44 protein-coding genes (1 of these 44 running past the window's edge) are annotated in these 57,671 nt (G+C 54.1%); 28 read left to right on the top strand and 16 right to left on the bottom strand.

Features of this window, described 5'->3' with window-relative positions; all coding sequences use genetic code 11:
• Positions 1-178: 178 nt before the first annotated feature.
• The 9 genes from lpdA to zwf all read right to left on the bottom strand — a co-directional run bounded on the left by lpdA (position 179) and on the right by zwf (position 13,408).
• A complete protein-coding gene (gene lpdA, locus ACUHMQ_RS06980; protein ID WP_445294731.1) occupies positions 179-1,957 on the bottom strand; it encodes a dihydrolipoyl dehydrogenase in 1,779 nt (592 codons plus the stop codon).
• Positions 1,958-1,966: 9 nt separating this feature from the next.
• On the bottom strand, positions 1,967-3,583 hold the full coding sequence (aceF, locus tag ACUHMQ_RS06985) for a dihydrolipoyllysine-residue acetyltransferase (protein ID WP_445294732.1): 1,617 nt from the start codon (positions 3,581-3,583) through the stop codon (positions 1,967-1,969).
• A gap of 104 nt (positions 3,584-3,687) precedes the next feature.
• On the bottom strand, positions 3,688-6,342 hold the full coding sequence (gene aceE, locus ACUHMQ_RS06990; protein ID WP_445294733.1) for a pyruvate dehydrogenase (acetyl-transferring), homodimeric type: 2,655 nt from the start codon (positions 6,340-6,342) through the stop codon (positions 3,688-3,690).
• 250 nt (positions 6,343-6,592) lie between these two features.
• Positions 6,593-7,483 (bottom strand): SHOCT domain-containing protein, encoded by an 891-nt coding sequence (locus tag ACUHMQ_RS06995; protein ID WP_445294734.1) that lies wholly within the window; start codon positions 7,481-7,483, stop codon positions 6,593-6,595.
• A gap of 99 nt (positions 7,484-7,582) precedes the next feature.
• Complete coding sequence (gene pgi, locus ACUHMQ_RS07000) at positions 7,583-9,226, bottom strand: glucose-6-phosphate isomerase (RefSeq protein ID WP_445294735.1); 1,644 nt, start codon at positions 9,224-9,226, stop codon at positions 7,583-7,585.
• Positions 9,227-9,266: 40 nt separating this feature from the next.
• The gene (gene hexR, locus ACUHMQ_RS07005; RefSeq protein WP_445294736.1) at positions 9,267-10,115 is read right to left on the bottom strand and encodes a transcriptional regulator HexR; all 849 of its coding nucleotides are present in this window, start codon (positions 10,113-10,115) and stop codon (positions 9,267-9,269) included.
• 32 nt (positions 10,116-10,147) lie between these two features.
• A complete protein-coding gene (locus tag ACUHMQ_RS07010) occupies positions 10,148-11,140 on the bottom strand; it encodes a glucokinase (RefSeq protein ID WP_445294737.1) in 993 nt (330 codons plus the stop codon).
• Positions 11,141-11,147: 7 nt separating this feature from the next.
• A complete protein-coding gene (gene pgl / locus ACUHMQ_RS07015) occupies positions 11,148-11,846 on the bottom strand; it encodes a 6-phosphogluconolactonase (RefSeq protein WP_445294738.1) in 699 nt (232 codons plus the stop codon).
• Positions 11,847-11,950: 104 nt separating this feature from the next.
• The gene (gene zwf, locus ACUHMQ_RS07020) at positions 11,951-13,408 is read right to left on the bottom strand and encodes a glucose-6-phosphate dehydrogenase (protein ID WP_445294739.1); all 1,458 of its coding nucleotides are present in this window, start codon (positions 13,406-13,408) and stop codon (positions 11,951-11,953) included.
• A gap of 416 nt (positions 13,409-13,824) precedes the next feature.
• On the opposite strand from zwf, the gene edd reads away from it, so the two are divergent.
• From edd to flgG, 15 genes are all read left to right on the top strand, one after another.
• Positions 13,825-15,648: a phosphogluconate dehydratase gene (gene edd / locus ACUHMQ_RS07025; RefSeq protein ID WP_445294740.1), complete on the top strand. Its 1,824-nt coding sequence runs from the start codon at positions 13,825-13,827 to the stop codon at positions 15,646-15,648.
• A 10-nt stretch (positions 15,649-15,658) separates the two neighbouring features.
• Positions 15,659-16,282 carry a bifunctional 4-hydroxy-2-oxoglutarate aldolase/2-dehydro-3-deoxy-phosphogluconate aldolase gene (locus tag ACUHMQ_RS07030; protein ID WP_445294741.1) on the top strand — a complete coding sequence of 208 codons (624 nt, stop codon included), beginning with the start codon at positions 15,659-15,661 and terminating at the stop codon, positions 16,280-16,282.
• Positions 16,283-16,660: 378 nt separating this feature from the next.
• Positions 16,661-17,926: a maltoporin gene (locus ACUHMQ_RS07035; RefSeq protein ID WP_445294742.1), complete on the top strand. Its 1,266-nt coding sequence runs from the start codon at positions 16,661-16,663 to the stop codon at positions 17,924-17,926.
• Positions 17,927-18,326: 400 nt separating this feature from the next.
• Entirely contained in the window at positions 18,327-19,973 is a 1,647-nt protein-coding gene (locus ACUHMQ_RS07040) for an alpha-glucosidase family protein (protein ID WP_445294743.1), read from the top strand.
• A 194-nt stretch (positions 19,974-20,167) separates the two neighbouring features.
• Positions 20,168-21,280 (top strand): ABC transporter ATP-binding protein, encoded by a 1,113-nt coding sequence (locus tag ACUHMQ_RS07045; RefSeq protein ID WP_445294744.1) that lies wholly within the window; start codon positions 20,168-20,170, stop codon positions 21,278-21,280.
• Between the two features lie 50 nt (positions 21,281-21,330).
• Entirely contained in the window at positions 21,331-22,509 is a 1,179-nt protein-coding gene (malE, locus tag ACUHMQ_RS07050) for a maltose/maltodextrin ABC transporter substrate-binding protein MalE (protein ID WP_445294745.1), read from the top strand.
• Positions 22,510-22,881: 372 nt separating this feature from the next.
• Entirely contained in the window at positions 22,882-24,405 is a 1,524-nt protein-coding gene (gene malF / locus ACUHMQ_RS07055; RefSeq protein WP_445294746.1) for a maltose ABC transporter permease MalF, read from the top strand.
• 44 nt (positions 24,406-24,449) lie between these two features.
• Complete coding sequence (gene malG, locus ACUHMQ_RS07060) at positions 24,450-25,340, top strand: maltose ABC transporter permease MalG (RefSeq protein WP_445294747.1); 891 nt, start codon at positions 24,450-24,452, stop codon at positions 25,338-25,340.
• A 202-nt stretch (positions 25,341-25,542) separates the two neighbouring features.
• Complete coding sequence (gene gap / locus ACUHMQ_RS07065; protein ID WP_445294748.1) at positions 25,543-26,559, top strand: type I glyceraldehyde-3-phosphate dehydrogenase; 1,017 nt, start codon at positions 25,543-25,545, stop codon at positions 26,557-26,559.
• Positions 26,560-26,951: 392 nt separating this feature from the next.
• Complete coding sequence (gene flgB / locus ACUHMQ_RS07070) at positions 26,952-27,359, top strand: flagellar basal body rod protein FlgB (RefSeq protein WP_445294749.1); 408 nt, start codon at positions 26,952-26,954, stop codon at positions 27,357-27,359.
• Positions 27,360-27,387: 28 nt separating this feature from the next.
• Positions 27,388-27,801, top strand: coding sequence for a flagellar basal body rod protein FlgC (gene flgC / locus ACUHMQ_RS07075; RefSeq protein ID WP_445294750.1), 414 nt, complete (start codon positions 27,388-27,390; stop codon positions 27,799-27,801).
• Between the two features lie 15 nt (positions 27,802-27,816).
• Entirely contained in the window at positions 27,817-28,533 is a 717-nt protein-coding gene (locus tag ACUHMQ_RS07080; protein WP_445294751.1) for a flagellar hook assembly protein FlgD, read from the top strand.
• 55 nt (positions 28,534-28,588) lie between these two features.
• A complete protein-coding gene (locus ACUHMQ_RS07085) occupies positions 28,589-30,604 on the top strand; it encodes a flagellar hook-basal body complex protein (RefSeq protein ID WP_445294752.1) in 2,016 nt (671 codons plus the stop codon).
• A gap of 74 nt (positions 30,605-30,678) precedes the next feature.
• Positions 30,679-31,416 (top strand): flagellar basal-body rod protein FlgF, encoded by a 738-nt coding sequence (gene flgF / locus ACUHMQ_RS07090; protein ID WP_445294753.1) that lies wholly within the window; start codon positions 30,679-30,681, stop codon positions 31,414-31,416.
• Between the two features lie 55 nt (positions 31,417-31,471).
• Positions 31,472-32,254: a flagellar basal-body rod protein FlgG gene (flgG, locus tag ACUHMQ_RS07095; RefSeq protein ID WP_445294754.1), complete on the top strand. Its 783-nt coding sequence runs from the start codon at positions 31,472-31,474 to the stop codon at positions 32,252-32,254.
• A gap of 5 nt (positions 32,255-32,259) precedes the next feature.
• Here flgG and ACUHMQ_RS07100 read toward each other — a convergent pair whose 3' ends face one another.
• Entirely contained in the window at positions 32,260-32,415 is a 156-nt protein-coding gene (locus ACUHMQ_RS07100; RefSeq protein ID WP_445294755.1) for a hypothetical protein, read from the bottom strand.
• Between ACUHMQ_RS07100 and ACUHMQ_RS07105 the strand changes: the two genes are divergently transcribed.
• The 6 genes from ACUHMQ_RS07105 to ACUHMQ_RS07130 all read left to right on the top strand — a co-directional run bounded on the left by ACUHMQ_RS07105 (position 32,414) and on the right by ACUHMQ_RS07130 (position 41,249).
• A complete protein-coding gene (locus ACUHMQ_RS07105; protein ID WP_445294756.1) occupies positions 32,414-33,079 on the top strand; it encodes a flagellar basal body L-ring protein FlgH in 666 nt (221 codons plus the stop codon). The genes ACUHMQ_RS07100 and ACUHMQ_RS07105 overlap by 2 nt on opposite strands.
• Positions 33,080-33,086: 7 nt before the next feature.
• Positions 33,087-34,196 carry a flagellar basal body P-ring protein FlgI gene (locus tag ACUHMQ_RS07110; protein ID WP_445294757.1) on the top strand — a complete coding sequence of 370 codons (1,110 nt, stop codon included), beginning with the start codon at positions 33,087-33,089 and terminating at the stop codon, positions 34,194-34,196.
• A gap of 275 nt (positions 34,197-34,471) precedes the next feature.
• Positions 34,472-35,359 carry a flagellar assembly peptidoglycan hydrolase FlgJ gene (gene flgJ / locus ACUHMQ_RS07115; protein WP_445294758.1) on the top strand — a complete coding sequence of 296 codons (888 nt, stop codon included), beginning with the start codon at positions 34,472-34,474 and terminating at the stop codon, positions 35,357-35,359.
• Between the two features lie 46 nt (positions 35,360-35,405).
• Positions 35,406-37,910, top strand: coding sequence for a flagellar hook-associated protein FlgK (flgK, locus tag ACUHMQ_RS07120; protein WP_445294759.1), 2,505 nt, complete (start codon positions 35,406-35,408; stop codon positions 37,908-37,910).
• 41 nt (positions 37,911-37,951) lie between these two features.
• On the top strand, positions 37,952-39,340 hold the full coding sequence (gene flgL / locus ACUHMQ_RS07125) for a flagellar hook-associated protein FlgL (protein WP_445294760.1): 1,389 nt from the start codon (positions 37,952-37,954) through the stop codon (positions 39,338-39,340).
• Between the two features lie 496 nt (positions 39,341-39,836).
• Positions 39,837-41,249 carry an alanine/glycine:cation symporter family protein gene (locus tag ACUHMQ_RS07130; RefSeq protein WP_445294761.1) on the top strand — a complete coding sequence of 471 codons (1,413 nt, stop codon included), beginning with the start codon at positions 39,837-39,839 and terminating at the stop codon, positions 41,247-41,249.
• Between the two features lie 132 nt (positions 41,250-41,381).
• Here ACUHMQ_RS07130 and dnaE read toward each other — a convergent pair whose 3' ends face one another.
• From dnaE to ACUHMQ_RS07150, 4 genes are all read right to left on the bottom strand, one after another.
• Positions 41,382-44,831: a DNA polymerase III subunit alpha gene (gene dnaE / locus ACUHMQ_RS07135; protein WP_445294762.1), complete on the bottom strand. Its 3,450-nt coding sequence runs from the start codon at positions 44,829-44,831 to the stop codon at positions 41,382-41,384.
• Positions 44,832-44,908: 77 nt separating this feature from the next.
• Positions 44,909-45,943, bottom strand: a complete 1,035-nt coding sequence (locus ACUHMQ_RS07140) for a DNA-binding protein (protein ID WP_445294763.1) — start codon at positions 45,941-45,943, stop codon at positions 44,909-44,911.
• A gap of 408 nt (positions 45,944-46,351) precedes the next feature.
• Positions 46,352-47,131, bottom strand: coding sequence for a transporter substrate-binding domain-containing protein (locus ACUHMQ_RS07145; RefSeq protein ID WP_445294764.1), 780 nt, complete (start codon positions 47,129-47,131; stop codon positions 46,352-46,354).
• On the bottom strand, positions 47,128-48,063 hold the full coding sequence (locus tag ACUHMQ_RS07150; protein ID WP_445294765.1) for a substrate-binding domain-containing protein: 936 nt from the start codon (positions 48,061-48,063) through the stop codon (positions 47,128-47,130). The genes ACUHMQ_RS07145 and ACUHMQ_RS07150 overlap by 4 nt, the downstream gene beginning before the upstream one ends.
• A gap of 288 nt (positions 48,064-48,351) precedes the next feature.
• Between ACUHMQ_RS07150 and nosP the strand changes: the two genes are divergently transcribed.
• From nosP to ACUHMQ_RS07170, 4 genes are all read left to right on the top strand, one after another.
• Complete coding sequence (gene nosP / locus ACUHMQ_RS07155; protein ID WP_445294766.1) at positions 48,352-49,503, top strand: nitric oxide-sensing protein NosP; 1,152 nt, start codon at positions 48,352-48,354, stop codon at positions 49,501-49,503.
• Positions 49,496-50,644 carry an ATP-binding protein gene (locus ACUHMQ_RS07160; RefSeq protein ID WP_445294767.1) on the top strand — a complete coding sequence of 383 codons (1,149 nt, stop codon included), beginning with the start codon at positions 49,496-49,498 and terminating at the stop codon, positions 50,642-50,644. The genes nosP and ACUHMQ_RS07160 overlap by 8 nt, the downstream gene beginning before the upstream one ends.
• A 68-nt stretch (positions 50,645-50,712) precedes the next feature.
• Complete coding sequence (locus ACUHMQ_RS07165; protein ID WP_445294768.1) at positions 50,713-51,540, top strand: response regulator; 828 nt, start codon at positions 50,713-50,715, stop codon at positions 51,538-51,540.
• Positions 51,522-52,343 (top strand): HDOD domain-containing protein, encoded by an 822-nt coding sequence (locus tag ACUHMQ_RS07170; protein ID WP_445294769.1) that lies wholly within the window; start codon positions 51,522-51,524, stop codon positions 52,341-52,343. Before ACUHMQ_RS07165 ends, ACUHMQ_RS07170 begins: the two co-directional genes overlap by 19 nt.
• A 58-nt stretch (positions 52,344-52,401) precedes the next feature.
• Here ACUHMQ_RS07170 and ACUHMQ_RS07175 read toward each other — a convergent pair whose 3' ends face one another.
• Both ACUHMQ_RS07175 and nosR read right to left on the bottom strand, forming a co-directional pair.
• Positions 52,402-52,950, bottom strand: coding sequence for a response regulator (locus ACUHMQ_RS07175; protein WP_445294770.1), 549 nt, complete (start codon positions 52,948-52,950; stop codon positions 52,402-52,404).
• A gap of 60 nt (positions 52,951-53,010) precedes the next feature.
• Positions 53,011-54,336, bottom strand: a complete 1,326-nt coding sequence (gene nosR / locus ACUHMQ_RS07180; RefSeq protein WP_445294771.1) for a response regulator c-di-GMP phosphodiesterase, NosR family — start codon at positions 54,334-54,336, stop codon at positions 53,011-53,013.
• 451 nt (positions 54,337-54,787) lie between these two features.
• On the opposite strand from nosR, the gene ACUHMQ_RS07185 reads away from it, so the two are divergent.
• The 3 genes in view from ACUHMQ_RS07185 to ACUHMQ_RS07195 are tightly spaced (at most 42 nt apart) and all read left to right on the top strand, a layout consistent with a single transcriptional unit that may run on beyond the window.
• Positions 54,788-56,020 (top strand): ATP-binding protein, encoded by a 1,233-nt coding sequence (locus tag ACUHMQ_RS07185; protein WP_445294772.1) that lies wholly within the window; start codon positions 54,788-54,790, stop codon positions 56,018-56,020.
• Between the two features lie 42 nt (positions 56,021-56,062).
• Complete coding sequence (locus ACUHMQ_RS07190) at positions 56,063-57,337, top strand: ATP-binding protein (RefSeq protein ID WP_445294773.1); 1,275 nt, start codon at positions 56,063-56,065, stop codon at positions 57,335-57,337.
• A gap of 42 nt (positions 57,338-57,379) precedes the next feature.
• On the top strand, positions 57,380-57,671 hold the 5' end (the start) of the coding sequence (locus ACUHMQ_RS07195; protein WP_445294774.1) for a site-specific integrase. The gene runs 701 nt beyond the window's last position; 292 of the gene's 993 nt are visible here — the first part of the coding sequence; the start codon lies at positions 57,380-57,382; its stop codon lies beyond the right edge, outside the window.

A 57,671-nucleotide genomic window follows, 5' to 3' on the forward strand; every position in this document is an offset into this window, starting at 1 on the left:
GCGGTTTACGATCCACGCTTCCTTCCCACGCTCGGTCGCCCTCACGCAGTTGCGCTTCACTTCGTTCGCTGTGATCAACTTACGGCGGGACTTCCACCCGCAGGAGTGCGCCCATGCTGGGCGCACATGAAAAACGCCACCCAGTTGGGTGGCGCTTCGATGTACTGCATTGTAGGTATTACTTCTTGCGCTGCGGCGGCAGATCGGTACAGGTGCCTTCGAATACTTCCGCAGCCATACCGATGGATTCACCCAGAGTAGGGTGGGCATGGATGGTTTTGCCGATGTCTGTTGGGTCGCAACCCATCTCAATCGCCAAGCAAAGCTCACCCAGCATATCGCCCGCATGGGTGCCGACGATGGCCCCGCCAATCAGCCGGTGCGTCTCGGCATCGAAAATCAGCTTGGTAAAGCCTTCATCACGCCCATTGGCAATGGCACGGCCGGAAGCACTCCACGGGAAGACAGACTTCTCGATCTTGACGCCAGCCTTTTTGGCTTCGTCTTCTGTCATGCCTACCCAAGCGACTTCCGGGTCGGTATAAGCAACCCCGGGAATCACCCGTGCATCAAAGAAGGCTTTATGGCCGGCTGCATTTTCAGCTGCGACATGGGCTTCATGCACAGCTTTGTGCGCCAACATCGGCTGGCCGACGATGTCGCCGATAGCGAAGATATGCGGCACATTGGTGCGCATCTGCTTATCCACTTCGATAAAGCCACGCTCGGTAACCGCTACGCCGGCATTTTCCGCCGCAATCAGCTTGCCATTGGGCGCACGACCCGCGGCGACAAGTACCAGGTCGTACCGCTGTGGTTCCTTGGGCGCCGCATCGCCATCGAAAGTCACCCAGATGCCATCGGTCTTGGCCTCGACGGCAACCGTCTTGGTCTTGAGCATGATGTTGTCAAAGCGGTGGGCATTCATCTTCTGCCACACTTTGACAAGATCACGGTCCGCGCCCTGCATGAGGCCATCCATCATCTCGACCACATCGAGGCGTGCGCCGAGCGTGGAATACACCGTACCCATTTCCAGCCCGATGATGCCGCCGCCAATCACCAGCATCTTCTTGGGTATAGCCTTCAGCTCCAGCGCCCCGGTACTGTCGACGATGCGTGGGTCTTCCGGTATGAACGGCAGCTTTGTCACCCGGGAACCGGCGGCAATGATGGCCTGCTTGAATTTGAGGGTCTTCTTCTCACCGGTTTTGTCCTGGCCTTCGCCAGCAGTAAGCTCGACTTCCATATGGTGTGGGTCGAGGAAACGACCTAAGCCGCGCACCAACTCAACCTTGCGCATCTTGGCCATACCGCCCAGCCCACCGGTCAATCTGTCCGTCACCTTGTCTTTGTAGACACGCAAGGCATCGATATCGATTTCCGGGTCTGGGTATTTGATGCCGTGGGCCGCAAGGTGTTTGACCTCGTCGATTACCGCTGCATTGTGCAGCAGGGCCTTGGAGGGGATACAACCTACATTGAGGCAGACCCCACCCAGTCTGGCGTAACGCTCAACCAGTACAACCTTCAAGCCCAGGTCTGCGGCGCGGAAGGCCGCGGAATAGCCACCCGGGCCGGCACCAAGCACCAGCAGGTCGTATTCGGCATCTGCCCCCCCAGCCCCAGCATGGCTGGCGGCTTTTGGCGCAGCTGCTGGCGCTGGGGTTGAAGCCGGTGTGGCCGCTGCTGCAGGTTTGCTCGCTGGTGCGGCAGCAGTCGCTTCTACCAGAGCAATCACTGCTCCCTCGCTGATCTTGTCGCCCACCTTGATGCGCACCTCCTTGACTACACCAGCCGCACTGGCCGGCACCTCCATGCTGGCTTTGTCGGTTTCCAGCGTGATCAGCGAATCTTCCTTGGCAACGGTATCGCCAACCTTGATGAAGACTTCGATGACATCAACGTCCTTGGCATCGCCAATATCGGGTACCTTGAGTTCAATCACATTGCTCATGGCAGCCCCTTACAGCATCAGCCGGCGAATATCGCCCAGCACTTGTGAGAGATACGTCGTGAAGCGGGCGGCAGATGCGCCATCGATCACACGGTGGTCGTAGCTCAAGCTTAATGGCAGCATCAGGCGTGGCGTGAACTCACTACCGTTCCACACGGGTTTGATGCTGGATTTGGAAACGCCGAGGATGGCAACTTCCGGCGCATTGACGATCGGTGTGAAGGCTGTGCCGCCTACACCACCCAATGACGAAATCGAGAAACACCCGCCCTGCATTTCCGCTGGCAAAAGCTTGCCTTCGCGTGCTTTGGCGGCGAGTGCGCCAGTTTCGGTTGCCAGCTCAATCAGCGACTTCTTGTCGGCATCGCGAATCACCGGCACGACGAGCCCGTTAGGTGTATCGGCAGCGAAACCGATATGGAAGTACTGCTTCAGCACCAGGTTGTCGCCATCGAGCGAGCTATTAAACTCGGGGAATTTCTTCAGCGCAGCAACGACGGCTTTGATGATGAAAGCCAAGGGGGTGATCTTGAGGTTCTGCTTCTTCAGCTCCTCGCCCATATCCTTGCGGAAGGCTTCCATATCGGTGATGTCAGCTTCATCGAACTGCGTTACGTGGGGAATCATCACCCAGTTACGCGCCAGATTCGCGCCGGAAATCTTCTTGATGCGCGACAGTGGCTTCGATTCAACCGGGCCGTATTTGGCAAAATCAACCTTGGGCCAGGGCAGCAGATCGAGGCCTACACCGGTACCGGCTGATGGCGCACCGCTTGAAATCGCGCCGCTGAGTACGCTCTTCACGAATGCCTGCACGTCGCTGGCGATAATGCGGCCCTTGGGACCTGTACCTTTGACCTTGCCGAGGTCTACACCCAGTTCACGTGCGAACTTGCGTACGGAAGGGCTGGCATGGGCGGCCTTAAAGCCAGCCTCGTCCACCTTGGCGCTTGCTGGTGCAGCGATCGGAGCAGGCGCAGCAGCAGGTGTGGCGACCGGCACTACGTCCGTAGGTGCTGGGGCAGCGGCAGCAGGCTTTGCGGCAGGTGCGACGGCATGACTTGCGCCGCTGGCAGCCAGGGTCAGTATCAGCGTGCCTTCAGATGCCTTGTCGCCTACTTTGATGGCGATGCTTTGCACTGTACCTGCAGCGGGGGAGGGCACTTCCATGCTGGCTTTGTCGGTTTCCAGCGTGATCAGTGAATCATCTTTCTTCACAGTATCGCCGGCTTTGACGAAAACCTCGATCACATCCACATTCTTGGCGTCGCCAATGTCGGGTACTTTGACTTCGATACTGGCACTGGTAGCGGCAGCAGATGAAGATGCAGCTGCAGCGGGCGCTGGAGCAGGTGTAGCTGCCGGCGTACTGGCTGCAGCGGCGCCCGCAGCTTCGATCAGCACGATCACTGTACCTTGAGATGCCTTGTCACCAACCTTGATGCGTACTTCCTTGACCACACCACCAGCTTCTGCTGGCACTTCCATGCTGGCTTTGTCGGTTTCCAAGGTAATCAGTGCGTCATCTTTCTTGATGACGTCGCCTGCCTTCACAAAGACTTCGATCACATCGACGTCTTTCACGTCCCCGATATCGGGTACTTTCAGTTTGATCAGATTGCTCATGTTCATTTCCTGTGAGGGGTGCAGTGTTGGGGGAGGGACTGACCCACCCCATTCAGGCAGCGCGGTATGAAACGTTTACGCTCCACGCCTTATGCCTCACACGCTTAAACAGTCCAGGGAGCCGGCTTGGCGCTATTGATGCCGTACTTGGTAATGGCCTCGGTAATCGTGGCGCGTGGCAACTTACCGTCGTCTGCCAGGGCTTTGAGGGCGGCGACCACAACGTAATGTCGGTTCACCTCGAAGAAGCTGCGCAATTGCTCACGGGTATCGGAGCGGCCGAAGCCATCAGTACCCAACACGACATAACGGCTTGGTACGAAAGCACGAATCTGCTCGGCGTAAAGACGCATGTAGTCAGTGGCGACGACGACAGGGCCTTTGGCATCCTTCAGGCACTGGGTGACATAGGGTACCTTTGGCTCTGCATCTGGGTTGAGGAGATTGTGGCGTTCGGCCGCCATGCCGTCGCGTGCCAGCTCGGTAAAGCTTGGGCAACTCCACAGATCGGATTCGACGCCCCAATCCTGCTTGAGCAGATCTGCCGCGGCGATGACTTCGTTGAGGATGGTGCCAGAACCCGCCAGCTGCACGCGCAAGTCGCCTTTACCGCCTTGCTTGAGCTTGTACATACCCTTGACGATGCCAGCCTCTGCGCCCGCCGGCATGGCTGGGTGCTCGTAGTTCTCGTTCATCAGGGTCAGGTAGTAGTACACGTCCTGCTGCTCGGCATACATACGGCGCATACCATCCTGCACGATGACCGCCACTTCAAAGCCGAAGGTCGGGTCGTAGGAAATGCAGTTCGGAATCGTGGCCGAGATCAGGTGGGAATGACCATCCTCATGCTGCAGGCCTTCACCATTCAGCGTTGTGCGGCCCGCTGTGCCACCCAACAGGAAGCCGCGGGTACGCATATCGCCAGCCAGCCATGCCAAGTCGCCGATGCGTTGGAAACCGAACATCGAGTAGTAGATGTAGAACGGAATCATCGGCACGCCGTGCGTGCTGTAGCTGGTGCCAGCGGCAATCCAGTCACACATCCCACCGGCTTCGTTGATGCCTTCCTGCAGAATCTGACCGTCTTTCGATTCCTTGTAGAACATCAGCTGGTCGGCATCCTGCGGCACATACTTCTGGCCCTCCTGGTTCCAGATGCCCACTTGGCGGAACAGGCCTTCCATACCGAAGGTACGCGATTCATCAGGCACGATGGGAACAATATGCTTGCCGATCTGCTTGTCCTTGAGCAGCTGGGTCAGCAGCCGCACAAAGGCCATTGTCGTGGAGTACTCCTTGCCGGCACCCGAGCCTTTGAGTAGCGTATCGAAGCTCGATAGGGGCGGGATTTCCAGCGCGTAGGCTTTGGTACGGCGCTGTGGCAGATAGCCGCCCAGTGCTTGGCGGTGACCGCGCATGTACTCCAACTCGCGCGAGCCCTCTTCGAACTTCACGAACGGCACATTCTCGATCTGGTCGTCTGGAACAGGAATGCTGAACCGGTCGCGGAACTGCTTGATCGAGTCGATATCCAGCTTCTTTTGCTGGTGGGTGATGTTCATGGCTTCGCCGGCCGATCCCATACCATAGCCCTTGACAGTCTTGGCAAGGATGACGGTGGGCTTGCCATTCGGCTCGGACGCCTGCTTGAACGCCGCGTAGATCTTGGCCGGATCGTGGCCACCTCGATTCAGTTCCCAGATGTCCTTGTCGGACCAATCCTGCACCAATGCTTTCAGTTCCGGCGTGTTGAAGAAATGCTCACGCACGTACGCGCCGTCGCGTGCTTTCATCACCTGGTATTCGCCGTCGACGATCTCCATCATGCGCTTGGGCAGGATACCTTTCTTGTCGCGGGCAAACAGGGCGTCCCACTTGGTACCCCAGACCAGCTTGATCACATTCCAGCCCGAACCGCGGAATTCGCCTTCGAGCTCCTGAATGATCTTGCCATTGCCACGTACCGGACCATCCAGCCGTTGCAGGTTGCAGTTGATCACGAACACGAGGTTGTCGAGCTTTTCGCGCCCAGCCATGCCGATCGCGCCCAACGATTCAGGCTCGTCCATCTCGCCATCACCGCAGAAGGTCCAGACCTTGCGATTGTCGGTTTGCGCCAGACCACGGTCCTGCATGTACTTCATGAAGCGCGCCTGATAGATGGCGAGAATAGGGCCCAGACCCATCGATACTGTTGGGAACTGCCAGAAATCGGGCATCAGCCAGGGATGAGGGTAGCTCGACAGACCCTTGCCGCCGACTTCCTGGCGGAAGTTATTCATCTGCTCTTCAGAGATACGGCCCAGCAGATAGGCACGCGAATAAATACCCGTTGCCACGTGGCCCTGAACGAAGATCAGGTCTCCGCCATGGGTTTCCGTCGGTGCGCGCCAGAAGTGGTTGAAACCCACGTCATACAAAGTGGCGGCGGATGCGAAGGACGCGATATGGCCACCTACATTGGTGTGCTTGTTAGCGCGTACCACCATGGCCATGGCGTTCCAGCGCGTATAAGCGCGGATCTTGTGTTCCAGGGTGGTATCGCCCGGGAAAGGGGGCTCCATCTCGTGGGGGATGGTATTGATGTACTGAGTGCTGGCGCTGTAAGGGATATTCGCCCCTTTTTCCGACGCTTCCTCAATCAACTTCTCGATGATGAAATGGGCGCGCTCAGGGCCTTCGGTATCAATTACGCCATCCAAGGCTTCCAGCCATTCACGGGTTTCTATCGGATCGAGGTCGTCGTTGTGCTCAGCCATCTTGGGTACCTTGTGGGTGTGTTTGTTATTTGGAAACAAGCAAGCGCATGCCATCCGCTCGGTGGGCAGACTCAACAGGCATGGTTTGCTGATAGGGGAGGGCCCGGGCAGCGTGCAATACGGTGCCCGAAACCGGGAAAAGGGGCCGATTCAATGTCGGCGAAGCGGGGAATAGACGCTTCACAACGGTGTCTCTTGCTTACTTAAGTTACTTGGAACCTGTCCAAGGCCGGATTATCCCGGCTTATGTCTATAAGTCCTTCAAAACTGCCGCGCGTTTTTGTTCGTATTCGCTGTCACTGATCAAGCCGCCATCCTTCAAACGCTTCAGTACGGTCAACCGCTCTTCAGCCTTGCTGGAAGGGGCGGCGGCAGGTGCCGGCTGTGGTGCAGCTTGAGGGGCGGGCGGCGTCGCTTGTACCGTAGGCGATGGTTTGGAAACTGGCGCAGTTACGGGCTGAAAGGTGGTAGTTGCTGTAGCCGGCTGAAAAGTCGTACCTGGGTCGGAACCGGGTACAGGGTGGTAGGTTTTGTCAGGTGTGCTTGCCAAAGCCGCAGCGATGTCGATGCTGATCCAATCCGGGCGGCTGTTCACGCTGACAGCACCGTTGCCGCTCAAGAGGGTACAGCCAAGATTGGCCGAAGGCTTGATACGGCTGCCATGGTTAATGGAGCGCTTGACGCCGGTGACATGGTAGTAAGCCATGTCGAGCGAGTCGCCACACATGCCGACCAGCACATTCAGCTTGCCATTTTCGACGAACATACGCCCCGCATTGAGCACGCGCGGGATGAAGAACATGCCACCTGGGCGATAGGACGTGACGAATTGCACATCATCGCCACGCCCGGCCTTGGCAAATACCGGCAGCAGCGCTTCTGACAGGCGCTTGATCTCATCGTCGTTGTAATAGGGCTGGGGCGTCTTGCCATCGACCCGCTTGAAAACCCGTTGCAGCAGGTTGCTCAACTGCTCGGTCGAAAAAACCACAGGGTGGGCATTCTCGGCATTGACGGCTTCGAGCTTCACATAGTCATCCGTCTCCGACCACATCTTGGTGGTGTCGACCGCCAGGGCTTTACCGGCCAGGAAAACACAGGCCAGAAGACCTGCCATCCGAGTCGAAAACAGGTACTGCATGACTATCTCCAGATCAATCCAAGGGGTGCAAGGGTGACGTTATAACGCAAAGACACCATGTCTGCATCGTGGTTCACCGCTGCTTTAGAGTTTTTGCTTTTAGTTCAGTGCTTTGCGTACATAGTCGATCAGGCGGTTTGTCGAAGCATCGTGCTTACCCTGGATGCTGGGGTCTCTGAGCTCGGCTTCAATGGTCTTCGCCAACTGTTTACCCAACTCGACGCCCCACTGATCGTAGGAATTGATTCCCCACACTACACCCTGCACAAACACCTTGTGCTCGTACAGCGCAATCAGGCTACCCAGACTGCTTGGGGTCAACTGATCCAATAGCAGAGTATTCGTTGGGCGGTTACCGCCAAACACCTTATGTGGCACCAATTGTTCCAACGCTTCACCAGTGAGGCCCTGGGCTTGCAACTCAGCACGCACCTCGGCTTCGTTCTTACCACGCATCAAGGCTTCGGTCTGGGCGAGAAAGTTGGCGAGCAGTATTGTATTGTGCTCAAGCGAACTTTTCGGATTTTCCAAAGCGGCGATGAAATCGATAGGCACCAGCTCGGTACCCTGATGCAGTAACTGATAATACGCATGCTGGGCATTGATGCCAGGTTCGCCCCAGATCACCGGACCGGTATGGTAATCCACCGCTTGGCCATCAAGCCGTACCGACTTGCCGTTCGATTCCATATCGAGCTGTTGCAAATAAGCCGGCAAGCGGTGCAGTGGTTGGTTATAGGGCGAGATCAGCTGGGTACTTGCACCCATGCCATTGATATAGAAAACCCCGAGCAGTGCCAGAATGACCGGCAGGTTCTGCTCCAATGGCGCAGATTTGAAATGCTGGTCCATGGCATGTGCACCGGCCAACATCGCACGGAAATGTGTTTCGCCGATATAAAGCAGAATCGGCAAGCCAATGGCTGACCATAACGAATAACGCCCACCCACCCAGTTCCAGAAGCCGAACATGTTCGCGGTATCGATGCCAAACGCTGATACCGCTTCGGCATTGGTGGACACTGCAACGAAGTGTTTTGCCACTGCGGACTCATCACCCAGGGTATTCACCAACCACTGCCGCGCAGCCTTGGCATTGGTCAGCGTCTCTTGCGTCGTGAAGGTTTTGGACGCAATGATCACCAGTGTGGTAGCCGGGTTGAGCTGTTCCAACACCGTCGCCAACTGCCAGCCATCCACGGTTGAGACAAAATGCATTTTCAGCTGTTTGCTGCCAAAATCCCGCAATGCTTCACAGACCATGAAAGGGCCAAGGTCTGATCCGCCAATGCCGATATTCACGATATCGGTGATGGCCCGGCCATCGTGGCCCAGCCATTGCCCTGTGCGTACCTTTTCTGCAAAACCTGCCGTGCGAGCCAATACATCCTGCACCTGCGGCACGACATTGGCACCATCGACGTCAATCACACTGCCAGCAGGCGCGCGTAGCGCCGTATGCAGTACGGAACGACCTTCGGTAATGTTGATTGCGGCACCGGCAAACTGCTGTTCCCGTTTGGTTTCCACGCCTGTTGCGCGCGCAAGCGCAAACAGATTGGCCATCGCCGCGTCATCGACTCGGTTTTTCGAATAATCGAGCAGGATGCCGCAGGCCTTCAGGCTGAAGCGCTGGGCTCTATCCGGGTCGCTGGCGAACGCCTGCCGCAAGTCGATGGATCTAAGCTGCGCAGCTTGCGACAGCGTGGTTTGCCAGGCGGGGAGGGAGCTAAGTGCGGTCATCGTGATGATAGTGGTATTAATGGGAAAGTCTGGTTAATCTTCAGCGGTCTTCATAACCACGTACCCGACGTTCTTTGAGATTGCGTTTGATCTTTTCCAGCTGGTCGATCAACTCCGGTCCCCGGCGCAATGCAACTCCCACAGCCAGCACATCGATAACGACGAGGTGAACGATGCGGGTGATCATTGGCGAGTAAAGATCGGGGTCTTCGGGTGTGTCGGCATACAGTGTGACGTTGCAACGCTTGGCCAGCGGCGAGTTGGAATGGGTAATCCCGATTACGTAGGCACCTGCTTCGCGCGCCAGTTCCACCGACCGGATCAGATCTATCGTACGGCCGGAGTTGGAGATCGCCACCACTGCGTCACCCGGCTTGAGGAGCGAAGCCGACATGCCGTGGATATGGGGGTCGGAATAGGCAATGCAGGGTACACCCAGGCGAAAGAACTTATGCTGCGCATCCTGCGCCATGATGCCGCTGTTGCCCAGGCCATAGAACTCGATCTTACGGGCACGGGAGAGGATATCGACTGCCTGCTCGATCGTGTCCGGGTTCAGCTCGTTGCGGGTACGCATCAAGCTGGAGATCGTGTTATCGAACAGCTTGGCCGCCAGATCATGTGCGGTATCGCTCATTTCCACCGCACTGTGCACATAGGGCACACCGGAAACCAGGCTGCGAGTCAGGCGCAGTTTGAAGTCCTGCAGGCCTGTGCAGTCGACCGAACGGCAGAAACGGATGACGGTAGGCTGTGAAACCGTCGCCATTTCTGCAATCTGCGCAATCGGCGCGTGGGCAACGAAGTTCGGCTGGGAAAGCACCAGCTCTGCAACTTTGCGTTCGGATTTCGACAGCTCATTGAGCAGCGATTTGATCTTTTCCAGCATTTTGTTCTTATCTCTTCGCACCTGGCGAAGGGTCAGGCCTTGCGAGCGGCCAGCGCATCAAGCGCCGCGGCTGTGCCGCGTAGGGCTGGGTTCTTGGCGACAATCACAAAGCTTGGTACAGCGGCAAGGTAGTCGGAAAAACGACCTTTCTGTTCAAACCGGCGGCGGAATGGGGAATTGGCAAAATATTCGCCCAGACGCGGCACGATGCCGCCACCGATATACAGCCCGCCGCGTGCGCCTAAAGTGATGGCTAGATTGGCGGAGGCGCTGCCCAGCATGGCGCAGAAGGTATCCACAGTTTCCTTGCACAGCGTGCAGGTACCGGCAACTGCCCGCTCGGTGATTTCTGCGGCAGAAGGATTCTCGTTCGGCTGGCTGTTGAGCTCGGCCAGCGCTTTGTAAAGATTCTGCAATCCTGGTCCGGACAATAGGCGTTCGGCAGACACATGGCCGAATTCCTGCCGCAAGATGCGTAGAATTTCGTCTTCCTTGTGGTTGAAAGGCGAGAATGACACATGCCCGCCTTCACCTTGCAGGGGAATCCAGCGTGGCGCTTCACCGGGCTGATGGGCGGGAATCAGGCCGGAAACGCCGAGACCGGTACCGGCGCCCAAAAGGGCAATAGGCAGGTCGGGGTTGCGTTCACCGCCACCTACTTTGACGAGCTCCGCATCATCCAGGGTCGGTAAACTCAAAGCCAGCGCCGTGAAGTCGTTGATGATGGTCAGTTCAGCCAGATCAAGCTGGGTTTTAAGCTCGGCCTGCGAGAAAGCCCATCCATGGTTCGTCATCTTGACGTGGTCACCGGCAATCGCAGTAGCAATGCCAAAAGCAGCCCAGACGGGCTTTATCGCCAACGGGTCGAGATAGGTCTTGGCGGCTTCATACAAGCCAGGGTAGTCGGCACAGACCAGATTGCGCTCATCGCTGATGGGTGCGCCAGGGGCGCGAATCAGCGCAAAACGGACATTGGTGCCACCGACATCGGCAAGTAGGCGGGGATAAGTATGAGCTAGTGACATGACGGATTTACTCGGCCCAATAGAGATGGCAGACGCCATGAGCGGCATCGAAGACACGGGCGATGGGCAGGCGTTCGGTAGGTGCATCCATGGCGGCGTCGAAAACAGCCTTTTTCTTCTCGCCGGTCAGGTGCAGGAAAATGTTACGGGAACGGACAATAGCAGCCAATGTAAGGCTGATGCGCGCATAAGGGGCGGTTGTCGGGTTCACGGCAACAACCTGCTTGGGGTTATCCACGGCAGCGGCAGTTTCCAATTCTGCCGAGCAGGGGAACAGGCTGGCAGTATGACCGTCCTCGCCCATACCCAGGATGACAACATCGAAAGGCTGCGGCACCTTGGCCAAAGCGGACTCGACTTCGGTAAGCCCTGCCTCGGGTGTAGGCGCTGGGGTTTTGAGACCGATGAAATTGGCAGCCTCAACCTGGTACTTGAGCAGGTTTTCACGTACCAGACGCTCATTGCTGTCTGCGTGATCAACAGGCAACCAACGGTCGTCCACGAGTGTGATCCAGACCCGGCTCCAATCAAGGCGCATCTGGCGCAATTGCTGGAACATGCCAACCGGCGTACGCCCGCCGGATACCGCCAAGCTGGCGGAACCACGCTCGCGCAGCGCTGTTTCCAGGGCTGCTGCTACTTCGCGCGCCAGGCAGATATCCAGATCGATTCGGGAGTCGTAGTCATGAATGCGAATGTCGGCCATTTACAATTCTCTTATTTCAACTTTGGCCGGCTTGCGGAAGGAAAAATCCGCCGCCGTAAAATGCGGAATGCCGGGTAACAACCCGACATCCTTGTGTTACTTGCTCAACCTTCCTCGTGCCAACAAAATCCGTCGCGAGACAGGAGCGCGGAGCTTGCGGCTGGGCCCCAGGTGCCCGCGGTATATTGTTTGGGCGCTTCGTCGCTGGCTTCCCAGGTATCGAGGATAGGTTCCACCCACTTCCAGGCTTCGTCGAGTTCGTCGCGACGCATGAACAGCGTCAGGCGGCCACGGATCACGTCTGTCAGCAAGCGCTCATAGGCATCGGGACGACGCGCTTTGAACATTTCGTCGAAATCGAGGTCAAGATGAACGCTCTTTAGCTTCATCTGGTCGCCTGGCTGTTTGGCAAGCAGGTACATCTTGACGCTTTCTTCCGGCTGCAACTGGATCACCAGGCGGTTGCTGGTTGTCTCTGCGGGCAGTGAGAAGATGGAATGTGGTACTTGACGGAAGTTGATGACGATTTCCGCCAGCCGTTCCTGCATGCGCTTGCCGGTACGCAGGTAGAAGGGCACGCCGGCCCAACGCCAGGTATCGATTTCCGCTTTCAACGCGACAAAGGTTTCGGTTTTGCTGTTGGGGCTGATGCCGGTTTCGTCGAGATAACCCACGGCAGGCTTGCCTTGGCTTGCCCCAGCTTTGTATTGACCACGTACGGTTTTGCTGGCGACTTCCTGCGGCCCAAAGCGACGCAGTGCACGCAACACCTTCAGTTTTTCATCGCGTACGGCATCAGGGTCGGCGCTGGCTGGGGGTTCCATTGCAATAAAACACAGGAGCTGCAGTAGATGGTTCTGCACCATATCGCGCAGTGCGCCGGCTTTATCGTAAAAGTCGCCGCGGCTTTCCACGCCAACCTGTTCGGTTACCGTGATCTGTACGTCGCGTATCCATTCGCGCCGCCACAGGGGTTCGAAAAAAGTATTGCTGAAACGTAGCGCCAACAGGTTTTGAACGGCCTCTTTACCCAGGTAGTGGTCGATCCGGTAGATCTGCAGTTCTTTGAAGAACTTGCCAACCTGGGCATTGATGGCTTGCGAAGAGGCAAGGTCATGACCGAGGGGCTTCTCCAACACGACACGGGCACTGCCTTTGTTCAGGTTGACCGACGCCAGATTCTCGCAGATACCGGCGAACAGATTTGGCGCCGTAGCCAGATAGAACACGCGGACATGATCGGGGAATTCGTTGAGTTTGTCGGCCAAGGCGGCGTAGGCAGATTTGTCCTGCGCATCAAGCTTCAGGTAGACGAGGCGAGTGGAGAAAGTAGCCCAATCACCATCGTTGAAGTAGTCGCCTAGGTATTGGCGCGCCGCTTTCTCGGCGGTACCCAGGTAGGCGGCCTGGTCGGACTGACTGCGGCCCAGGCACAGGATGCGACCTTCTTCTGGTAGGCAGCCATCCTGGTGTTGATGGTAAAGCGCAGGCAACAGTTTGCGCATGACCAAGTCGCCAGTGCCGCCAAACAGCACCATATCGAAGGGTTGAATCGAGGTCATCCCTTGAGTCCTTTGGGTGAGATCTTCATATATTTAGACACAGCTACGGATGCTGAATTTCCTGAAACAATACTACTTGGAGACAGGCTTGGCAATGTAGTTTTGCTAGACGAATAAAGTGATAGCTCTAGTCGGCGGTGCAAATTCTCGCTCAATTGGAATGCCGCTTCAATTATGGAATTCGTGGATTTTGTTGCTAAATGTATTCAGCATGGTTGCAGCTTTGCTACAACAGTCCTATCTGCATAGGTTAAAAAATCTAGGGGTCGGCTTGCCTTATGGCTGTAGTAAAACTACTATCAAATTTCAAGTAGTGTAGTTACGTAGTGCGGTGCACGGTAGTTATCTTAAGCACTCGCAAATCAAACCCATAGCGTAGCCAGTGTGATCCTGTAAGGGTCTCACAGGGAGTTTCGATGAGTCTGCATCTCCGCCTGGTCGAAGTGACCGAGCGAATTGTCCGGAAAAGCCAGCCGACACGCTCGGCCTATCTGGCGCGTGTGGCAGCCTGGGCTGCCAAAGAACCTGTTCGTAAGGGTTTGTCGTGCACAAACCTGGCCCATGCCTATGCTGCCTCGCCAGCCGGCGACAAAATCATGCTGCGTGAGCAGCGTCAGCCTAATCTGGCCATCGTTTCTGCCTACAACGATATGTTGTCGGCACATCAGCCACTTGCAACCTATCCCGAACTCATCAAGGCCGCTGCTCGTGAAGTCGGCGCGACAGCCCAGTTTGCCGGCGGTGTCCCGGCGATGTGCGATGGCGTGACCCAAGGTCAGGCCGGCATGGAGTTGTCGCTGTTTTCGCGCGATATCATCGCCATGAGCACCGCTGTTGCAATGAGCCACCAGATGTTTGACGGCATGCTGTGCCTTGGCGTCTGCGACAAAATCGTACCGGGGCTCATGATTGGTGCATTGCAGTTTGGCCATCTGCCGGCGATTTTCGTACCCGCAGGCCCCATGGTATCGGGCCTGGAAAACAAAGAGAAAGCCCGTATCCGCCAGCTGTACGCAGAAGGTAAGATCGGCCGGGAAGGGCTTTTGGAAGCGGAAGAAAAGTCCTATCACGGCGCCGGCACCTGCACCTTTTATGGCACCGCCAATTCAAATCAGATGCTCATGGAAATCATGGGCGTTCATCTGCCAAGCTCGGCGTTTGTGAATCCAGATACCCCGCTACGCGATGCTTTTACCTGCGAAGCTGCCAAACGCGCTGCTGCGATTACTGCGCTGGGCAATGAATACATCCCTCTGGCAGAGGTGATCGATGAGCGCGCCATCGTCAACGGTCTGGTTGGCCTGATGGCCACAGGCGGTTCGACGAATCATGCTATCCATCTTGTAGCAATGGCCGCTGCGGCAGGCATCATCATCGACTGGACCGACTTCGACGATATCTCCGCCATTATTCCGCTGCTGGCGAAGATCTATCCAAATGGCAGTGCGGATGTTAACCATTTCCATGCGGCTGGCGGTATGGGTTATCTGATCAGCCAATTACTCGATGCAGGTCTTCTGCATGAGGATGTAAAAACGGTCATGGGTCCTGGTCTGCGCCGTTATGCAGTGGAGCCGCATATGAACAGCGGGCAGTTGGCATGGCGCCCCGCCCCCACAGAAAGCCAGGACAAGTCGGTGTTGTCCTCCGTGGCGTCGCCCTTCCAGCCTGATGGTGGTTTACGCCTTGTTCAGGGCAACCTTGGCCGTGGTGTGATCAAGGTTTCGGCCGTTCAAGCTGCACACCGGATCGTTGAAGCGCCGGCAATCGTTTTCGATTCGCAGGATGCCCTGATCGACGCATTCAAACGCGGTGAGTTGGACAGAGATTTCATTGCTGTAATCCGCTTTCAAGGTCCGCGCGCCAACGGTATGCCCGAACTACACAAGCTGACGCCGACGCTAGGGGTCCTGCAGGACAGGGGATTCAAAGTGGCCCTGGTAACAGACGGCCGCATGTCCGGTGCTTCCGGCAAGGTGCCCTCAGCGATCCATATCACGCCAGAGTGTCTTGCCGGCGGGCCGCTGGCCAAGGTATGCAATGGAGACATGATTCGCCTTGATGCCGAAACCGGTACCTTGGAAGCGCTGGTGCCTGCAGATGTCTGGGCACAGCGCACGCCAGCCACTGCTGATGTGACTGCCAACCAATATGGTTATGGTCGCGACCTGTTTGCCGTATTTCGTAGTAATGCTACGGGTGCGGAGCAAGGGGCGATGAGCTTTATGTTGCCCATGTAAGGAACGAACAATGAATATCCGTGACATCATGCGCGCCTCACCGGTCATGCCGGTGATTGTGCTGGACCGTGTTGAAGATGCCGTACCTTTAGCGCGGGCTTTGGTCGACGGTGGGATACGCGTGCTGGAAGTAACTTTGCGCACACCTACTGCGATGGCCTCCATCAAGGCGATTGCCGCTGAAGTGCCCGATGCCATTGTTGGTGTGGGTACCGTAACCCAGCCGGCGCAATTTGCTGAGGTAAAGGCTGCGGGAGCCCGCTTTGCGGTAACACCAGGGCTGACAGATGAACTCGCGCAGGCTGCCAAAGCTGCTGGTATTCCATTGCTACCCGGTGTGATGACGCCTTCAGAGGTCATTGCCGCAATGGCACACGGTTTCGACGCTATGAAACTATTTCCGGCCGAGCAAGCCGGAGGCTTAGGTATGCTCAAGGCGCTTGGTGGGCCGTTTGCAGATGTGTTGTTCTGCCCAACAGGTGGCGTGACGCTGGAAAGCGCACCGAAATTCCTGGCTTTGCCAAATGTGGCGTGCGTCGGTGGTTCGTGGCTCGCGCCGAAGGAAAAGGTTGCTGCAGGTGACTGGCATGTCATTACCCAACTGGCCCGCGGTGCGGCGGCTTTGAAGACATAAAACCAACAATCAGTGCATGGTGCTTCTGCGCGAGCCTTATCGGTCTTACTCCGTTAAGGCTTATGTGCTACAGACTGTGAACCGATTCTAACGAGTATTGGAACAACAACGCTTTCAGCAAGAAAAGCGAAGATTTCTTCCCGGTAGCGACTCAATCGAGCCGAGAACCCGATTCCTGTTTTGACGAGCTCCTCCAGAGAGCTTGGGGAAACTGTGACCCGTGTTCGCCGCCGGGTTTAGCGTAGCGACGTGGCCCGCTTCTCCGTTATGGCGCACCGAGCACGCACCCCTGAGCACAGGGACGATGGTGTGCTCACCATGCTGGGCGCGGGTTTGCAACCAGCTCAACCAACCAAAGCGGAGAGGAGTGATTCGACAATGATGATGAAAAGCAAGCTGTTCCTGGCAGTCGTTGCTGCAATGGCTGCCCAGGCCACAATGGCGGCGTCTGTTGACTACCACGGTTATCTCCGTAGTGGTTCGGGCAGTGCTTCCGAAGGTGGGCGTGAGGTGTGTTTCGGATTGAATGCACCGGCCTTTGGCGGCAAGGTTGGGGGCGCCGGTCGCCTAGGTAACGAATGCGAGACTTATAGCGAGCTTTCGTTCGATGCTGCTTTGGGTGAAAGCAATGGTGTCGGCTTCAAACTGCATACCATGTTGGCTTTCTCGCAAGAACAGCAAAAGGATTGGGAAGACAAATCCCCTGCCTGGCGCCAAACCTGGATCGAAGCGACTAATGTCGGCAATGGCGCGCTTGCCAATGCGGGCATCTGGGGCGGTAAGCGCTTCTATAAACGCCACGATGCGCATATCGCTGACTTTTTCTGGTCAGCCAGCATGGGGCCGGGCGCCGGTATCGAGAACATCGATTTCGGTTTTGGTAAGTTCTCCTATGCATTGATGCGTAACGACGAGACCAGCAGCGGCGGAAGTGCTTCGGACGCCGTGACCAACCATGATTTCCGGCTGGAAGGGATAGGCGCGAATGCAGGTGGGTCGATCGACCTGACCGCAAATGTCGTGGCCAAGAACCAGGTCGATGGCCGCAACGGATCAAATGGCTTCGCTTTTGGCATTACCCATAACCAGGCCGACCCATTTGGCATGGCGGGCTTCAACAACTTGGTGCTCCAGGTTGCAAAAGATGCAGCCAACCTCGACCAAAGCGCCAGCTGGTTGAAGAGTACCGATGACAAGAAATCCTGGCGGATTGTCGAGCATCTGGTTTTCGATCCCAAGAACAGCAACTGGAATGGTGCATTGTTTGCAGGTTACGGTGCAGAGAAGTTCAACGGCGTGAAGAGCAAGACGATGAGTTTGGTCGTCCGCCCTGTCTACCATTTCACTGAGAACTACAGCGTTGCTTTGGAGGCAGGTACGACCAGTGTCAAACCTAATTCCGCACCCACTCAGCGCTTGAGCAAGCTGACGATCGCACCGCAATTGTCGATGGGTAAGGGATTCTGGGCTCGCCCCGCGTTGCGCGCTTATTACACCTACGCCAAGTGGAACCAGGCAGCCCAGACTGCTGCAGTCAGTGTTGCCAACCCTGGTGGCGTGGTCAGTGGCAAGGGCAACCAATTTGCCTACGCGACCAAGACCAGCGGCAGCAGCTATGGCGTGCAGGTGGAGGCTTGGTGGTAAGTCACAGATTGGCTTGACCTTGAACCTGTTTATGATCTTACTGCGCAGCTGTGATCAGGGCTTATGTGCTGCTTGAAATCCTCATGTACAAAAGTACATTCCGGTTTCTGCGCTGCTCTGCACCCTGCTGACAGCTGCTCGCGACAGATCGTAAACAAGTTCTTAGAACCCGAGCTAAGGCGAAAACACTCGAGGAAGCGGGTAAATGAGCATTCCGAGGGTGTTTTCAACGCCGTGGTGCCGACGCACAGCAGACTTTAGATAGGTTCTTACAGTCTGTTGCCACAGCAAGTGCTGTGGTGGCAGATGACAGTTACAGCATCCCTTTTGCGAATCCAGTCGTTTCGGCGTAAAGCATTGAGACGAGTGGCTTTGTTGCGTACTTTTTCCGGCGGACAGCATGAAAATCAAGAAGAACGATTGGTGGCGCGGTGGTGTGATTTACCAGATTTACCCACGCAGCTTTGCAGACAGCAATAACGACGGGGTAGGGGATCTGCCGGGTATTACCGACAAGCTGCCGTACATTGCCAGTCTGGGGGTCGACGCCATCTGGATCTCGCCCATCTTCAAGTCGCCCATGAAGGACTTTGGCTACGATGTATCGGATTATTGCGACATCGACCCATTGTTCGGCGACCTTGCCGCGTTCGATACGTTGGTAGCCAAGGCACATAAGCTAGGTCTGAAGGTCATGATCGATCAGGTGCTGAGCCACTGTTCAGACCAGCACCCTTGGTTCAAGGAAAGCCGTCAGAGCAAGGACAACCCCAAAGCTGATTGGTTTGTATGGGCCGATCCGCAGCCGGATGGCACACCGCCAAACAATTGGCTGTCGGTATTCGGTGGATCGGCATGGCAGTGGGAATCGCGTCGGCGTCAGTATTTCCTGCATAACTTCCTGAGCAGCCAGCCAGACTTGAATTTCCATAACCCCCAAGTACAGCAAGCCATGCTGGATACCGTCCATTTCTGGCTCAAACGCGGGGTGGATGGCTTCCGGTTCGATGCCTGCAATTTCCATTTCCACGACCCGAAGTTGCGTTCGAACCCACCCGCCTTGGTGCGTGACAGTAAAACCGTCAGTGCAGAGAACCCTTACGGCCTACAGGCTCATAAGTACGACAAATCCCAGCCGCAGAATCTCGCTTTCCTCCAGAAAGTGCGTGTGCTGTTAGACAAATACGGTGCGGCATCAGTGGGCGAGGTAGGTGATGACCATTCGCTCAAAACCATGGCCAAGTACACCTCTGGCGGTGACAAGTTGCACATGGCCTATAGCTTCAACCTGCTTACGCCCGAGTGCTCGGCAGCGCATATCCGCCAACAGGTGGAAGAATTGGAAGCACAGCTGACCAAGACCGGCAAGAAGGATGGCGGTAAAGGATGGGGATGCTGGAGTATTGGCAACCATGATGCCCAACGCGTCATGACACGTTGGGGCAAGGGAGAAATCCGTCCTGCCTATGCCAAAGTGCTGCTGGCGATGTCAGCCAGCCTCAAGGGCAGTTTGTGCATCTACCAAGGTGAAGAGTTGGCGTTGACTGAAGCTGATATCCCTTTCGGGCAGCTGCAAGACCCTTATGGCATTACCTTCTGGCCGGAATTCAAGGGGCGCGACGGTTGCCGTACTCCCATGCCTTGGCAGGCCAAACTCAAGCATGCCGGCTTTTCCCAGGCCAAACCCTGGTTGCCGGTGCCAAAGGAGCATCTGGCGCGAGCCGTGGACAAGCAGGAAATCGATCAGCAGTCGACTCTGCATTTCTACCGGCAATTTCTGAACTGGCGCAAAACCCATCCCGTACTGAGGGTAGGGGACATCGACTTTCTGGACACGCCAGAACCTGTGCTTGCTTTTACCCGCACGCTGGATGATGAAACTTGGCTATGCGCCTTCAACCTGGGGGCGAAACCCGCCAGTTTGCGCCTACCCAAGCGTTTACGCGCTGCCACATTGGTACATGGGCATGGCCTGGAAGGCAGCCTGGAGGACGGGCTGCTGGGCTTGGCCCAGTTCGGGGGTGTTTTTGCAGCCATCGAATGCTGAGTACCCATTCGTTTGGCATACTGTGCAGCCTTGCCGGGTGCTTAGACCCCGCCAAGGCGGCTCAATGAGCTAAGCCAAGCACCAGCTCCATGTAGCCAACCGCCAATGCATAAACCTACGGTCTCGGAAACAGAGACCATAGGCAGCCTGCGCTGTATCACGCGATACCATTCCTAAACGGAGCACAGAAAGTTATGTCCGACGTCGTCTTGCGCGGCATTCGCAAATCGTTCGGCGAAATCGAAACGCTGCATGGCATTGATCTGGATATCCAGGATGGCGAGTTCGTGGTCTTTGTCGGGCCCTCGGGTTGCGGTAAGTCAACCTTGCTGCGCACCATCGCTGGCCTGGAGGACATCACCTCGGGTGAGCTGACCATTGGCGGCCAACGCTGTAATGAGGTTCCACCGGCAAAGCGTGGCGTCGCCATGGTGTTTCAGAGCTATGCGTTGTACCCACATATGACGGTGGCCGAGAACATGGCGTTTGGCCTTAAGCTTGCCGGGGTATCCAAAGATGAGATGAAGCAAGCGGTCGAGCGCGCCGCCGGGATATTGCAGATCGAACATCTGCTGACCCGTAAACCCAAGGCATTGTCGGGCGGGCAACGGCAACGGGTAGCGATTGGCCGGGCAATTGTTCGTAAGCCCAATGTCTTTCTGTTCGACGAGCCGCTGTCGAATCTGGATGCCGCTTTGCGGGTGCAGATGCGCATTGAGATCACCAAGCTGCATCGTGAACTCAAGACCACCATGGTCTATGTCACCCATGATCAGGTGGAGGCCATGACGCTGGCGGATCGCATCGTGGTGCTCAATGCGGGCAATGTGGAGCAGGTCGGCGCACCGCTTGCGCTGTATCACCACCCACGCAATCTGTTTGTTGCGGGCTTTATTGGCTCACCCAAGATGAATTTCGTCCAGGGCAGCTTGGCCGATATGACGGACCGCACCGCCACCGTCAAACTCGCCGATGGCACCTTGGTCCGTGTTCAAGTAGATGCACGCGCGGGCCAGATAGGCAGCGCAGTAACGTTGGGTATCCGCCCCGAGCACTTCACACTCGATTCAACCGCCAATACGATCACCGGCCAGATCATCGCCGCAGAGCACCTGGGCGAGGCCACCATTTTCTACCTGCAGGTGGAAGGCGCAGCAGAGCATCTGGTTGTGCGCGCACCGGCTGCTCATAACGCCCAAGTCGGCGAAACACTGCAAGTCAGCGCTACCCCATCACGCTGTTACTTATTCAACGATGCAGGCGAAGCGTTCGCACGTCTGGATGATGTAACGTCAACGACCCGTTAGCACAAGCTAGGGCGACACCAAAACCACACCATATCGAGATGGAGAGACCAATGAAACTGAACAAGACATGCGTTGTACTGGCCGTGGCCATGGGCTTTGCCGGCAATGCCTATGCGGCGGACACCAAATTGTCGCTATGGATCAATGGAGATAAGGGTTACAACGGCATTCAGAAGGTGGGGGACGACTTCGCCAAGCAATCGGGTGTATCGGTAACGGTGGAGCACCCCGAGGATGCGCCAGCCAAATTCCAACAAGCCGCTGCGGCAGGCAAGGGGCCGGATATCTTTTGCTGGCCGCACGACCGCGCGGGTGAATGGATTGCAGCAGGGCTTGTCAGCCCGCTCAAGCCTTCCAAAAAGGTAATAGACGCGCTCGACCCACTGGCGGTGAAGTCGTTCACCATCGGCGGCAAGCTGTGGGGCTACCCGCTGTCGATCGAAGCGATTGCGCTGATCTACAACAAAGCCCTGGTGCTCAACCCACCCAAGACCTTTGAAGAAATCTTCGCGCTCGACAAGGCGCTGAAGGCCAAGGGCAAGAAGGCGATCATGTGGGACTACACCAAGACCTATTTCTCCTGGCCCTTGCTAGCTGCCAATGGCGGCTACCCATTCAAGCCCAAGGCCGATGGCGGTTACGACGTCAATGATGTGGGCGTCAACAATGCGGGCGCCCAGAAAGGCGTCGAAATGCTGGCCAAGCTGGTCAAGTCGGGCGTCATGCCGCAAGGCGCCAGCTATGCCGACATGGAAAATGGTTTCGCCAAGGGAGAGATCGCGATGATGATCTCCGGCCCATGGGCCTGGGATAACGCCAGGCAGGCCAAGATCGACTTTGGCGTCGCCACCATTCCCAGCGTAGGCGGCAAGCAGGGCGGGCCTTTTGTCGGTGTGCTGGGTTGTTTGATCAACAACAGCAGCAAGAACAAGGAAATTGCGGCCGACTTCCTGGAAAACCATCTGATGAGCCTGGATGGCCTGAAGAAGATGAACGCCGACGTCCCGCTGGGCGTACCCGCCAATAAAGCCTTCTTCAAGGAATTGCAGAACGACGCCAACATCAAAGCCACCATGGCTTCCGCGCAGCTTGGCGCACCCATGCCGAACGTGCCGGAAATGGGGCGCTTCTGGTCTTCGATGGAATCTGCATTGCAGAACATCACCAGCGGTCGTCAGGGCGTCAAGGAAGGGCTTGATGCAGCTGCCAAGCGTATCACCAACAAGTAATCAGGAAGCTGTTCAAGACTGCTGTACGTCAGCAATACAGGGCTGAAAACACTTTGTTTGGTCCCAGCTCGCAGGACTTTGAACAGTTTCTAATAACCTGCTTACGATCTGTCGCGAGCGGCTGTCAGCAGGGCGCAGAGCAGCGCAGAAGCCGGAATGTACTTAGGTACATGAGGAATTCGAGCAGCACATAAGCCCTGATCACAGCTGCGCAGTAAGATCGTAAACAGGTTCAAAGACATAGTTGCTTTCTACGAGTAGCCAGGTTCCGCTGAGACCTGGCTACTCCAGCCTGCATTCCTTTCCCTCGGGAAGGAGGGCTGCGATCAGCACGGATTGGCTTGCTGACCGTTGCCAAGGAGAAGATGAAGAATGGGTCGTTTGTTGAATAAAGCCGTGCCAGCTGTGCTGCTTTCCTTGGTGGTGTTGACTGGTTTGTACCTGAGCCTGCAGGTGTACCTTTCCGGGCAATCGCTCGCGGCTTTTTCCCTGGTGGCATTCCTGGGTGTAGCGGTCTACGTGTACACAGCAAGCCGCGCCTACAACTACCGCTACTTGTTCCCGGGCCTTGTGGCGGTATTGCTCTTCGTCATTCTGCCCATCGCGATCAATTTTTCGATCGGTTTCACGAACTACAGCTCCAAACACATATTGAGCTTTGATCGCGCCACGGCCTATTTCCTCGACCAGACTTATACCGTCGAGGGCAATACCCTGGCATTCACGCTGCATCCAGATGGCACGGCTTATCGTATTCGCCTGGAAGCCGAAGATGGCAGCGTATTTCAAACACCACCGCTGACTTTGCAGGAAAAGCCGATTGAAGTCTCCGCCAAGCCTGTGGTTGCGGGGGATGCGCCATTGGCCGACGCGGCAGATACCCGCACCTTAATTAAGAACCTGAAAGCGCTGAAGCTGGTATCGATACATCTGCCTGATGGAACAGTGGTCAGTGCCTCGGGTCTGCGTGAATTCGCACCTGTCCGCAAGCAGTACATCAAGGCAGCGGATGGCAGCCTGGTAGACCAGCAGGATGGTTCTGTCCTACGCCCCGATATGGAAGCTGGCTTTTACAAAAATAGCGCAGGCGAGGCCATGCAGCCTGGTTTCACCACCAGTGTCGGGTTTGCCCATTATGTGCGTATCTTCAGCGACCGGGCACTGAGCGAGCCATTGGCGCAAATCTTCATCTGGACCGTTGTTTTTGCCGGCCTTACCGTACTGTTCGCATTTTCAATTGGCGTTGTGCTTGCCGTTCTGATGGGTTGGGAAGCGCTGACCGGGCGCGGGCTTTATCGCATATTGCTGTTTATTCCCTACGCCGTACCGGGGTTTATTTCCATCCTCGTCTTCAAGGGCCTGTTCAACGAGAACTCCGGTGAAATCAATCTGGTGCTCAGCCATTTGTTCGGTATCAGTCCCAACTGGTTCACCGACCCGTTCCTCGCCAAGGTCATGCTGTTGGTTGTGAACACCTGGCTCGGTTTCCCTTACATGATGCTGCTTTGCATGGGGCTCATCAAAGCGATTCCAGCTGATCTATACGAGGCGTCGGCGATTGCCGGAGCTGGGCCGTTGACCAACTTCTTCAAGATCACCCTGCCGCTGATTGCCAAGCCGATGACACCGCTGTTGATTTCGGCATTTGCTTTCAATTTCAACAACTTCGTCATTGTCGCGCTGCTGACCGGTGGCCGGCCGGACTTTCTCGGTACCAAAATCCCGGCAGGGACGACCGACGTGCTGGTTTCCTATACGTATCGGATCGCCTTTGAGGATTCCGGCCAGGACTTCGGCCTTGCTTCGGCCCTGTCGACTGTCATCTTCCTGATGGTGGTGCTCCTGTCCCTGGTCAATATGCGCATCAGCAAGACCAATACAGGTGAGTCGGCTTAATTTTTTCCCCGCTATAAGAAGCGGACGGATCTGGAGTTACAAGCATGGCAGTCGTACTCGATAAGTCACACCGTTGGCGCGTCATCGCGGCTCATGTCGGGCTGATCAGCTTTATCGCGCTGACATTGGCACCATTTCTGATGTTGGTGTCGATCAGCTTTCGGCCCGGTAACTTCGCAACCGGGGAGTTGATTCCCAGTTCGATCAGTCTCGACCATTGGAAACTGGCGCTTGGTATTTCATACCAGGGACCGGATGGGCAGTTGATTGAGCCAGACTTCCCCGTACTGGGCTGGCTGTGGAATTCGGTGAAAGTGGCTGGACTGTCGGCACTGATCGCGCTATTGCTTTCCACTACTTGCGCCTATGCGTTTGCGCGCATGCGGTTTGCTTTCAAACAGCAGCTGATGACCTCCTTGCTGCTATTGCAGATGTTTCCCTCTGTACTTGTACTTGTCGGTATCTATGCGATTTTCGACCGGATAGGCGCTTATGTACCCGGTTTGGGCATCAACAGCCATGGCGGTTTGATTCTGGCCTACACCGGCGGTATTGCGCTGCATATCTGGACGATCAAGGGTTATTTCGAAACGATCCCGATGGAGATCGAAGAAGCTGCCAAAGTAGATGGTGCATCGCCATTCCAGGCTTTCCACCATGTCTTGCTGCCGATGTCGCTGCCTATTCTGATGGTGGTGTTCATCCTGGCATTTATCAGCAGCATCAATGAGTACCCTATTGCCTCGATTCTGGTGCAAAGCCAGGACCAGCTGACGCTGGCCGTAGGTTCAAAGCAGTTTCTCTATCCACAACATTACCGCTGGGGGGATTTTGCCGCTGCCGCCATTCTCTCCGGTTTGCCGATCACTGTCGTCTTCCTTCTCGCACAACGCTGGATGATCTCCGGCCTTACTGCCGGCGGGGTGAAAGGTTGATGACAATCAACAACACCTGGTCGGCTGATCGAGGGGATTGTCGCCACCTTGGCTATGATGCTCCCCAAGCCCCACGTGTTTCATGTACCGTGTTTGCCTATGCATTCGCACGTAGTAAAGCGGCCCACCGATGGCCGAAAACCATACTAAGCAGAACGCCGGAATGGCGTCGCCATCAACTCAAGTAATCAGGAGCAAACCCATGACTATCCGTGTTGCAATCAATGGATATGGTCGTATCGGCCGTAATATTCTACGCGGCTTGTATGAATACAATCGCCGTGGCGATTTCGAAATCGTCGCCATCAACAATATCGGCGAGATCGAAGTCAATGCGCATCTGACCGAATACGACACCGTACACGGCAAGTTCCGTGCGGAAGTCGGTTACAAGGACGACCATCTACTGGTGAACGGTGACCGCATCCGCTATCTCAGCGTGCGCGACCCAGCCCAGCTGCCTTGGAAGGACTTGAACGTTGATGTGGTGTTCGAATGTACCGGCCTCTTCACCAGCAAAGCGAAGGCATCAGCCCACCTGTCTGCTGGTGCAAAGAAAGTGATCATCTCGGCCCCGGGCGGTGAGGATGTGGATGCCACTATTGTCTACGGCGTGAATGACCACACGTTGAAAGTCACCGATACGGTTATTTCCAACGCCAGCTGCACCACCAACTGCCTGGCTCCACTGGTTGCGCCATTGCATGCTGCGTTTGGCATTGAAATGGGCTTGATGACCACCGTGCACAGTTACACCAATGACCAGGTGCTGACAGACCTTTACCACAGCGATCTGCGCCGTGCGCGTTCGGCAACCCAGTCGATGATTCCGACCAAGACCGGCGCCGCGGCAGCTATCGGCTTGGTCATCCCCGAACTGGCTGGCAAGCTCGATGGCCTGGCGGTACGCGTGCCGACCATCAATGTCTCTCTGGTCGACTTCGTCTTCACAGCCGGCCGCGATACGACGGTGGCGGAAGTCAATGATGTACTCAAGGCTGCAGCTGCCAGCAGCAAGAGCGGCATCCTGACCTATGTGACCAAGCCGCTGGTTTCGATCGACTTCAACCATAACCCGGCATCAAGTAATTTTGATGCGTCGCAGACCAAGGTAAGCAATAAGCGCTTGGTCAAGGTGATGGCTTGGTATGACAACGAGTGGGGTTATTCGAATCGGATGTTGGATACCACCCTAGCATTAATGAACGCGAGCCGTTAAGAACCTGCAGAGTCTGCTGCGCGTCGGCGATACAGCGTTGAAAACCCCCGTGGAATGCTAATTTACTATTAGTAAATTCCGCTTCCTCGGTTGTTTTCGCCTTGTCTCACCTTAGCTCGCAAGACTTTGCACAGAGGCTCTGGGTCCAAGCTCGCGAATCTATCGCAAACCGAAACCTATAACTCTCTCGATAAACCGGCCAACAGGCCGGTTTTTTTATTGCCATGTCCGACAACGTATTGCCGCCGGGGCCGGCAAGCTTTGCCGTTTGCCGAGGTAGAACAGGGAAAAAGAGCGCAATGGTGGGGTGTAAATCCTTGGCACATAGCGTGCTTTAGGCTGGTTGACCGATGTCGCTGTACTCAACGAAGCCGACAAAAGCGAGCCTAGCCATGCTGTCCAACATCAATAGCTACTTTGCTTTCAACGAAACCGCGATGAAATTGCGTGCGACACGGCAGGAAGTGATCGCCAGCAATATCGCCAATGCGGACACCCCCGGCTACAAGGCACGTGATTTCGACTTTGCCGCCACGCTGAAAGGCGCTGGTACCGCTCAGCGCAACGCCAACATAAATATGAACCGTACAGATAGTCGGCATCTTGCAGGCAATGTCCACAACGAGCTGGAAGCCGCGCTGATGTATCGCAACGATGTGCAACCCTCGATTGATGGCAATACGGTGGATATGAATACCGAGATGAGCAACTTCACCGATAACGCATTGCGCTATCAGGCGAGCCTCACCTTCCTGCAACAACGGATCACCGGCCTCAAGACAGCCTTGCAGTCGCAATAACATCGGTTAGCAGAATAAGGAGCATTCCATGTCTCTCTTCCGCGTCTTCGATATTGCCGGCTCCGCCATGACAGCGCAGTCCATCCGGCTTAATACAACCGCCAGCAATCTGGCCAATGCCGAGAGTGCGACTAGCTCCACCGGGCAACCGTATCGTGCAAAGCAGGTGATATTCAGCGCCACCAAGCTCAGCGCACAGCAGCCCCAGGCCGTGGGCGTCACCGTTGCTGCCATATCGGAAGACCAGAGCCCGGCACGGCTTGTCTATGCCCCGCAGAATCCACTTGCCGATGCAACCGGCTACATTGCCATGCCCAATGTGAATGTGGTGGAAGAAATGACCAACATGATTTCAGCATCGCGTTCATACCAGACCAATGCCGACATGATGAATACCGCCAAGACCTTGGTGCAGCGTACATTGCAGCTGGGTTCAGTTTGATAAAGGGGAAGTGCGATGACCTCCATTACAACCATGTCCAACTCTTCCGACCTGTATGACCGCATCAATGCGGCCAACAAGGCCAGCAGTACAAGTGCTGGCACCAGCAAGGTCAAGAGCAAGGCCGAGGAAACGCAGGACCGCTTCTTGAAGCTCCTGATGACCCAACTGCAGAACCAGGACCCGATGAATCCGTTGGATAGCGCGCAAAGCACTACCCAGTTGGCGCAGATCCAGATGGTGACCGGTATTGATGAGCTCAATACCAGTATGGGTTCATTGTCGAGCAGCTATCAGGCCGGTTTATCGGTACAGGCCGCGGGCCTTGCTTCCTCGTTGATTGGCCATGAGGTGTTGGCGCCCGGGCAGAAGTTCAGCTTTGACGGCAATACCACGCGTGAAGCACGCGTCATCGTGCCGGAGGATGCTGGCCCCGTTACCGTATCGATCTACAACGCCAACGGCGTGAAGGTAGATGAAATCGCCCTGGGTGACGCCAAGGCGGGAATGAGTGAAGTGAGTTGGGACGGTATTGAAGAGCAAGGCAACAAACTGCCTGCCGGTACCTACAAGATGATCGCGCTCAGTACAGATGCAAAGGGTGTAAGCAGTGAGTTGAAGACTTACGTGCCCGCCAAGGTGGAGAGCATCGATTTGTCGGGCGGCAACCTGAAATTAACGGTTGTCGGCAATGGCAGCATGTCGTTGAGCGACGTTATCCGGATCAGCTGAGCCGTCGATCAGGATTTGCACCTAGGCGTTCGGGCAATACTTCAGGAGCAGTGCCATGGGATTCCAACAAGGTTTGAGCGGTTTGAACTCCGCCTCCAAATTCCTCGACGTAGTCGGTAATAACGTCGCGAATGCGAATACAGTTGGTTTCAAAGGGTCGCGCGCAGAGTTTGCCGATATCTACGCCAACACCCTGGCGGCTTCAAATGTACAGGTCGGTATTGGCGGCCGGACATCCAACGTGGCGCAGCAATTCAACCAGGGCAATGTCACAAACACCAACAACCCACTCGATATCGCTATTCAGGGAAATGGTTTCTTCAGGTTGATCGACCCGGCAGGCACCTACAGTTACAGCCGTAACGGCCAGTTCCAGCTCGACCGGGAAGGCTATATCGTCAACGGTGGCCAGAAGTTGGCAGGTTACGTGGCAAATAGCGACGGACAACTGGTTACCGGTGCGACGCCCACTGCCATCCAGATACAGACTTCAAACATTGGCGCCCAGGCGACAGGCGGGTCGACACTGGCCAATGCGGGCCTGAGCCTGGGTATGAACTTCGATGCGCGTAAACCCATCGTCACCCGGGGGACCAGCACCGTATCAATCAACGGTATGCAACTCAATAATGCCGCGGCGGTGGGGACAATCACGTCCTACCAGACCCGGGTAGCAGATTCGACAGGGCAGTTCCATACGCTTGACGTACAGTTGACAAAAGTGGCGGCCAATACATGGGCTGCCGCGACACGACTCGACGGTGCTGGCAGCTATACCTCGACAGCAACGCCACTCGTGTTCACACCTGGCGGACAACTGCAATCGGGTTCGACCCAGGCGGTTTCCTACCCGCTCAGCTCGCCGGCACCGGCTTACGGTACAACGCCTTTCAACTTCAACCTGAATTTCTCTGGTGCGTTGGAAACCGCCACGCCAACGGCCGGTACAGTAACGGTTAACGATACAGGCGCACAGAACACGACCATTGCGGTCAGCGGTTCCAACCTGGATGCGGCAGACCCCGTCGGCACACCGCACTCGTATGCCGGGCAGTTCCGTGACCCCAATGGCGTCACACATACCATCGACATCCTGCTTACCAAGGCCGCAGCCAATGCCTGGACGACCAGCTACAGCATCGACGGTGGCCCTGCGGTTACTACCGCGCCAAATGGTTCGGCACTGCCACCGCTGCAGTTCAATACCAATGGCCAGCTTATTGGCGGCTCACCCGTTCCTGCCAGCTTCACCTACCTTGCCAACGGTAGCCAGCCCGGCGGCAGCATGACCTTCAATATCAACCTCGGTGGCGTAACCCAGAATGCCTCTGCATTTACCGCTGGTATCGTGGAGACCCGCAGTACGCCACCGATCGTCGCGTCGGACCCAACCAGCTATTCCCACTCGACTTCGGCGACGGTTTATGACTCGCAGGGTGTTTCCCACACGCTGACCTTCTATCTCACCAAGGTGGCCGTGAACGCTTGGGAGGTTCAAACCAGTTTCGATGGCGGCGCACCCGTTACCCAACCTGGCTACGTCACATTCGATGCTTCTGGCAAGATGAACGGTGGCACGCAGTTTGCATATTCCTCGCCGGTGCCGTCGCCCAGCGGTGCGCAAACGCCACTGGCGTTTACCACTTACTTCACCGGCACCACGCAGTTCGGTAACCAGTTCGGGGTGAACAACCTGAGCCAGGATGGATATGCAGACGGCAACATCACCGGCTTGAGCATCAACAAAGACGGCATCATCCAGGGGCGTTACTCGAATGGGCAGAACCGTCTGATTGGCCAGATTACGCTGTACAACTTCGCCAATGTGCAGGGTTTGCAGCCTTTGGGCGACAACCGCTGGGCTGAGAGCTACGCCTCGAACCAGGCAAGGTTGGGAACACCAGGATCATCGGACTTCGGTACTTTGCAGTCAGAATCGGTAGAGGATTCAAACATTGATCTGACCAAGGAATTGGTCGATATGATCACTGCGCAGCGTACCTACCAGGCCAATGCGCAGACGATCAAAACGCAGGATTCCGTCCTGCAAACGCTGGTGAACCTGCGCTGAGCGGGAAGCGGCAAATAACGCCGGCAACGTCTGCCGACACCGCTCCCAGCTCCGGCGCCAAGGAGCGGTGAAAAATGGACAGACTGATCTACGTGGCCATGACAGCAGCAAAACAGGCCACCATGCAGCAAGCCACCGTGGCCAACAATCTGGCCAATGCCGCCACCCCAGGCTTCAAGCAGGAATTGGCCGCTTACCGCGCGGTACCCGCCGTCGGCGGGGTGGGCTATCCCAGTCGTTCCTTTGTCGTGGAGCAGACCACCGGTTCTGACTTCACTCCAGGCACATTGCAAACCACAGGACGCGAGCTTGACGTTGCCGTCACCACGGAAGGCATGTTCGCGGTACAGACAGGTAGTGGCGAGGCCTATACCCGCAACGGCAGTCTACAGATTGATGCAACCGGCCTGCTGCAAACCCGCGAAGGACTCCCGGTGCTGGGTGATGGTGGGCCGATTACGTTGCCACCAGACAGCATCATCACCTTCGGCAAGGATGGCACCATCAGTGCCGCCACGGTGGCCGACCCATCCCAAAGCAACGAAATCGGCCGCATGAAACTCGTCAAACCTGTCGAGCGGGACCTGGATCGCGGCAATGATGGCTTCTTCCGCCCGCGTGATGGCCAGCCTCTGCAACCTGATGCTTCGGTACAAGTGAGCAATGGCATGCTGGAGGCGAGCAATGTCAATTCGGTTGAGCAGCTGGTGAAAATGATCGATTACCAGCGGCACTACGACTTGCAGGTACGAATGTTGCAAACAGCAGACCAAAACGCGCGTGCCGCCGCTCAGATTCTTGCTGTAGGTTGATGTGGCCGGCAATAAACGACCGTAAGACAGGAAAATACCGGAAAGGATTGCCGCCATGATGCGCTCTCTGTGGATTGCCAAGACAGGCATGGATGCAATGCAGATGAACATTGATGTCGTCTCGCATAATCTGGCTAACGTCAACACGTATGGCTTCAAGCGCAGCCGTCCTATTTTCGAAGACCTTCTCTACCAGACCATGCGGCAGCCCGGGGGGGCAACCAGCCAACAAACCCAACTGCCGACGGGGTTGCAGCTGGGTACAGGCGTCAAGCCGGTTGCTACCGAACGCATCCACACACAAGGCAATCTGCAACTCACCGAAAGCCCGTTTGACGTCGCCATCAATGGCAGCGGATTTTTCCAGATTGAAATGCCGGATGGCACGATCGCCTACACCCGCGACGGCGCTTTTCAGCTGAATAATCAGGGGGTGCTGGTCACGGCAGAGGGGTATCCGGTATCCGGCAACATCACGGTGCCTCAGAACACGATCCGGTTTGGTATTTCGCGTGATGGGGTTGTAACAGCGCTGCAAGCGGGCCAGACCCAGGCGACCCAGATCGGCAATATTCAGCTCGCTACCTTTATCAATACCGCAGGTTTGCAAAGCGTGGGTGAGAACCTGTACCTCGAAACCTCCGCCTCGGGTGCCCCCCAGGTCAGCGACCCTGGCCAGAATGGGTCGGGGGTGCTGAATCAGCAGTATGTTGAAACGTCCAACGTCAACATCACAGAAGAGCTGATCAACATGATCCAGGCCCAGCGGGCGTTTGAGATCAACTCCCGGTCTATTCAGACCTCGGACCAGATGTTGCAGAAACTGACACAACTGTAGTCAGGCTAAGGTAGTTGCGCATATAGCGCATTTGCTTGGGCTATAACGCCAAACGGCAAGACAACCGCCAGGCAGTAAGCCAGCTTGCAATACCGGGTAACAGCGGCAACCACAGAATAGCCGCGGCCCGACAACCATGGCTCTGACAGGAGAAACGCCATGATCCGCTCTATCCTCCTTTGCGGCAGCCTTATGCTGCTGACTGCTTGCGCCAATTATCTGCCGCCCACTATCGTCAGCCAGCCAACCAGCTGGCACCCGGCGCCAGTTCAGCCGGTGGCCGCGGCTAACGGATCGATATTCCAGGCAGGCAGCGCACGTATGCTGCTGGAAGACCCGACTGCGAGACGGGCAGGGGATATTGTCACGATCCGTATCCAGGAGCAGGTCACTGCCAGCACAACCAGCGCCAGCAAAGCTGACCGAAGCGCGGAAAACAAGATTGAGCTGGGCACCAACTCCAACTTCTTCGACAAGCTGCTGGGTGGGCTTGGACTGGGTATCAAAGCCAGCAGCAAACACGATGGCAGCGGCACAGCAAACTCTCGCAATAGCTTCACCGGAGACATTTCCGCCCAGGTTGTGGACGTGTTGGCCAATGGTAATCTGGTTATCGCGGGTGAGAAGCAGGTCAATATCCGCGGTGAAGTCAGTTACTTGCGCATCTCCGGCATTGTAAGCCCTGCCGATATCACCACCGGCAATGTGGTATTGTCGACAAAGGTGGCCGAGGCCAGGATTGAAGAGGTCGGCAGCGGCACTGTAGCGACCGCTTCCAACGCAGGCTGGCTGCAGCGGTTCTTCTTCAGCGTCCTACCTTTCTAAGCTGATCATGCCTATTCGCCTAGCTATCCGTCTGCTGATCTGTTCGGTTCTGGTACTTGCCGGGCTTCCTGCACAGGCGCAGAAACTGAAGGAGCTGGTCAGTGTAGGCGGCGTACGGAATAACCAATTGCTCGGTTATGGCCTGGTAGTGGGCTTGGACGGCAGTGGTGATCAGACCAGTCAGACGCCTTTCACCACGCAGAGTCTGACCAATATGCTGCAGCAGCTTGGCGTTACGCTGCCTGCCGGCACCAAGTTACAGCTCAAGAATGTCGCCGCAGTAAGCCTCACTGCCAATCTGCCTGCTTTTTCCCGTGTCGGGCAGACAATAGATGTCGTGGTTTCATCGATGGGTAATGCAAAGAGCCTGCGAGGCGGCACGTTGTTGATGAGCCCATTGAAAGGAGCAGATGGGAAGATCTATGCCGTTGCCCAGGGCAATGTGATTGTTGCCGGTGCGGGTGCTTCAGCTGGTGGTTCCAGTACCCAGGTCAACCAGCTTGCGGTAGGGCGCATTCCCGATGGCGCAACGGTGGAGCGTGAAGTCCCGGGCGGTGTCGGGGCAGGGGATAACATCACCCTGGCACTCAGTAATGCGGATTTCAGTACCGCAAACCGGGTTGCGCAGGCGATCAATGCCAATATGGGCAGCAATACGGCGCGTGCGTTGGATGCCCGGACCATACAGGTCCGTGCGCCGCAGGACCCGGATGCACGTGTCCCGTTCATGGCCAAGATGGAGAACCTCTCCATAACACCAGAAGAAGTACTGCCCAAGGTGGTCATCAATGCCCGTACAGGCTCGATTGTGATGAATCGGACTGTAACCTTGGAACCCTGCGCTATCTCGCATGGCAACCTCACTGTCACCATCTCCGCAAGTAATGACGTTAGCCAGCCCAAACCTTTGTCTGGCGGCATAACCACGCCTGTTCAAAATGCCACGGTGGATGTCAAGGCAGAGAAGGGCGGTGTGACAACAGTTGCCAAGAGTGTCTCGCTCAACGACGTGGCGCGGGCGCTGAACAAGATTGGTGCTACACCGCAGGACTTGTTGGCGATCTTGCAGGCGATGAAGGCTGCGGGCGCGCTCAAAGCGGAATTGGAAGTCATCTAATTTAGCCCTTTAAGGTAGTAGTCTCACCCCTGTTAACCGCAATTAAGAAAACAAGGGGACTATGTCCCCTTGACCACCCAACTATATCTCCCCCGGCAATGCGATGAATACTGGCTTTGCAGTGTGCCGGTGATTCTTGCCGATGCGGCAAATTCTTGCCGCTCCACATCAAGCCAAAATCACAATTAATTAATTAAAATCAGCAGCTTAATTAATTGGCACAGTCCCTGCTGTTACCCCTTCGACGCATAGCCAATCGAACTGGGTAAAGCACCATGCAAGTTGCTAACTCCTCCGCCAATGCCTCCCTGAATGCCAAGCTGGCCATCGATGCCCAGGCTGTCGGCGACCTTCGCAGCAAGTTGTCACGCGACCCCAAAGGCGCAGCGCGCGAAGTCGCCAGCCAGTTCGAGAAGATGTTTCTCGATATGGTGATGAAGTCGATGCGGCAGGCCACCCCCAAGTTTGATGAGCTCCAAAGCGATACGGTCAGCATGTTTCAAGGCATGTATGACCAACAGCTGTCGCAAAACCTCACTGCCGGCAAAGGGCTTGGTCTGGCCGACATGATTGCGGCACAGATAGAAAAGATGACAAATAGTGCTGCGCTGCAAACCCCATTGAAGCGTCCAGCCAGCTCCACCTATGGCTCCCAGACCATTCAGGCAGGCACTGCATCTCCCACTACCAATGTCAGCGCTGATGAGTTTGTGGCCACGGTAGGCGCTGCCGCGGTCGGCACAGCTCAGGCCATGGGGCTGTCACCCCACCTGATGCTGGCACACGCTGCACTGGAAACCGGCTGGGGCAAGAAACCCATCACCGACAGTGCTGGCAACAACACCCACAACCTGTTCGGTATCAAGGCCGGCAAGGACTGGAAAGGCCGGACTGCCGACATCGTGACGACCGAATACGTGGAAGGCAGAGCACAGAAGCGGGTTGAAACCTTCCGTGCCTACGACAGCTATGCCGATGCCTTCAGTGATTACGGTCAACTCCTGGTCCGACGCTATACCGATGCCGCACAAGCCGGCACGAATGCCAAGGTATTCGCCAAGGAGCTGCAAGAGGGCGGTTATGCAACCGACCCCAGCTACGCAAGAAAACTGGCACAGGTGGCCGAACACCCAGCGCTGAAGGCTTATCGCGCAGCAGCTTGAGACAAGCAATTTGACACACCGGAAAACAAGGTGGGGGTAGGAAATCATGGGCAACAGTATCTACGGCATCGCAGTATCGGGCCTCAATGCAGCGCAAGTGGCACTCAACACCGCCAGCCACAACATCGTCAACGCCAACACGCCAGGCTACAACCGGCAGACGATGAAGCAAGCGGCAATGCAGCCTAACCCTACAGGGGGCGGCTTTGTCGGGCGTGGCGTTGAAATCACCGGCATCAGCCGGATTTACGATGCATTCATCGGCCGCCAGGTACAGATCGCCAAGGCGCAGGATGGTTATCTGAGCAGCCAGCTGTCGCATCTATCTGACCTGGACAACCTGATGGCCGACCCATCGGCAGGCTTTTCCCCCTCCCTGCAGGACTTCTTTACCGGTGTGCAGACGGTTGCCAACAGCCCCAAGGATGTATCAGCCCGTCAGTCACTGCTTGGTTTGGCGCAATCGATGATCACCAAGATGCATACGGTGAACGAGCGTATGGCGGTGCTGCGAGAGGACGTGAATACCGAGATCACTTCCTCGGTGTCAAACATCAACTCGATCACGAACCAAATTGCCGCACTGAATGATCAGATCATCCTGGCTTCCGGCTCTGGTGATGGGAATGCGCCAAACGACCTGCTTGATCAGCGCGATCAGCTCGTCAAAGACCTGAATGGCTATGTGAAGTCGACAATCATCAAACAGTCCGACGGCAGCTACAACGTATTCATCGGTAACGGTCAGAATCTTGTGGTGGGTAGCCAGTCCTTCACCCTGGGAGCGGTTGCTTCGGCTGACGATCCATCCCGCCTGGAAGTGGCGTACCAGCAGTTCGGCGCCACGATCACGATTCCGGACAACCTGATTACCGGCGGTTCCTTGGGGGGCGTACTGGAGTTCCGCACCAAGGCGTTGGATGAGGTGCAAAATTCGCTCGGCCGTGTTGCTGTCGCACTGGGGCAAACGGTGAACGATCAGCACCGTAGAGGCCAGGACCTGAACGGCCAGTATGGTGGCAATCTTTTCCAGTTCCCGGTCGAACAGATCAATGCGCAATACAACCTGGGTGCGAATAGCCGCACCATGACGGCTGAATTGGCTTCCGCCCTGCCATTTATTGAAAGCGACTTCAATATCGCCTTTGACGGGACGAACTATACGATTACCCGTATGACCGATAGCCAGTCCGTTACGGTAGCACCCGCTGCCATCCTGGCAGCTGGTGGTCAGCTGGCATTTGGCGTGCGCTTTCAACTGAGCGGCAACCTCGCTGCGGGTGAAAATTTTGGTGTGAGCTTCAGACCCGCCGCTTCGCATATTCTGCCCAGCTCGAAAAATGCCGGTAACGCGGATTTGCAGGTGTCCATCAGCAATGTGAGCGCACTTACCAGTAGTGACTATGAACTCATCGTCGACAAGGTGGACGACCCCAGCACCGTAGGGGTATTGGAAGATTCCTACCGCATTGTGCGCAAGAGCGATGGCATGGTCACCAATATCAACGGCACACAGTGGGCAACGCCTCCGGTGGTGGTTGACGGTCTGGAATTCCGGCTCAACAGTGGGACTTTCGTTGCCGGTGACCGCTTTACCATTCAACCTACACGGGACTTTGCCGAGAACATGTCCGTTATGGTTACCGACACGGCAAAAATCGCCGCGGCAGCACCTATCCGTACCTCGGCAGATGCAGTCCGCATTGTTACCTCTGTGCCAACCACCAATACTGGTACAGGTACGCTCACCGCCGTCACCAACTCGTTGAACTCTAATGGCGGTACTTCGGCCAAGAAAATCGAAATCGTCTTTACTAGCGCGACCTCTTACGATGTGCGCGATGCGAGCACCGGTACCGTACTGGCAGGTAACCAGACCTACGCCGCTGGCGGCAACATTACCTACAACGGCTGGACTGTGCAGATATCGGGGGCACCGAATGCAGGGGACCGATTTGTTATCGAACCTCGTCGGAATACCGGTAGTGGGGCGATCTCCGCAGGCGTTGTCAATTCCGCACCCGTGAATATCAACCTCAAGAACCCGGTTGCCGTGCAATTTGTTTCCTCGACCAGTTATCAATTGGTCGACCCTACCAACGGGACAGTCTTACAGGCTGCTCAAGCTTATACATCGGGCTCCAACATCAGCTTTAACGGCTGGAGCGTCAAGGTAAGCGGTGTACCTGCAACAGGCGACACCTTTCTGATTGAAGCCAATACCGGTGGTACGGCAGATGCTCGGAATATGTTGGCGCTGGGGCAGTTGCAAACCGCCAATACGATGACAGGTGGCACCACCAACTTCCAAGGGGCCTATAGCAAGATGGTTGCCGATGTTGGTGTGCAAACCAACCAGGTCAAAATCAATCAGAAAGCCCAGGCTTCGTTGTTGCAGCAGGCTGAAACCAAGCAACAACAGGTTTCGGGTGTGAACCTCGATGAAGAAGCAGCAAATCTGCTCAATTTCCAGCAGGCATATCAGGCTGCAAGCCGCACGATTCAAATTGCGCAAAAGGCATTTGAAGAAGTATTGAATATTGGTCGTTAATTAGTACGGTCGTTTGTTAGTGTCCGCGGGGGTAAAACATCATGCGTGTCTCCAGTAATATCATTTACCAGCAGAGTGTCTTTAATCTGGGCAATCGGCAGTCTGATTTGACCATCTTACAGAACCAACTCTCTACGGGCCGCCGTATTCTCACCCCCTCCGACGATCCGGTAGGTTCAGCGCGTTCACTCAATCTGCAGCAGTCCACCTCTCAGAATGAGCAGTACATCAAGAATGTACAGTATGGGCGGGGAGCGCTGTCGTTGGCCGAAGGCAACCTGCAGCAGGTGACCAGCATTATTCAGGATATCCAGAAACTGGCTGTGCAATCGGGCAGCCCAGCACTGACCTCCGCCGAAAAGAAAATGATCGAGGCAGATGTCCGAGGTAAATATCAGGAACTGATCAGCCTTGCTAATACAACAGATGGTAATGGCTTGTATTTGTTCTCGGGTTATAAAGGCGATACCAAGCCATTTAATGAATTGGCTTATGGCAACGTACGCTACGACGGTGACCAGGGACAGCGTGAGGTCCAGATTTCACCATCCCGCCAGATTCCTGTTTCAGATTCCGGTGCGGACATATTTGTTAAAATCAATGACGGAAACGGTACCTTCACCACCACCATGAACGGTAATGCAGGTGGCGCCAATCTAGGCACCGGGGTAATCAGCCCAGGTGTGGTCACCGACCCGGTAAAATGGACCAATACCAATAATAGAGAACGCTATCGTATTCAATTCCACGTGGTGCCAGACCCGGTAGACATTACCAAGACCATTACCAATTACGACATTATTGATAATGACACCACATCGGCGAACTACAACCGGTCCATGATTGATGGATATAACTATACTACCGGGTTGCCTGCAGGTGGCCGTACCGATACCGTTGCTACCCCCAATGCTTATCCACGCCAATATACATCGGGTAATGACATCCTGTTTTCACAGCAAATTGGTGAAGCAACACCGTTGTATGCCAATTGGGACTTTGGTGCAAAACTTTCCGTAGAAGGGGTGCCTAAAGATGGTGACAGCTTTAAATTGGAACCAAGCAAATTTCAGGATATATTCACCACCATTGGGGACTATGCCTCTGCGCTGACAAGTTATGCGAATAGTTCAGTAGGGGGGGCGACTTTCCAAAATCAGCTGAATACGCTGCTGTCCAATATGGATAATACCCTGAATAAGATATTGACTGTACAAGCGAATATCGGTGCGCGGATGAATGAAATAGATTCAACCGAAGGCACCAGCAGTGATTTGAATGTACAATTCAAAACAACCATATCCAAACTTACTGACTTGAATTATGTTTCAGCGATCAGTGATTTTTCGCTTACCCAGACTTATCTGGAAGCTGCTCGCAAGTCATTTTCTTCAGTGCAAGGCCTCTCCCTGTTTCAATATATAAGTTAGTTGTCGCTGTCATTTATCACTGAAGAGCCAGAGTGCATGTCGCAATCTGGCTTATTCTTTTAGCTCTAGGAATGGGTGCTCTCATCGATTGAGTACGCCCATTCACACCATCAATCCGGCCACTTATCGGAATTCAGCCGTATCCAAGAGTAGGTGTTATGAGGTAAAGGCCCTGGCTCACAAGTCCTTGTACACCTGTCTAGCCTTAACTCCCAGAAATGTCCGTTGCGGATTTCCCTCGCAGTCACGAAGCTCTAATCTGGTATCGTTCGGGCTCGGCAAGATGATGGTGCCTCTATTCCGTATTTTTGCAAGATCGTGGCAGCATTTATCTCCTCTCCTTTTTAATTTCCCCTGCATTGGTAATCCATTCTGCTTACTTTTTTGAATTCTTGGCAGTAAGTTACTGAATTGATTTGCACGTTAACTATTGCAGTTGTACTTTAATCTGCAATTTACGTTCGAAGAAGACCAATCAACCCCTTTGGAGATTTTTATGGAAGCATGGATAAGACTGGTTATTGACCCTATCAATACTTACTTGTGGGGTTATATATTGGTCTATTTGTTGCTGACGGTGGGCGTATTTTTTACATTTCGCTTCGGTTTTCTGCAATTTCGTTCACTTAAACGTTCAATGCAGGTAGCATTTATTAAGGCCAAACCGGATGAAATCAGTCCATTTCAAGCTTTTGCCATTGGGTTGGCCAGTCGTGTAGGTACCGGCAATCTCGCGGGTGTTGCCACCGCCATCAGCCTGGGTGGCCCAGGTGCAGTCTTCTGGATGTGGTGTACAGCACTACTGGGTATGTCTTCTGCATTTGTTGAAGCCACATTAGCGCAGATCTTTAAAGTACGTAATGAGGATTCGACCTTTCGGGGTGGACCTGCTTATTATATTTCGCAAGGACTGGGTTCCCGCACCTGGGGCGTGCTATTTGCAATTAGCCTGTTAGTGGCATTTGGCTTTTCATTCAATGCGCTACAAAGTAATTCTATTAGTGATGCATTGCATACAGGCTTTGGCATTACGCCAATTGTTTCAGGGGGTGTAGTAACCGTATTAACTGCCCTGATTATTTTCGGTGGGGCAAGGCGCATCGGTAAAGTTGCCGAATGGCTGGTGCCCATCATGGCGGTACTATATTTATTTGTTGCGTTTTACGCGCTGATAACGAATTTTGCCCAAATTCCCGATTTATTCCGCCTGATCATTACCAGCGCATTTAACGGCCAAGCTGCTGTAGGCGGTGTGGCTGGGGCAAGCATAAAAGCTGCGATGGAGATGGGTGTAAAGCGTGGCTTGTTCTCCAACGAAGCCGGTATGGGGAGTGCTCCAAATGCCGCGGCCTCGGCTTCAACGTCGCACCCAGCTAATCAGGGACTCTTGCAAATGCTAGGGGTGTTTATCGATACCTTCGTTATTTGCAGTGCAACGGCATTTGTAATTTTACTATCAGACGCTTATGTACCCGGTAGCGGCGTCAAAGGCGCAGCATTAACCCAGGCGGCGGTGGGTTTTCATATTGGCAGTGCGGGCGCAGGGTTTATGGCAATCGTGATCTTCATGTTTGCTTTTACCTCAATCTTGGGGAACTACGCCTATGCAGAAAGCAATATGAACTTCATTTGTGAAAACAAAAAAGTGCTGACGATATTCCGCTTGCTGGTACTGCTAATGGTATTAATGGGTTCTGTCAGTAGCTTGCCATTGGTATGGGATATTGCGGATGTCTGCATGGGGATGATGGTCATCATCAATCTGGTCGCGATTTTATTCTTGTCCAAATATGCCGTAGGTGCTTGGAATGATTACCGTGAGCAGCTTAAAGCAGGCCAAGAACCCATATTCAAGAGTAAGAGTATTCCCGGCCTGGACTTGAAATTACAAGACAATTGCTGGCACTGATAGATTGCTATCCATTGCATAAGGGTGGTTGAAAAACCAGACTGCATTCCTTTAATAAATCGGGCCGCTTGTATTCAAGCGGCCCGATTTATTTTTATTTACACGCTTCTCAGCAGTCAACCAGAGTGATTTCTAGTATTGAACCTGCACAGCTTCCATACCAAGGTCACTACGCAAGGAGGCCAACAATTCGTCACGCAGCGTTACTTTCCAGCCGTCCCCTAGGGCAATAGCACAGCTTGCCTTGTCGCTACGGTATTGGATACGTATCGGGCAATCGCCACCCCGATAGGGATCAAGCAGACACCGGAGATGCGTCGCATCTGCGCGGCTATTTACGCCCAGATTCAACGCCTTGGCGAAGCGACTGCGGGCCTCGGCAAGGTCCAGCACACGGTCTGCGATAATGCGCAAGCCACCGCCACCACCGTAGCTGTCCTCGCTCACCTTTACTTCCATCACCGCCAGCGTATCTTCGCGCAATGAATTTCTCGCTGCTTCCAGTGTTTCGGCATAGACCATCACATCACGCTTGGTCGTTGCATCATCCAGCGTAACGAAAGCGATCTTGCCACGCTGGCCGATCTTGGTGCGAATCTCCAGCACGATACCGGTAATCCACTGCGTACTCTTGTTGGGCGCCAGCCTTGCCAGCTCCGTCTTCACAAAACCACGTACGAACTTCGCCTGCGCAGTAAATGGGTGACCGGACAAATAAAAACCGATAGCCGTCTTTTCTTCGGTCAACTGCTGGGCTTCAGACCAACGATCCACCACTGCCAGCTGCATGACATGTTCGGGCTCGGGTTCGAAGGCATCGAATAGACCACCTTGATTTACGTTGGCCGTAGCTTGCTCGGCTGCTTCCAATGCCATGCTCACGCTGGCGAGCATACTGGCGCGGTGATCACACAGGCTGTCGAACGCACCACCACGGATCAAGGCTTCGATCACCCGGCGATTGACGATGCGCTTGTCTGTCCGGTGGCAGAAATCAAACAGGTCCTTGAAGGGACCCGATGTCTGCCGGACAGCGATAATGTGTTCAACCGCTGCCTCTCCTGTACCCTTGATGGCACCGAGTGCATAACGGATTTCATCGCGCGATACTGGCTGGAAGCGGTAAACGCTGTGGTTTACATCGGGCGGCAGAAACTTGAGCTTGTTGAGAACACAATCGTCGTAGAACACCTTGAGCTGGTCGGTGTTATCCAATTCAGTTGACATGGTGGCGGACATATAAGCCGCGCAATGGTGTGCTTTCAACCATGCCGTGTGGTACGCCACCAATGCATAGGCCGCCGCGTGCGATTTGTTGAAACCGTAGCCAGCGAACTTCTCCATATAGTCGAAGATTTCATTGGCCTTAGCCTCAGGGATCGCCTGCTTGGCTGCGCCTTCAACAAACATGGCCCGTTGGGCGACCATTTCCTCAAGCTTTTTCTTACCCATGGCCCGGCGCAACAGGTCGGCGCCACCAAGACTGTAGCCGCCGCAAACCTGAGCGGCCTGCATTACCTGCTCCTGGTACACCATGATGCCGTAGGTGGGTGCCAATACTGGAGCCAGCAGGGGGTGTAGGTATTCGAATTTCTCGCCGTGCATCCGGCGGATAAAGTCGGGAATCAGGTCCATGGGGCCTGGCCGGTACAAGGCTACGAAAGCGATAATTTCTTCAAACTGCTTGGGTTTGGCATCCACCAGCATTTTCTTCATGCCGGTGGATTCAAACTGGAATACCGCGGTGGTATTACCTGCTGCAAAAATCTTGTAGGCCTGGGCATCATCGAGCGGGAGCTTTGAGACATCAATGTCCTCGCCGCTGACCTGTTTGATGTACTTTTGCGCAAGCTCGATGATGGTGAGGTTACGCAGCCCCAGGAAGTCGAACTTCACCAAGCCGACCTGTTCCACATCGTCTTTGTCGAACTGGGAAACCGGTGAAGCACCTTCGCCGCTGGCGATATATAACGGGCAGAAGTCCGTCAGCTTACCGGGCGCAATCAATACCCCACCGGCATGCATCCCGATGCCGCGGGTCAAATCCTCCAGCTTTAGCGCCAGTTCCAGTAGCTCACCGGCATCCTCCGCCTCGATCAATTCACCGATTTGCGGCTCCGCCTCCATGGCCTTTGCCAAGGGCAGGGGTTTGTTGGCTTCCAACGGAATCAGCTTGGACAACTTGTCGCAAAGGAAGAAGGGGAGATCAAGCACCCGGCCGATATCACGGACCACCGACTTAGAGGACATGGTGCCAAACGTGGCGATCTGGCTCACCGCTTCTTCGCCGTACTTCTGTCGAACATATTCGATTACCCGCCAACGGTTCTCCTGGCAGAAGTCCACGTCGAAGTCGGGCATCGATACCCGTTCGGGGTTTAGAAAGCGCTCGAACAGCAGGGCGTATTTAAGTGGGTCCAGATCTGTGATGCTCAGCGAATACGCTACCAGCGAACCTGCACCCGAACCCCGGCCGGGCCCCACCGGGCAACCGTTGGCTTTACCCCATTTAATAAAGTCCGCCACAATAAGGAAGTAGCCCGGGAAACCCATTTTGATGATGGTGTCGCATTCAAACTTCAGCCGGACTTCATAGGTTTCTCGGTTGGCTTCACGCTCGGCCGGGTTGGGAAATAGCTGGACCAGACGCTCTTCCAGACCCAGTTTGGACTCATGGATCAGGAAGTCATCCAGACTCATGCCATCCGGAGTAGGGAAGAGCGGCAGGAAATTTTTGCCTAACACAATATGTAGATTGCAGCGCTTGGCTATCTCGACAGTATTGGCAAGGGCTTCGGGGATGTCTTCGAATAGACTCGCCATTTCGGCTGGCGACTTGAAGTATTGTTGTTCGGTATAGCGCTTTGGCCGGCGTTTGTCGGCAAGCACATACCCTTCCGCAATACAGGTTCGCGCCTCATGCGCCTTGAAGTCGTCCAGCTCTAGAAACTGAATGGGATGTGTAGCCACGACGGGCAAGTCGTGCTCAGTAGCCAGCTTCAACGAAGCTTGCACTACCATTTCCCAGCGTGGGTCGCCTGTACGTTGCAATTCCAGGTAGAAGTTCTGCGGAAAAAGTGCCTTCCACCATTGCAGGCGGTCAACGGCTAGCTCCTGGTTGCCATTCAAAATCGCCTGGCCGATATCACCAAGATGCGCACCGGAAAGCGCGATCAAATCTGCATTGCTTCCCTCGGCAATCCAGGCGCGCTTCAGCTCAGCCCTACCGCGGTACTGGTTGTGCCGATAACCCTGCGTAACCAATTCACACAACCTGCCATATCCATCACGATTACGCGCTAATAGCAGTGCACGGAAGGGTTTCTCGCGGTCCTCTTCGTTCTCTATCCATACATCAACGCCAACAATGGGCTTGATGCCACTGCCACGGCAAGTTTTGTACTGCTTGACCATGCCGAACAGATTCATCAGATCGGTCACCGCGAGTGCGGGGATGCCAAATTGCTTGGTACGTTGTACAGCATCATCGATGCGGACAATGCCGTCAGTGATGGAGTATTCGGAATGAAGGCGGAGGTGGATAAAGTTGGGGGAAGAATTCTTGATTGGTGCGGGCATCATGGACGAATTTTACTTCCCTCACGATGCGCGACCAAGCTAATTGAGGCGAATGACCAGATTATTTTCCACCTCGTGCTTCAAGCACTGTCTTCTTGTGTCACTCTCGCCTCAACAAACTGCCGCATTTCTTTCAGCATCACCAGCATCTCATCTTGGCTTGCTAGTCGTGTCCGCAGTTCGATCAATACAAGCTCCTGCTCCCGAAGTTGTGTGAGATATGCTTGTGTTGTGTCTGCTAGCGCTGCTTTTTCGCCTTCTTTCTGATTCAAACGTTCCGCCCATTCCGCCTGGATTTTCTCGGCTTCCAATGTATTCTGCTGCAACTGGATGCTGTGTGTTTGCTCAATCCGTTCCACTTCAGATTCCACGCGACCTAGATCTTTCCTTACTGCAGCCAGTTCCGCGGTTTCCTTGGCCAGCGTCTGATATAACTGTGTCAGCTCATTTTGTTTAACTACCAGCGTCTGGTTTAGCGTTCGGGCCTCCATCTGCAACTGCTGCAGTTGATGTTCGTGGCGTCGCTGTTCCTGTTCTCGTTGCTCTTTGACGGACTGCCGGTAGTGTTCGAGAGCATCCCGCGCATGGGTGTGCTTCTCTTCAAGCGACTGGCGATGTGCTTCGTTATCTTTTAGCCGCTCGTTCAAACCTGCTACTTTTTGCGACAGCTGCATATTGGCTGTCTTCTCTTCTGCCAACACACCGCTGAGTCTCATATTTTCTTCCTTCTCGCTTTGAAGCGCTGTTTCGGCTTGCTGCGTACGGCTGTTCAGTACTTCGACTTCCGTACGTAATTGCATCAACCTCACCTCCTTTGCTTGCAATTCAGCTTCGTACTGCTCGCGAAGCTCAACCACTTGCCTATCAGCCTCGTCCTTCAGCTGTTCCGCCAAGCGGCTTGCAAGTGACTGAATGGCTTCACTGATACCCGCATCTCGATTTGGTCTATCACCTTCTTCCTGTGCCAACTCACGTAAGTAGCGCTGAATAGTCGTTTTGGAGCCTGTATTGCCGAGCTCTGCGCGTACCGCATCAATCGATGGGTTCCGCCCTTGGGCCGCCAACCTATCCCTGGCGTTTTCGATATCAGCCTTCGATACACCACTTCGTGCCATGCCAGCTTCCTTTGTTTGATACCATTTTACGTATTATGTAATTACGTAAAAAAATTAGCCAGATTTGGATCAATATTTTGAAAGATCACTAGCGTGATAATCACGAATTATCACACTCAAGGTGGTCAAGTAGGGGCACTACAGAAGGAGGCGGTACGTATGAACAGGGCAGATATCAAATGCGCCGAAAACAAAGAACTTGTTCAGGATCTGTCACGAGCAGCTGTCAGCAGGGTACAGAGCAGCGCAGAAACCGGAATGTACGTGGGTACATGAGGATTTCGAGCAGCACAATAAGCCCTGATCACAGCTACACAGTGAGATCGTGAACAGGTTCTAAGGGTGAAGAGAGGGAAGGGAGATATCTGAAGAAAACGACTTTGGCTGTACCGGCTAGGTATGGGTACATCACTTCTTTCGCTTGTTTGGGCCGATGGCATCCCATTCTCGACGTACTTCATCGTAATAAGTCTGTAAACCATAACGAGCCCAGATCTGTCGAACTGACTCTGCAAAGACGCCCTCCGACAGCACCTTACGTAACTTAGTCGCCGTAACAGGCATGATTTGGTTGTTGCATGCCACCCAACGCTCAAAACGAGCAAGATTGAACACCCGCGTCACCGCGGGTGTATCAGTCAGTTCCGGTAACGTATCGCTCAGTAAAAGATCGAATCGGTTGGCAATCAGCATGGATACCCCTCTGCTGGCTTGGCTAAGCGGCTCGTAAGTGATACCTGCAATGTCCAGCGCATCACGTACTTCGGCGATATCAATCGCACCGATGCGATAGCGACGCAGATCTTCGATATTGTTGAGCCGCCCTATTTTGCCTTGCTTAGCAAAGACGGAAATCATAATGGGTGCGACACGCCCCAGGAAGATCAAGGTTTCTGCCGATCCTGGTGAGAAATTCACTGCCAAGCCGCAGGTGTTTGGCTGTCTTTCCAATAGCTGCAAGAGTCGTTTGGTTGGCATGGCCACATAGTGGACTTCGATACCCTGCTGTCGAGCAAGCACCGCAAACGCCTCTGCATAAGGGCCTGTCAACGAACCTTTCTGTTCCACCAAAAACGGCAGGTATGTTTCGCCATACACCTCCAGGCGTTCCGCAGCACAAGCCGTTCCGCTGTAAAACAGTACAAAGGCTGCCAGTATGAGAGCGTATGAGATGAATGCCTTGATCACTTGCGCTTAATCAGCTGGACGGGTGTGGCGATAATGTTAGGTAGCGATTCTTGTGTAACACTCCTAGACAGCGCTTTGAGCACTAAATCTAGCGCGTATTCCGCCTGCTTCGCAGGATATTGGTCAGCAGTCGCGATAATTCTCCCGTCTGCGATATAGGGACGAATGGCGGGAATATTGTCATAACCGGCAATAGCAACTTTGCCCTTCAAACCTAATGCCTCGACTGCTTTGACCGCACCAATTGCCATATTGTCATTGCCACAAAGTAGTGCGCGTATGCCGGGTTCGCCCTCCAAAAGCTCGTGTGCGGCTTTTTCTCCGCCTACCACTTCCCAAAATCCGGAACGAATACCTGCGACCTCCATACCTGCAGTGCGTAATGCCTCCCGATATCCATCACTGCGCGCTTTTGCGTTGATCGAACCGGGAGCACCTTCAATCAGCCCAATCTTGCTACCACCAGGTAACCCCTGCACCGCATAAGCACCTACGCTTTTTGCCCCATTGTAATTACTGGGCCCTACAAAGGGGACATTCACTTGTGCTGCAGCCAAGGCGCGATCATCCAACTTGTTATCCATGTTAATGACCAGTACACCAGCATTCATTGCAGTAATCAGCACTGGCAACATGTCGACTGAGTCAGCAGGTACTACAACCAAAGCCGAGGCACGTCTTGCAATCAGTTGCTGAACAATGGCTTCCTGACCCTTGACGTCAGTTTCTTCCTGAACACCCGACAATGCCAATTCGTATTCGTTGCTATGTTGCAGATAATGGGTTTTGGCGCCTTCAGCCATTTGCTGGAAGAACTCATTCCGCATCGATTTGAGCACAACACCTACCAAGGACTTGGTAGCGGGTGCGGCAAAAATTAAAGGGGAAAACGCGGTATAGAGTGCGACTTGGGTAAATCGACGTCTGTCCATCGCAATCTCCGTACACGATGCCAAGAAGTAGCGACCTATTCAGTAGTGGTTGATCGCTTCGCTTCATGACTATAGATCATGGAACGATGCCCACTTTGTTCTATAGAGTGAATCGGATTGGACATCTTTGCCTTTTGTCCCCAATCCGCAATCTGGCGGAATTAGACATTTAACCTTCGTATTTACTCTCTAACATATAAAGATGCGCTTTTGAACGCATGCCTGGATTGGTTCCGCTATGCCACCCAGCGCCTAAAGCCAGATGTTATGTAGAGGAGGAAACACGACATGGGTAACAGGCGTGGCTGCCGCCGCATACAGACCTATGCCAAGGACGCACATCAGGCAGCCCTGGAATTTCATGCGGGTGTAATGCAGGATGATAGCGAGCTTGTACTCTTTTTTTGCTCAAGCCGATATGACTTGGTTGTGCTGGCAGATGAACTGAATCAATTGTTCGGCTCAATACCTGTAGTCGGTTGTACTACCGCGGGTGAAATTGGTCCAAAAGGGTATCTCGACCATAGCCTGACCGGATTGAGCTTCCCCAAAGGCAGCTATGTGGCGGAAACCGGGCTACTAAGAAATCTAGATGACTTCAATTTGCCGGAAGGGCATTCATTCAGCCATCAGTTGGTAGAGCAACTTGAGAACCGTCAACCTGTCTTGCCGAATCGCTTCGGATTTCTATTGATTGATGGTTTGTCGATGCGGGAAGAAGTCGTTGCCTGTTCGATACAGAATGCACTAGGGCAAATTCCCTTGATTGGCGGTTCAGCGGGTGATGACTTGAAATTTGAACACACGCACTTGTTTTACAAGGGAGTATTCCATAGTAATTGCGCGCTTCTATTACTTATTGCCACATTGCATCCAATCCAGCCATTCAAAACTCAGCATTTCACTGCTACCAGTAATCGTTTTGTGGTTACGGCGGCAGACCCACCTAATCGCTTGATTTACGAAATCAATGGACGACCCGCTGCCGTGGAATATGCAAAGTTCATTGATGTTCCCGTAGATAAACTAAGTGCAGAGTACTTTGCCGCATCCCCTTTGGTATTACTGATTGATGGTGAGGAATATGTACGGTCAATCCAGAAAGCCAACCCCGATAACTCACTCACCTTTTTCTGTGCAATTGATGAAGGTTTGGTATTACGTTTGGCAAAAGGCGGGGACTTGACGCAAAACCTTATACAGACTTTCGAGCAAATAAAAGATGAAATAGGCAGTCTGCAATTGGTCCTTGGTTGTGATTGTATTTTACGCAATCTGGAATTATCACAAAGCCCAGCCAAAACTACGGCAGGCGACATGTTCAAAGAATACAACATGGTCGGTTTCAGTACTTATGGTGAGCAGTACCGTGGTGTTCACGTCAACCAGACTTTGACTGGTGTGGCAATCGGCTATGCCCATGAGGTTAAGAATGCGTGAAGTTAACGCCAGTACCTCTGTCAGTCCGGATTCTGCTGCGCAGGATGAAATCCTACGCTTGAATAAGATCATTAATGCGCTGACTAATCGTGTTGAACGAAGCATGAGTAACGATGGTTCTGAATTCAGCGTATTTCAAATGGCAGTCATGTTGGACAATGAGGTGCAAAAACGAACGCGTGAGCTTGAAATTTCGCTAAGGGAAAATGAACGCATTAACCGGGCACTTAATGATTCAAAGAGCCAGATGGTTGAGGAAATTCGAGAACGCCGACAAGTACAGGAAATGCTAGAAAAGCAACATGCCGAACAACAAATATTGATTCGGCAATTGGAAGAGGCGCAAAGTCAATTATTGCACTCGGAGAAACTTGCCTCCATAGGCCAGCTGGCTGCGGGTGTGGCACATGAAATCAACAACCCCATTGGTTTTATCAATTCAAATCTTGGCACCCTTCGTATTTATGTTGATAACCTGATGAAATTAATTACGGCTTACGAGAAAGCTGCCTCCTTAACTGAAATTAGTCAGGAAATGCAACATCGAATAACGGCACTACGCAAGGACACTGACTTCGAGTACGTGAAAGAAGATATAGGTACTTTAATCACTGAATCGATTGACGGCACGGCACGTGTTCGCCGGATTGTGCAAGATTTAAGAGACTTTTCACGTGCTGGTGAATCCGAATGGGAGACCGTAGATATCCATATCGGATTGGACAGTGCATTGAATGTAGTTTGGAATGAAATTAAATATAAAGCTGAGGTAGAAAAAAATTATGGCGTATTGCCATTAGTTGCCTGCCGATCTTCGCAGCTTAACCAGGTTTTTATGAACTTGCTATTGAACGCTGCACAAGCCATTCCAGACCACGGAAAAATCGTACTTAACACTGGATGTACCAACAACATGGTCTGGATTTCAATTGGCGATAATGGCTGTGGTATTGATTCAGATCTCATGCCCCGTATTTTCGACCCCTTCTTCACAACCAAGCCAATCGGCTCGGGGAAAGGATTGGGTCTGTCGGTTTCTTACGGCATCGTCAGCGAAATGGGGGGGCGCATAGAGGTCGAGAGCAGGCCAAATCATGGCTCAACCTTCACTGTTTGGATACCTGTTGCACATGGCCAATGAAATGGCACTTCACAAAATAGTTGAATCAAACGACACGATTAACACTACTAGGGATTCACATTTGTTCGATGAGCGAAATACCCAGATCACTGTTGCTGGTTGACGATGAAGCGGGAGTACTGTCGTCATTAAGCCGCCTGTTCCGTACGGATGGGTATGAAATCCTGCGCGCCTGCAGTGGGCAGGAGGGCCTGGACATACTGTCCAAGCAAGCGGTGTCGGTGGTGATTTCAGATCAACGTATGCCCGGTATGACAGGCGTGGAGTTCCTGCGCAAAGTGCGCGAGAACTACCCTAAAACGGTGCGTATTGTGCTATCCGGCTATACCGACCTGAAGTCCGTTACAGATGCCATCAATGAAGGGGCGATCTACAAATTTCTTACCAAACCTTGGGACGATACTGAGCTGCGAGCACTGGTAGCCGAGGCATTCACGTTCTTCGAAACAGTCGCTTACAACGAACAGCAAACTGCAGATCTGATCAGAAGTGCGCAGCTGGCGTCACAACACCTGGAGGAGGTTGTCTCTCATGCCAAGTCGACCGAGAAGCTGACCATGGCCATTCTGATGATGAGCCAGGAAGTGGTGGAGTTGCTGCCTTTACCCTTGCTCGGCGTGAGTCCAGACGGTGATATCGTTTTGGCCAATATGGCATCAGTTAACGGGTTTGGGCCAAAGGCTGCACTTGGCAATGCAGCACGCGATTGCTTACCGTCCGACGTTCTGGCTGCGCTGACAGATGAGATGTCCTCCGGACAAAGTCGCTATCTCCATACACAAGGACCAGAAGGCATTCTGCGGACGTACTACGTTGCCAAACTGGGACGTTGGTCACCGGCTGGTGGCTATCTGGTCATTGCCGAGGAGGCCGGGAAATGGAATCCCATCGGATAGAAGTCTTTCTGAATGAAGCCTCACAGCTACCCAGCAGCAAGAACATTGTCTGGGAGTTGATACGCCTGCTTAATCGCAAGGATGTAACCCCAGTACAGATTCTGGACATTCTGCACCGGGACCAAGGTGTCATCACTCGCTTGCTCCGGCTGGCCAACTCCCCATTCTTCGGTGTATCGCGGCAAGTAGGGTCCGTGCAGGATGCGATAGTGGTATTGGGCTTGATGAATGTGCGCCGCATTGCTATTGCCGCATCGTTATTGGATGGTAGCCAGGAGAACCTATACGGCTATTGGCGGCATTCCCTCAGAATTGCCAGCTTAAGTGAAGTGGTGGCGAGAAAAGCCGGTGTGTCGGCAGAGGCTTGTTTTCTCTGCGGCTTATTGCGCCATATCGGTTTATTGATCTTCCTGGCGCACGACCCGTCTTATAACGACAGATTGGTTCAAGCCCGGGCGGAATACGAAGCGCTGATATTGGTGGAACGAGAGAAATATGGTTTCGACCATATTCGGCTAGCTACTGTACTGGTGGATCGCTGGCACTTCCCCAGCCAGATCATCGAGGCCATTTCACTCAATTACTCAACACCACCCCAGCGCGTTTCCCTCGTATCGTTGACCAATCATATGGCAGACCTATGGGTAGAACAGGCAATTGCCAGGGATAAAGAAGCCGCCGACTTTGTTTTTCCAGACTGGCTATTCACTTCCCTGGCGTTGGATTTGGCAATACAGCCGATGTTGATCACAGAACTGCATACGGCAGATGAAGCAATCAGCCACTTACTGGCACTGAATTGAGTACAGTTTACGAAGCATCCATAGGCATTCCATACCCAATTTCTGACGCACGTAGGTTCTAATCCTCGTCCAGCAATATCTCCCCATTCGGTCCCCAATGCACTTTGGTTATACCCGGTGATTCCGCTTCAAGCTTGGCCAGCAATGCCTCGTGCTTGTTGATCAGCTCGCGTTCCTTGCGCACGGTATCAGCCAATTGCCGGTTTTCAATCAACAATCGACGAGTAGCAAAGCCTTGCAACAAGGTATATCGGAGCTCGTCCTCATGCCATGGCTTGGCCAGAAACCGAAATATCTGGGCTTCGTTGATTGCGGCAATCATGCCTTCGATGTCAGAGAAGCCAGACAGAATGATGCGCACTGCATCAGGTTGTTTAGTCTTGAAAAACAGCAGGAACTCGACGCCATTCATCTGTGGCATCCGGTAGTCGGAAATCACCGCTGCGTACGATTTGGTTTCCGCAGCCTTCAGTGCCTCCATCGGATCATCAAAACTGTCGATATCCAGCTGGATGAGCTGCCCTTGTTCATCTTCCAGACGGTTCAGGGTACGGCGCAGAGATTTGAGAATATTGGGTTCATCGTCTACGAGAAGCAGTGAATACATGGTGCTTTCTCCTACCAAGCAAGGGCCGTCGGTACGACCTCAGGCTGCCGGTTCTTCTTGTTATCTGTAGATGAACAAGGGCAAGGGTTGGCGGGCGCTGCGCTCGAACTGAAATATCTGCCCGATCAATCGCTCATCCAGCGCATGGTCTTTGGCCAGTAACAACATGCCATTCGCTGTATGCAGATCACGCGCCAATATCATGCCTGGCTTGAGCTCGGCACTGCGGACCGCAGCCTCTGTTGATACAGGCTCTGCCTCACCGCCAACGAGCAACTTGAACGCCTCGACAGCATTGGGGTCATAACGCTTGCCCGACTGAGAGATGATGACTTTGACCGCGTCCGAACGGTTCAAGGGATGTTCTTCAAGCGTACCGTTCTGCAGCGAGTCGAAGTCGTTCGCCACCGCGAGGATGCGTGCGCCGATAGGGATCCGATCGAGCGCCAAACCATCCGGATACCCCTTGCCATCGTACCGTTCGTGATGGTGGCGTATCATCAGCGAAGCTTTGGTCAGCTGTTCAAGCGCCATCAAAGCAGCCTGACCATTGACTGTGTGTTTCTCGAATTCAGCCCGGTCGGTCGAATTAAGCAGCACATAGGGCGTCTGGATCAGCTTGTCAGGCAAACCCAGCTTGCCGATATCGTGCAGCAGACCCGCCACCATAACTTCCTGTGCATCGTTATCGCTTAACCCCATCTCCTGAGCCATTTTCTTGGCGAGGTCCGCCACACGGCGAGAATGGCCGGCTATGGTGCCGCCACGTTGTTCGATCAGCGCGGTGAATACCTTGATGGAAGTCAAAAAGCTTTTCTTGAGGCTCTCGTGGGCTGTACTCAATAGCCCCATGGTGCGTTGTACTTCTGCAGTACGTTCGCGCACTTTTTCTTCGAGATTGCTGTTCAGGCTCTGCAATTCGGCATTCTGTTGCCGCACCAGTTTTTCCAGACGCTCTTTCTCATCACGCAGGGATTTAACCGCTAGTGCATCCCTCACCACACCTGTAAATTCCTCGTCATTCCAAGGTTTGAGCAGGTAACGGTAGATTTCGCCGCTATTGATGGCGCGTATGGTGTCGGAGAGGTCGGCGTGGCCGGTAAGGATGATGCGGACCGTATTAGGCCACTGACCTTTGACCTGCGTAAGCAGTTCTGCACCGCTTTGCTCGGGCATGCGCATGTCCGAGACTACGAGATCAATCGGTCCCTGCTCAAACAGCCCCAGCGCCTCCCTGGCGCTATTGGCTGTAAGAACGTTGTAGTTGCTACTACGGAACAACCGACGCAGGGACGACAGTATATTGGCCTCGTCATCGACAAACAGAATGACTGGTCTCGCGTCTGGGGCCTCTTGTTCTCTCTCAGATGGCGGCGTCGCTTCCATGTCAGATTGCTTCCGGGTACATATGCATGATGAGGTTTGCGCAGATATTAAAGATATGTCCTGCACCGGTAATTGCAAACCTTATGCAGGCTCAGCCACACTGACGATTAAGTAAATTAGCGGGTGGTTATTTTATATTCTGGGGAGACGTTATTCGTACCGGTATTTACCAGCTAACCATTTGGCTAAGGAGAGATAGAGGTTCAACTGTGCTGGTCTACAGTAATACATAGAGGCGAAGTCGACAGGTGTGGGTATTTTTCATTGTCTTTAATAAGTCTTTCTTATCGGGATATATGCACAAAGTAACGTCTTTAATGTGCCCAAATGCATTTAGACTTTTGTACTTTGTTTCTGCCTGATAAGCATTACCGATTACAGGACGTAGACAAATACCAAACGGTACAGCTCATGTAGCCAATGGACACCAGCCCAGGATCGGGGGAGGAAGATGAGTGACATAGAGAAATTACATGTGCTGCTGGTGGAGGATTCAAGAACCTATGCGATGCCCGTCAAAACATTTATCGAGGAAAAAGGGCACCGTGTAACGCTGGCTCGCTGTGGTGAGGAGGCAGTAGCGCATTTTCAGAAAGAATTGCCGGATATCATCCTGATGGATGTGATCATGCCTGGCATAGGTGGTATTGAAGCTACCCGGCAGATAAGGCGGATCAAGACAGACCGCTGGGTATCGATCATCATGATGACCTCGCTGGGCGGCAATGAGTCACTGATCGAAGGCCTGGAAGCGGGTGCTGATGAATACCTGATCAAACCGGTCCGTTTCGATGTACTGGAAGCACGTATTCGCGCATCGCAACGGGTTGCCAAGGTCCAGCGCTCTTTGCACGATGTCCGACAGCAATTGGTGCAAACAGAGAAGATGGCCTCCATTGGGCAACTGGCTGCAGGTATTGCGCATGAAATCAATAACCCGATCGGATTCGTATTCTCAAATATTGGCTCTTTGGAACGATACATGGCATCGGTATTCCAGATACTGGACGCGCATGAAAAAGTAGCCGAGACCCTGGCCAATCCTGAACAACGCGCACAATTAGCCAGTTTGCGCAAAGAACTCGATATTGATTTCCTTAAGGAAGATATTCCTGCATTGATTGCAGAATCAAAAGACGGCATATCCCGCGTCAAAAATATCGTGCAGGACCTTAAAGATTTTTCCCATGTGGACGATCGCCTGGACTTCCAATTGGCTGATTTACATAAAGGGATTGATTCGACGCTCAATATTGTCAGCAATGAAATAAAGTACAAAGCCGAGATTGTTAAAGAATACGGCGATATCCCCGAAGTCGAATGCGTTGCCGCCCACCTTAACCAGGTTTTCATGAATCTGGCGATCAATGCGGCACATGCCATGGGAGAGGGAAGGGGCAAGATCACAATCCGCACTGGGTGTTCCAAAGAGCGGGTTTGGATAACTTTTACCGATACGGGCTGCGGTATACCGAACGAAATACGTTCAAAAGTGTTCGATCCTTTCTTCACCACTAAGCCCATAGGGAAGGGTACTGGCCTGGGGCTATCGCTATCGTATGGGATCATCCAGAAGCACCACGGCACCATCGAAATAGAAAGCGAAGTGGGCAAAGGCACCACCTTTCTGATTTCGCTCCCCATTCGGCAAGCCGGTACCGATGCCACCCATTCCAAATGGTAGCGGCTTGTCTACCTTGGCTATTGCGACGGTGGAAGTCGTGTTGTGAGTACAGACATGGCGATGCCACCTACCGCCTTTGTCGACTGCGTACCACCAGCCATGCGCGAGATGCATGCCGTGGTATATGCATTGCTGACGCCAGATGGACGCTGCATCGACGCCAATAATGGATTTTATTATCTGCTTGGCAAGTTACCCGGTGAAGAGGCGGTGGATATTGGCCCCTATCTCATGCATCCCGCCTTTGGCGAGCTAGCGGCAAAACCGGATGTAGAAGGGGCTGTATTGTTTTCAGGGTTGTTCAACTTCGTGGATAGTCAGAATCATGGCCATAGCATCTCTGGCCACGCCTATCGACGGCAAGGCAATATCGAACTGATAGGCGAACACGACATACGCGAAAACGAACGGTTGTTCGACTGTATCTGCACCTTGAATGAAGACCTTGCTGCAAAACAGCGTGAGCTATCCAGCACCCAACGTTCACAAGCCTTGTTATTGGAAAAACTGAAGCTCATGCAAAGCCAGCTGTTACAGAATGAAAAAATGGCAGCGATCGGCCAATTGGCAGCGGGTATTGCACATGAAATCAACAACCCGGTTGGTTTTATCAGTTCCAACCTGCACTCGCTTGGTAAATACATCCGAGAACTGCTGAAGCTACTGGATGCCTATGGCACGGCAGAACCATTGATTGCGCGAGATACTCAGCTGCTCGCCAGTATCCGGCAGCTGTATCAGGCTTGTGACGTCGACTTTCTTCGCGAGGATATACAGCAGCTGGTCAAGGAATCACGCGACGGGCTGGATCGTATCGAAACCATCGTCAATAACCTGAAGCGTTTTTCCCACATCGATAATGCAGGTTTTCAAATGGCGGATATACAGGTGGGGCTCGATGAAACGCTCAGCTTGTTGGGCGCCACCTTGCGGCAGAAAGCCGAGATCAAGCTCGAATACCAAGCCCCACCTTTGCTGATGTGCAATCTGCCCGAGCTTAAGCAGGTGTTCTACAACTTGTTGATCAATGCTGCACAGGCGATTGAGACACACGGCATCATCACTGTACGTACTGGCTCGGATGGCACATGGGCATGGGTGGAGGTGGAAGACAATGGCAGCGGCATGTCAAACATGGTGCTTAAACGAATCTTTGAGCCATTTTTCACGACCAGACCATTAGGTACTGGAGCAGGGCTGGGTTTGGCGTTCTCCTGGGGAATCGTTCGGCAACACCAGGGCAAGATCGATGTCGATAGCCAGGAAGGACGTGGTTCACGGTTCCGGGTCCTGCTACCGCTGGAGGGGCCGGATTGAGGTGCGTATCATTCCTATTGTTCTCGAATAACCGCTGCCTGAATGCCAATTCCTAAGCACGAAACAAATAAGCTGGATCAATACCTGGCCGCTGCAACACGGGAGAATACGCGACGCAGCTATGCCTCGGCAGTGCGGCACTTCGAAGTGGAGTGGGGTGGATTTCTGCCGGCTACAGCCGACGCGATGGCGCGTTATCTGGTAGATCATGCCGGTAAGCTGTCAATCAATACGCTTCGGCAACGTTTGGCAGCCCTTGCCCAATGGCACATCGAACAAGGCTTCCCCGACCCGACGAAGGCTCCGATCGTTCGTAAAGCGCTCAAGGGTATCC

The organism is Chitinimonas violaceus, from assembly GCF_052601015.1.

Excerpts from the sequence above, each read along its gene's own strand:
- lpdA (WP_445294731.1), bottom strand. The coding sequence starts at position 1,957 with ATGAGCAATGTGATTGAACTCAAGGTACCCGATATTGGCGATGCCAAG.
- aceF (WP_445294732.1), bottom strand. The coding sequence starts at position 3,583 with ATGAGCAATCTGATCAAACTGAAAGTACCCGATATCGGGGACGTGAAA.
- aceE (WP_445294733.1), bottom strand. The coding sequence starts at position 6,342 with ATGGCTGAGCACAACGACGACCTCGATCCGATAGAAACCCGTGAATGG.
- ACUHMQ_RS06995 (WP_445294734.1), bottom strand. The coding sequence starts at position 7,483 with ATGCAGTACCTGTTTTCGACTCGGATGGCAGGTCTTCTGGCCTGTGTT.
- pgi (WP_445294735.1), bottom strand. The coding sequence starts at position 9,226 with ATGACCGCACTTAGCTCCCTCCCCGCCTGGCAAACCACGCTGTCGCAA.
- hexR (WP_445294736.1), bottom strand. The coding sequence starts at position 10,115 with ATGCTGGAAAAGATCAAATCGCTGCTCAATGAGCTGTCGAAATCCGAA.
- ACUHMQ_RS07010 (WP_445294737.1), bottom strand. The coding sequence starts at position 11,140 with ATGTCACTAGCTCATACTTATCCCCGCCTACTTGCCGATGTCGGTGGC.
- pgl (WP_445294738.1), bottom strand. The coding sequence starts at position 11,846 with ATGGCCGACATTCGCATTCATGACTACGACTCCCGAATCGATCTGGAT.
- zwf (WP_445294739.1), bottom strand. The coding sequence starts at position 13,408 with ATGACCTCGATTCAACCCTTCGATATGGTGCTGTTTGGCGGCACTGGC.
- edd (WP_445294740.1), top strand. The coding sequence starts at position 13,825 with ATGAGTCTGCATCTCCGCCTGGTCGAAGTGACCGAGCGAATTGTCCGG.
- ACUHMQ_RS07030 (WP_445294741.1), top strand. The coding sequence starts at position 15,659 with ATGAATATCCGTGACATCATGCGCGCCTCACCGGTCATGCCGGTGATT.
- ACUHMQ_RS07035 (WP_445294742.1), top strand. The coding sequence starts at position 16,661 with ATGATGATGAAAAGCAAGCTGTTCCTGGCAGTCGTTGCTGCAATGGCT.
- ACUHMQ_RS07040 (WP_445294743.1), top strand. The coding sequence starts at position 18,327 with ATGAAAATCAAGAAGAACGATTGGTGGCGCGGTGGTGTGATTTACCAG.
- ACUHMQ_RS07045 (WP_445294744.1), top strand. The coding sequence starts at position 20,168 with ATGTCCGACGTCGTCTTGCGCGGCATTCGCAAATCGTTCGGCGAAATC.
- malE (WP_445294745.1), top strand. The coding sequence starts at position 21,331 with ATGAAACTGAACAAGACATGCGTTGTACTGGCCGTGGCCATGGGCTTT.
- malF (WP_445294746.1), top strand. The coding sequence starts at position 22,882 with ATGGGTCGTTTGTTGAATAAAGCCGTGCCAGCTGTGCTGCTTTCCTTG.
- malG (WP_445294747.1), top strand. The coding sequence starts at position 24,450 with ATGGCAGTCGTACTCGATAAGTCACACCGTTGGCGCGTCATCGCGGCT.
- gap (WP_445294748.1), top strand. The coding sequence starts at position 25,543 with ATGACTATCCGTGTTGCAATCAATGGATATGGTCGTATCGGCCGTAAT.
- flgB (WP_445294749.1), top strand. The coding sequence starts at position 26,952 with ATGCTGTCCAACATCAATAGCTACTTTGCTTTCAACGAAACCGCGATG.
- flgC (WP_445294750.1), top strand. The coding sequence starts at position 27,388 with ATGTCTCTCTTCCGCGTCTTCGATATTGCCGGCTCCGCCATGACAGCG.
- ACUHMQ_RS07080 (WP_445294751.1), top strand. The coding sequence starts at position 27,817 with ATGACCTCCATTACAACCATGTCCAACTCTTCCGACCTGTATGACCGC.
- ACUHMQ_RS07085 (WP_445294752.1), top strand. The coding sequence starts at position 28,589 with ATGGGATTCCAACAAGGTTTGAGCGGTTTGAACTCCGCCTCCAAATTC.
- flgF (WP_445294753.1), top strand. The coding sequence starts at position 30,679 with ATGGACAGACTGATCTACGTGGCCATGACAGCAGCAAAACAGGCCACC.
- flgG (WP_445294754.1), top strand. The coding sequence starts at position 31,472 with ATGATGCGCTCTCTGTGGATTGCCAAGACAGGCATGGATGCAATGCAG.
- ACUHMQ_RS07105 (WP_445294756.1), top strand. The coding sequence starts at position 32,414 with ATGATCCGCTCTATCCTCCTTTGCGGCAGCCTTATGCTGCTGACTGCT.
- ACUHMQ_RS07100 (WP_445294755.1), bottom strand. The coding sequence starts at position 32,415 with ATGGCGTTTCTCCTGTCAGAGCCATGGTTGTCGGGCCGCGGCTATTCT.
- ACUHMQ_RS07110 (WP_445294757.1), top strand. The coding sequence starts at position 33,087 with ATGCCTATTCGCCTAGCTATCCGTCTGCTGATCTGTTCGGTTCTGGTA.
- flgJ (WP_445294758.1), top strand. The coding sequence starts at position 34,472 with ATGCAAGTTGCTAACTCCTCCGCCAATGCCTCCCTGAATGCCAAGCTG.
- flgK (WP_445294759.1), top strand. The coding sequence starts at position 35,406 with ATGGGCAACAGTATCTACGGCATCGCAGTATCGGGCCTCAATGCAGCG.
- flgL (WP_445294760.1), top strand. The coding sequence starts at position 37,952 with ATGCGTGTCTCCAGTAATATCATTTACCAGCAGAGTGTCTTTAATCTG.
- ACUHMQ_RS07130 (WP_445294761.1), top strand. The coding sequence starts at position 39,837 with ATGGAAGCATGGATAAGACTGGTTATTGACCCTATCAATACTTACTTG.
- dnaE (WP_445294762.1), bottom strand. The coding sequence starts at position 44,831 with ATGATGCCCGCACCAATCAAGAATTCTTCCCCCAACTTTATCCACCTC.
- ACUHMQ_RS07140 (WP_445294763.1), bottom strand. The coding sequence starts at position 45,943 with ATGGCACGAAGTGGTGTATCGAAGGCTGATATCGAAAACGCCAGGGAT.
- ACUHMQ_RS07150 (WP_445294765.1), bottom strand. The coding sequence starts at position 48,063 with ATGGACAGACGTCGATTTACCCAAGTCGCACTCTATACCGCGTTTTCC.
- nosP (WP_445294766.1), top strand. The coding sequence starts at position 48,352 with ATGGGTAACAGGCGTGGCTGCCGCCGCATACAGACCTATGCCAAGGAC.
- ACUHMQ_RS07160 (WP_445294767.1), top strand. The coding sequence starts at position 49,496 with ATGCGTGAAGTTAACGCCAGTACCTCTGTCAGTCCGGATTCTGCTGCG.
- ACUHMQ_RS07165 (WP_445294768.1), top strand. The coding sequence starts at position 50,713 with ATGAGCGAAATACCCAGATCACTGTTGCTGGTTGACGATGAAGCGGGA.
- ACUHMQ_RS07170 (WP_445294769.1), top strand. The coding sequence starts at position 51,522 with ATGGAATCCCATCGGATAGAAGTCTTTCTGAATGAAGCCTCACAGCTA.
- ACUHMQ_RS07175 (WP_445294770.1), bottom strand. The coding sequence starts at position 52,950 with ATGTATTCACTGCTTCTCGTAGACGATGAACCCAATATTCTCAAATCT.
- nosR (WP_445294771.1), bottom strand. The coding sequence starts at position 54,336 with ATGGAAGCGACGCCGCCATCTGAGAGAGAACAAGAGGCCCCAGACGCG.
- ACUHMQ_RS07185 (WP_445294772.1), top strand. The coding sequence starts at position 54,788 with ATGAGTGACATAGAGAAATTACATGTGCTGCTGGTGGAGGATTCAAGA.